The organism is Mycobacterium sp. NGS16 (genome assembly GCF_059813225.1).
Window position 1 is genome coordinate 1 of the sequence record NZ_JCALEE010000010.1, and the last position, 56,806, is coordinate 56,806.

Annotated in this window: 56 protein-coding genes and 1 pseudogene (1 of these 57 cut by a window edge); 16 read left to right on the forward strand and 41 right to left on the reverse strand. The window is 68.8% G+C overall.

The features are described from left to right. Positions 1 to 546 (forward strand): HNH endonuclease signature motif containing protein (locus AC5Y4Q_RS18450; RefSeq protein ID WP_499959898.1); only part of this gene is annotated, 546 nt, incomplete at its 5' end. Between the two features lie 14 nt (positions 547 to 560). On the opposite strand, the gene AC5Y4Q_RS18455 is transcribed toward AC5Y4Q_RS18450, so the two are convergent. Continuing rightward, positions 561 to 770 (reverse strand): hypothetical protein, encoded by a 210-nt coding sequence (locus AC5Y4Q_RS18455; protein ID WP_234786516.1) that lies wholly within the window; start codon positions 768 to 770, stop codon positions 561 to 563. A 125-nt stretch (positions 771 to 895) separates the two neighbouring features. Here AC5Y4Q_RS18455 and AC5Y4Q_RS18460 point away from each other — a divergent pair, with 125 nt between their 5' ends. Beyond that, entirely contained in the window at positions 896 to 1,204 is a 309-nt protein-coding gene (locus AC5Y4Q_RS18460) for a CDGP domain-containing protein (protein ID WP_064921547.1), read from the forward strand. 6 nt (positions 1,205 to 1,210) lie between these two features. Here the strand turns inward: AC5Y4Q_RS18460 and AC5Y4Q_RS18465 are convergent, their stop codons facing one another. The 7 genes from AC5Y4Q_RS18465 to AC5Y4Q_RS18495 form a co-directional block, all read right to left on the reverse strand. Beyond that, positions 1,211 to 1,666, reverse strand: a complete 456-nt coding sequence (locus AC5Y4Q_RS18465; RefSeq protein WP_064921548.1) for a flavodoxin family protein — start codon at positions 1,664 to 1,666, stop codon at positions 1,211 to 1,213. Next, positions 1,663 to 2,118 carry a tetratricopeptide repeat protein gene (locus AC5Y4Q_RS18470; protein WP_064921549.1) on the reverse strand — a complete coding sequence of 152 codons (456 nt, stop codon included), beginning with the start codon at positions 2,116 to 2,118 and terminating at the stop codon, positions 1,663 to 1,665. Before AC5Y4Q_RS18470 ends, AC5Y4Q_RS18465 begins: the two co-directional genes overlap by 4 nt. A 10-nt stretch (positions 2,119 to 2,128) precedes the next feature. After that, a complete protein-coding gene (gene dapB / locus AC5Y4Q_RS18475) occupies positions 2,129 to 2,866 on the reverse strand; it encodes a 4-hydroxy-tetrahydrodipicolinate reductase (protein WP_499959901.1) in 738 nt (245 codons plus the stop codon). Between the two features lie 76 nt (positions 2,867 to 2,942). Further along, complete coding sequence (locus tag AC5Y4Q_RS18480) at positions 2,943 to 3,959, reverse strand: alpha/beta hydrolase (protein ID WP_064921551.1); 1,017 nt, start codon at positions 3,957 to 3,959, stop codon at positions 2,943 to 2,945. 74 nt (positions 3,960 to 4,033) lie between these two features. Next, positions 4,034 to 5,107 carry a PDR/VanB family oxidoreductase gene (locus AC5Y4Q_RS18485; RefSeq protein WP_064921552.1) on the reverse strand — a complete coding sequence of 358 codons (1,074 nt, stop codon included), beginning with the start codon at positions 5,105 to 5,107 and terminating at the stop codon, positions 4,034 to 4,036. A gap of 1 nt (position 5,108) precedes the next feature. Then, on the reverse strand, positions 5,109 to 6,023 hold the full coding sequence (locus AC5Y4Q_RS18490; RefSeq protein WP_499959904.1) for an alpha/beta fold hydrolase: 915 nt from the start codon (positions 6,021 to 6,023) through the stop codon (positions 5,109 to 5,111). A 20-nt stretch (positions 6,024 to 6,043) separates the two neighbouring features. Beyond that, positions 6,044 to 6,952: a metal-dependent hydrolase gene (locus tag AC5Y4Q_RS18495; RefSeq protein WP_064921554.1), complete on the reverse strand. Its 909-nt coding sequence runs from the start codon at positions 6,950 to 6,952 to the stop codon at positions 6,044 to 6,046. Between the two features lie 317 nt (positions 6,953 to 7,269). Between AC5Y4Q_RS18495 and AC5Y4Q_RS18500 the strand changes: the two genes are divergently transcribed. Then, positions 7,270 to 7,569 carry a PE family protein gene (locus tag AC5Y4Q_RS18500; RefSeq protein ID WP_064921555.1) on the forward strand — a complete coding sequence of 100 codons (300 nt, stop codon included), beginning with the start codon at positions 7,270 to 7,272 and terminating at the stop codon, positions 7,567 to 7,569. A 16-nt stretch (positions 7,570 to 7,585) separates the two neighbouring features. Beyond that, positions 7,586 to 8,797: a PPE family protein gene (locus tag AC5Y4Q_RS18505; RefSeq protein WP_499959906.1), complete on the forward strand. Its 1,212-nt coding sequence runs from the start codon at positions 7,586 to 7,588 to the stop codon at positions 8,795 to 8,797. Between the two features lie 5 nt (positions 8,798 to 8,802). On the opposite strand, the gene AC5Y4Q_RS18510 is transcribed toward AC5Y4Q_RS18505, so the two are convergent. The 5 genes from AC5Y4Q_RS18510 to AC5Y4Q_RS18530 all read right to left on the reverse strand — a co-directional run bounded on the left by AC5Y4Q_RS18510 (position 8,803) and on the right by AC5Y4Q_RS18530 (position 15,058). Further along, on the reverse strand, positions 8,803 to 9,828 hold the full coding sequence (locus AC5Y4Q_RS18510) for a nitronate monooxygenase (protein WP_499959908.1): 1,026 nt from the start codon (positions 9,826 to 9,828) through the stop codon (positions 8,803 to 8,805). 15 nt (positions 9,829 to 9,843) lie between these two features. Continuing rightward, positions 9,844 to 11,157 (reverse strand): M16 family metallopeptidase, encoded by a 1,314-nt coding sequence (locus tag AC5Y4Q_RS18515; protein ID WP_499959910.1) that lies wholly within the window; start codon positions 11,155 to 11,157, stop codon positions 9,844 to 9,846. Next, on the reverse strand, positions 11,135 to 13,396 hold the full coding sequence (locus AC5Y4Q_RS18520; protein ID WP_499959912.1) for a polyribonucleotide nucleotidyltransferase: 2,262 nt from the start codon (positions 13,394 to 13,396) through the stop codon (positions 11,135 to 11,137). Before AC5Y4Q_RS18520 ends, AC5Y4Q_RS18515 begins: the two co-directional genes overlap by 23 nt. A 289-nt stretch (positions 13,397 to 13,685) precedes the next feature. Continuing rightward, on the reverse strand, positions 13,686 to 13,955 hold the full coding sequence (rpsO, locus tag AC5Y4Q_RS18525) for a 30S ribosomal protein S15 (RefSeq protein ID WP_064921560.1): 270 nt from the start codon (positions 13,953 to 13,955) through the stop codon (positions 13,686 to 13,688). A gap of 119 nt (positions 13,956 to 14,074) precedes the next feature. Next, entirely contained in the window at positions 14,075 to 15,058 is a 984-nt protein-coding gene (locus AC5Y4Q_RS18530) for a bifunctional riboflavin kinase/FAD synthetase (RefSeq protein ID WP_125225630.1), read from the reverse strand. A 24-nt stretch (positions 15,059 to 15,082) separates the two neighbouring features. Here AC5Y4Q_RS18530 and mntR point away from each other — a divergent pair, with 24 nt between their 5' ends. After that, a complete protein-coding gene (gene mntR / locus AC5Y4Q_RS18535; RefSeq protein WP_499959914.1) occupies positions 15,083 to 15,781 on the forward strand; it encodes a manganese-binding transcriptional regulator MntR in 699 nt (232 codons plus the stop codon). Positions 15,782 to 15,784: 3 nt separating this feature from the next. Here the strand turns inward: mntR and AC5Y4Q_RS18540 are convergent, their stop codons facing one another. From AC5Y4Q_RS18540 to AC5Y4Q_RS18585, 10 genes are all read right to left on the reverse strand, one after another. Further along, entirely contained in the window at positions 15,785 to 16,669 is an 885-nt protein-coding gene (locus AC5Y4Q_RS18540; RefSeq protein ID WP_235663965.1) for a metal-dependent hydrolase, read from the reverse strand. A gap of 28 nt (positions 16,670 to 16,697) precedes the next feature. Next, positions 16,698 to 17,774 (reverse strand): AraC family transcriptional regulator, encoded by a 1,077-nt coding sequence (locus AC5Y4Q_RS18545; RefSeq protein WP_499959917.1) that lies wholly within the window; start codon positions 17,772 to 17,774, stop codon positions 16,698 to 16,700. Between the two features lie 19 nt (positions 17,775 to 17,793). Next, entirely contained in the window at positions 17,794 to 19,044 is a 1,251-nt protein-coding gene (locus AC5Y4Q_RS18550; RefSeq protein WP_064921564.1) for an acyl-CoA dehydrogenase family protein, read from the reverse strand. 16 nt (positions 19,045 to 19,060) lie between these two features. Next, the gene (locus tag AC5Y4Q_RS18555) at positions 19,061 to 19,930 is read right to left on the reverse strand and encodes an SDR family oxidoreductase (RefSeq protein ID WP_064921565.1); all 870 of its coding nucleotides are present in this window, start codon (positions 19,928 to 19,930) and stop codon (positions 19,061 to 19,063) included. A gap of 20 nt (positions 19,931 to 19,950) precedes the next feature. Beyond that, positions 19,951 to 20,817, reverse strand: a complete 867-nt coding sequence (locus tag AC5Y4Q_RS18560) for a MaoC/PaaZ C-terminal domain-containing protein (RefSeq protein WP_064921566.1) — start codon at positions 20,815 to 20,817, stop codon at positions 19,951 to 19,953. Between the two features lies 1 nt (position 20,818). Further along, positions 20,819 to 21,268, reverse strand: a complete 450-nt coding sequence (locus AC5Y4Q_RS18565) for a type II toxin-antitoxin system Rv0910 family toxin (protein WP_064921567.1) — start codon at positions 21,266 to 21,268, stop codon at positions 20,819 to 20,821. Positions 21,269 to 21,295: 27 nt separating this feature from the next. Beyond that, positions 21,296 to 22,501 (reverse strand): lipid-transfer protein, encoded by a 1,206-nt coding sequence (locus AC5Y4Q_RS18570; protein ID WP_064921568.1) that lies wholly within the window; start codon positions 22,499 to 22,501, stop codon positions 21,296 to 21,298. A 111-nt stretch (positions 22,502 to 22,612) separates the two neighbouring features. Next, complete coding sequence (locus AC5Y4Q_RS18575) at positions 22,613 to 23,248, reverse strand: TetR/AcrR family transcriptional regulator (protein ID WP_064921569.1); 636 nt, start codon at positions 23,246 to 23,248, stop codon at positions 22,613 to 22,615. 147 nt (positions 23,249 to 23,395) lie between these two features. After that, complete coding sequence (locus tag AC5Y4Q_RS18580) at positions 23,396 to 25,435, reverse strand: CocE/NonD family hydrolase (protein ID WP_499959921.1); 2,040 nt, start codon at positions 25,433 to 25,435, stop codon at positions 23,396 to 23,398. 15 nt (positions 25,436 to 25,450) lie between these two features. Continuing rightward, complete coding sequence (locus AC5Y4Q_RS18585; RefSeq protein WP_499959923.1) at positions 25,451 to 26,755, reverse strand: ATP-grasp domain-containing protein; 1,305 nt, start codon at positions 26,753 to 26,755, stop codon at positions 25,451 to 25,453. Positions 26,756 to 26,831: 76 nt separating this feature from the next. Between AC5Y4Q_RS18585 and AC5Y4Q_RS18590 the strand changes: the two genes are divergently transcribed. After that, entirely contained in the window at positions 26,832 to 27,713 is an 882-nt protein-coding gene (locus AC5Y4Q_RS18590) for an alpha/beta hydrolase fold domain-containing protein (protein WP_499959924.1), read from the forward strand. On the opposite strand, the gene truB is transcribed toward AC5Y4Q_RS18590, so the two are convergent. The 3 genes from truB to pptH are packed head-to-tail and all read right to left on the reverse strand — an operon-like array spanning position 27,710 to position 30,206. Next, on the reverse strand, positions 27,710 to 28,594 hold the full coding sequence (gene truB, locus AC5Y4Q_RS18595) for a tRNA pseudouridine(55) synthase TruB (RefSeq protein WP_499959925.1): 885 nt from the start codon (positions 28,592 to 28,594) through the stop codon (positions 27,710 to 27,712). The two genes, AC5Y4Q_RS18590 and truB, sit on opposite strands and share 4 nt — an antisense overlap. Then, on the reverse strand, positions 28,591 to 29,244 hold the full coding sequence (gene pptT / locus AC5Y4Q_RS18600; RefSeq protein ID WP_064921574.1) for a 4'-phosphopantetheinyl transferase PptT: 654 nt from the start codon (positions 29,242 to 29,244) through the stop codon (positions 28,591 to 28,593). The genes truB and pptT overlap by 4 nt, the downstream gene beginning before the upstream one ends. After that, positions 29,241 to 30,206 carry an ACP phosphodiesterase PptH gene (gene pptH / locus AC5Y4Q_RS18605; RefSeq protein WP_064921575.1) on the reverse strand — a complete coding sequence of 322 codons (966 nt, stop codon included), beginning with the start codon at positions 30,204 to 30,206 and terminating at the stop codon, positions 29,241 to 29,243. Before pptH ends, pptT begins: the two co-directional genes overlap by 4 nt. A 135-nt stretch (positions 30,207 to 30,341) precedes the next feature. Here pptH and AC5Y4Q_RS18610 point away from each other — a divergent pair, with 135 nt between their 5' ends. Together AC5Y4Q_RS18610 and AC5Y4Q_RS18615 are read left to right on the forward strand one after the other, a co-directional pair. After that, positions 30,342 to 30,932, forward strand: a complete 591-nt coding sequence (locus AC5Y4Q_RS18610; RefSeq protein ID WP_064921576.1) for a DUF3558 domain-containing protein — start codon at positions 30,342 to 30,344, stop codon at positions 30,930 to 30,932. A 7-nt stretch (positions 30,933 to 30,939) separates the two neighbouring features. Next, positions 30,940 to 32,589: a CocE/NonD family hydrolase gene (locus AC5Y4Q_RS18615; RefSeq protein ID WP_125225635.1), complete on the forward strand. Its 1,650-nt coding sequence runs from the start codon at positions 30,940 to 30,942 to the stop codon at positions 32,587 to 32,589. Here the strand turns inward: AC5Y4Q_RS18615 and AC5Y4Q_RS18620 are convergent. Continuing rightward, positions 32,542 to 33,297 (reverse strand): DUF5642 family protein, encoded by a 756-nt coding sequence (locus AC5Y4Q_RS18620; protein WP_499959928.1) that lies wholly within the window; start codon positions 33,295 to 33,297, stop codon positions 32,542 to 32,544. The genes AC5Y4Q_RS18615 and AC5Y4Q_RS18620 overlap by 48 nt on opposite strands. Then, positions 33,294 to 33,599 (reverse strand): hypothetical protein, encoded by a 306-nt coding sequence (locus AC5Y4Q_RS18625; RefSeq protein WP_499959929.1) that lies wholly within the window; start codon positions 33,597 to 33,599, stop codon positions 33,294 to 33,296. Before AC5Y4Q_RS18625 ends, AC5Y4Q_RS18620 begins: the two co-directional genes overlap by 4 nt. 434 nt (positions 33,600 to 34,033) lie before the next feature. Here AC5Y4Q_RS18625 and AC5Y4Q_RS18630 point away from each other — a divergent pair, with 434 nt between their 5' ends. Together AC5Y4Q_RS18630 and AC5Y4Q_RS18635 are read left to right on the forward strand one after the other, a co-directional pair. Next, the gene (locus AC5Y4Q_RS18630) at positions 34,034 to 34,261 is read left to right on the forward strand and encodes a hypothetical protein (protein ID WP_419179752.1); all 228 of its coding nucleotides are present in this window, start codon (positions 34,034 to 34,036) and stop codon (positions 34,259 to 34,261) included. 37 nt (positions 34,262 to 34,298) lie between these two features. Next, a pseudogene (locus tag AC5Y4Q_RS18635) lies at positions 34,299 to 35,055 on the forward strand (enoyl-CoA hydratase). Between the two features lie 61 nt (positions 35,056 to 35,116). Here AC5Y4Q_RS18635 and AC5Y4Q_RS18640 read toward each other — a convergent pair. The 9 genes from AC5Y4Q_RS18640 to rimP form a co-directional block, all read right to left on the reverse strand. Then, positions 35,117 to 36,853, reverse strand: a complete 1,737-nt coding sequence (locus tag AC5Y4Q_RS18640; protein WP_499959932.1) for a hypothetical protein — start codon at positions 36,851 to 36,853, stop codon at positions 35,117 to 35,119. A 197-nt stretch (positions 36,854 to 37,050) separates the two neighbouring features. After that, the gene (locus AC5Y4Q_RS18645) at positions 37,051 to 37,611 is read right to left on the reverse strand and encodes a sugar O-acetyltransferase (RefSeq protein WP_109535649.1); all 561 of its coding nucleotides are present in this window, start codon (positions 37,609 to 37,611) and stop codon (positions 37,051 to 37,053) included. An 11-nt stretch (positions 37,612 to 37,622) separates the two neighbouring features. Continuing rightward, complete coding sequence (locus tag AC5Y4Q_RS18650; protein ID WP_064921580.1) at positions 37,623 to 38,942, reverse strand: MATE family efflux transporter; 1,320 nt, start codon at positions 38,940 to 38,942, stop codon at positions 37,623 to 37,625. Then, positions 38,935 to 39,939 (reverse strand): DHH family phosphoesterase, encoded by a 1,005-nt coding sequence (locus tag AC5Y4Q_RS18655; protein WP_109535650.1) that lies wholly within the window; start codon positions 39,937 to 39,939, stop codon positions 38,935 to 38,937. The genes AC5Y4Q_RS18650 and AC5Y4Q_RS18655 overlap by 8 nt, the downstream gene beginning before the upstream one ends. Next, entirely contained in the window at positions 39,920 to 40,399 is a 480-nt protein-coding gene (rbfA, locus tag AC5Y4Q_RS18660; RefSeq protein WP_064921582.1) for a 30S ribosome-binding factor RbfA, read from the reverse strand. The genes AC5Y4Q_RS18655 and rbfA overlap by 20 nt, the downstream gene beginning before the upstream one ends. Continuing rightward, positions 40,399 to 43,119 carry a translation initiation factor IF-2 gene (gene infB, locus AC5Y4Q_RS18665; RefSeq protein WP_499959935.1) on the reverse strand — a complete coding sequence of 907 codons (2,721 nt, stop codon included), beginning with the start codon at positions 43,117 to 43,119 and terminating at the stop codon, positions 40,399 to 40,401. Before infB ends, rbfA begins: the two co-directional genes overlap by 1 nt. Before the next feature lie 77 nt (positions 43,120 to 43,196). After that, complete coding sequence (locus AC5Y4Q_RS18670; RefSeq protein WP_082952758.1) at positions 43,197 to 43,562, reverse strand: YlxR family protein; 366 nt, start codon at positions 43,560 to 43,562, stop codon at positions 43,197 to 43,199. A 69-nt stretch (positions 43,563 to 43,631) separates the two neighbouring features. Beyond that, positions 43,632 to 44,675, reverse strand: coding sequence for a transcription termination factor NusA (gene nusA, locus AC5Y4Q_RS18675; protein ID WP_064923861.1), 1,044 nt, complete (start codon positions 44,673 to 44,675; stop codon positions 43,632 to 43,634). Beyond that, on the reverse strand, positions 44,675 to 45,208 hold the full coding sequence (gene rimP / locus AC5Y4Q_RS18680; RefSeq protein ID WP_064923860.1) for a ribosome maturation factor RimP: 534 nt from the start codon (positions 45,206 to 45,208) through the stop codon (positions 44,675 to 44,677). Before rimP ends, nusA begins: the two co-directional genes overlap by 1 nt. 189 nt (positions 45,209 to 45,397) lie before the next feature. Between rimP and AC5Y4Q_RS18685 the strand changes: the two genes are divergently transcribed. The 3 genes from AC5Y4Q_RS18685 to AC5Y4Q_RS18695 are packed head-to-tail and all read left to right on the forward strand — an operon-like array spanning position 45,398 to position 46,727. Continuing rightward, complete coding sequence (locus AC5Y4Q_RS18685) at positions 45,398 to 45,916, forward strand: hypothetical protein (RefSeq protein WP_064923859.1); 519 nt, start codon at positions 45,398 to 45,400, stop codon at positions 45,914 to 45,916. Further along, positions 45,913 to 46,371, forward strand: coding sequence for a ferritin-like domain-containing protein (locus AC5Y4Q_RS18690; protein ID WP_499959939.1), 459 nt, complete (start codon positions 45,913 to 45,915; stop codon positions 46,369 to 46,371). Before AC5Y4Q_RS18685 ends, AC5Y4Q_RS18690 begins: the two co-directional genes overlap by 4 nt. Positions 46,372 to 46,394: 23 nt before the next feature. Further along, positions 46,395 to 46,727 (forward strand): DUF732 domain-containing protein, encoded by a 333-nt coding sequence (locus AC5Y4Q_RS18695; RefSeq protein ID WP_064923857.1) that lies wholly within the window; start codon positions 46,395 to 46,397, stop codon positions 46,725 to 46,727. Here AC5Y4Q_RS18695 and AC5Y4Q_RS18700 read toward each other — a convergent pair. The 4 genes from AC5Y4Q_RS18700 to mqo are packed head-to-tail and all read right to left on the reverse strand — an operon-like array spanning position 46,724 to position 52,851. Further along, a complete protein-coding gene (locus AC5Y4Q_RS18700) occupies positions 46,724 to 48,481 on the reverse strand; it encodes a proline--tRNA ligase (RefSeq protein WP_499959941.1) in 1,758 nt (585 codons plus the stop codon). The two genes, AC5Y4Q_RS18695 and AC5Y4Q_RS18700, sit on opposite strands and share 4 nt — an antisense overlap. 57 nt (positions 48,482 to 48,538) lie before the next feature. Continuing rightward, on the reverse strand, positions 48,539 to 50,119 hold the full coding sequence (locus AC5Y4Q_RS18705) for an MFS transporter (protein ID WP_064923855.1): 1,581 nt from the start codon (positions 50,117 to 50,119) through the stop codon (positions 48,539 to 48,541). A gap of 33 nt (positions 50,120 to 50,152) precedes the next feature. Beyond that, positions 50,153 to 51,370, reverse strand: coding sequence for a uroporphyrinogen-III C-methyltransferase (cobA, locus tag AC5Y4Q_RS18710; RefSeq protein WP_064923854.1), 1,218 nt, complete (start codon positions 51,368 to 51,370; stop codon positions 50,153 to 50,155). A 20-nt stretch (positions 51,371 to 51,390) separates the two neighbouring features. Beyond that, positions 51,391 to 52,851, reverse strand: a complete 1,461-nt coding sequence (gene mqo, locus AC5Y4Q_RS18715; protein WP_499959943.1) for a malate dehydrogenase (quinone) — start codon at positions 52,849 to 52,851, stop codon at positions 51,391 to 51,393. A gap of 71 nt (positions 52,852 to 52,922) precedes the next feature. On the opposite strand from mqo, the gene mtr reads away from it, so the two are divergent. The 3 genes from mtr to AC5Y4Q_RS18730 all read left to right on the forward strand — a co-directional run. Next, positions 52,923 to 54,302: a mycothione reductase gene (gene mtr, locus AC5Y4Q_RS18720; protein WP_499959945.1), complete on the forward strand. Its 1,380-nt coding sequence runs from the start codon at positions 52,923 to 52,925 to the stop codon at positions 54,300 to 54,302. A gap of 10 nt (positions 54,303 to 54,312) precedes the next feature. Next, a complete protein-coding gene (locus AC5Y4Q_RS18725) occupies positions 54,313 to 56,109 on the forward strand; it encodes an acyl-CoA dehydrogenase (RefSeq protein ID WP_064923852.1) in 1,797 nt (598 codons plus the stop codon). A gap of 130 nt (positions 56,110 to 56,239) precedes the next feature. Next, positions 56,240 to 56,806 carry the 5' portion of a hypothetical protein gene (locus AC5Y4Q_RS18730; protein ID WP_499959948.1) on the forward strand. The gene runs 495 nt beyond the window's last position, so the window shows 567 of its 1,062 coding nt (coding positions 1-567); it begins with the start codon at positions 56,240 to 56,242; its stop codon lies off the right edge, out of view.

Consider the following 56,806-nt stretch of genomic DNA (forward strand, 5'->3'; position numbering starts at 1 on the left):
GTCCCCGCACCACTGCTGGCCCAGCTGGTCACCCACGGTGCCACCGTCAAACCGCTGCGCGACCCGGCCGATCTGCCGGCCGAACCGCACTACCGGCCCTCAACAGCGCTGGCCGCCTTCGTCCGGGCCCGCGACCTCACCTGCCGATTCCCCGGCTGCGACCAGCCCGCCACCGTCTGCGACATCGACCACGCCATCGCCTACCCGATCGGGCCGACCCACCCCGCCAACCTGCGCTGCCTCTGCCGAAAACACCACCTACTCAAAACCTTCTGGACCGGCCCCACAGGCTGGCACGACACCCAACACCCCAACGGCACAATAAACTGGACCAGCCCCACCGGCCACACCTACACCACCCGACCCGGCAGCACACTGCTGTTCCCCACCCTATACACACCCACCGGCACACCACCGCCACCACCGCCACCACCCGCACCAAACACCGACCGCGGCCTAATGATGCCCACCCGCACACGCACCCGAACCCAAGACCGCGCCCACCACATCAACTCCGAACGCGCCCTCAACAAAACCCCACCCTGACGGCGGGCGGGCAACTAGCTCTTGAAGGGCAGGATCTTATTGAGCTGGTCGAGCGACTTGCGCAGGTCGTGGATGAGCGCGGTGCCCCTAGCGGTCTGCGCCACGGCATAGATGCCGTCCTGGTGCTCGGCCAGCTCCGCGATGTTCTGGTAGGCCGCGCGCACGGATTCCAGCGTGCGCGCAAGCAGGTCCGTGGTGGACACGGTGTCGTTTGCTTGGGTCACGGTATGGGAGCCTATCGCTTCGCCCCCGGCGAGAGTCTGAAAACCGCGGAGCGCTCAACCTGGCAAACACCTGCGACATCCGGCGTAGTCTCTCGACAACACGACGGGGCGGGAAGGAGACGGCCGTGAAGCGCTATCTCACCGGGGGCTTGGCCGCCACGCTGGCTGCCGCCGGGCTGATGACCGGGTGGCTGGTCGCCTCGGCGCCGGTGGCCCATGCCGGTTGTCAGGACAACCCGCTGCTGTTCTTCTCCACCGCCCAGAAGTGCGACGGCCCGGTTCAGCCCGACGGTAGCTGGCAGCGCTGCGTGATCTACTACTACGAGCCGCCGAAATCGCCACCGTCGCAGCAGGACTGTCACCAGATGGGCCCGCTGGGCCGACAGTATCCGTTCCACTCGTTCTACCAGCCGGAGACGCACATCGGTCCGTAGCGGTGCTCAGTCCATCAACTGGGCGGCCACCGTCGCACCGAGTTCCCAGCACGCTTCCAATTCGGCCTTGCCGGGCTTGCCGGAGACCACCACATAGTCAGCGGCCTTCACCCACCCCAGGCCGGTCGTGATGGCGTCGACCGCACGTTCGGCGCCCTCGGTGCCTTCGTTGCCGTGCAGATACAGCCCGAAGGGCCGACCGCGGGTCGAGTCCAGGATCGGGTAGTAGCACACGTCGAAGGCGTGCTTGAGGGCGCCGCTGAGATAGCCCAGGTTGGCCGGGCTGCCCAACAGGTAGCCGTCGGCCGAGAGCATGTCGGTCGGCGACACCGCCAGCGCCGCGCGACGCACCACCTCGACTCCCTCGATCTCCGGGGTACCGGCCCCGGAGACCACCGCCTCGAACATGGCCTGGCAGTACGGCGAGGGCGTGTGGTGAACCACCAGCAGCGTCTTGCTCATCGGCTCTCCTGCAGCCGGACCGCGGTTTTCATCGCCTCCCGCGCCCGGCGACGGTCCCCGGCGTACTCATAGGCGCGGGCCAGCCGGTACCAGCGCCGCCAGTTGTCCGGGTCGGCGTCGAGTTCGGCGCGCACCGTGTGGAACAGGGCATCGGCGGCGTCGCGTTCGATACGACCCGACGGCCGTCGCGGCAACGCACTGGCGTCCAGTTCCATCCCGTCGACGGCGATCAACCGGGACAGCCGCTGGTGGGCGAGGCCGTCGCGCAGGGTGGCGATCATCGCCCACAGCCCGATGAACGGCATGATCAGCAGCGCCAGGCCCATCCCGATCGCCGGTAACGAGCCGGAGGTGATCAGCAGCACCGCGATCCGGCCCAAGAACACCAGATACATCAGCAGCGCCAGGCACATGAAGGCGATGAGCGCCTTGATCCGGGTGGCCGCCGACACTTCGACTACCTTATTTCAGGTCGAGGAGAGGCTCGATGCCGATCGTCAGACCGGGGAATTCGGCGACGCGACGTACCGCCAGCAGCACCCCGGGAACGAACGACGTCCGGTCGATGCTGTCGTGGCGAATGGTGAGCGTTTCGCCCATGGTCCCGAACAGCACCTCCTGGTGGGCGACCAGCCCGGCCAGCCGTACCGAGTGCACCGGAACACCGTCGACGTCGGCGCCCCGCGCTCCGGGCAGGCCGGTGCTGGTGGCATCGGGGTTGGGCGGCAGTCCTTTTCGGGCCTCGGCGATCAGCGCGGCGGTGCGGGTCGCGGTGCCCGAAGGCGCATCGGCCTTCTGCGGGTGGTGCAGCTCGATGACCTCTACCGATTCGAAGTACTTGGCGGCCTGGACCGCGAAGTGCATCGACAGCACCGCCCCGATGGCGAAGTTGGGTGCGATCAGCACCGACGCCCCGGGTTTGGCCGCCAACCAGGAGCGTACCTGCTCGAGCCGCTCCTGCGTGAATCCCGTGGTGCCGACCACGGCGTGAATTCCGTGGTCGATCAAGAACTTCAGATTGTCCATCACGACGTCGGGGTGGGTGAAGTCAATCACGACCTCGGTGCCGCCGTCGGTCAGCAGGCTCAGCTCGTCACCGGCGTCGATCTCGGCGGATAGGGTCAGATCCTCGGCGGCGCGCACCGCCGCAACCATCGTGGCGCCGACTTTGCCCTTGGCGCCCAGCACTGCTACCCGCATGGCTGCAACCCTAGCGGGGACGGCGAGCGCGACGAAGCCGGGCGCGGGGTCGCCGCTGTCAACACGGCAGCGCCCCTCAGGACACCTCCCGGCGGGCCTCGCCGGGCCGGTCGGCCTCGACCAGGCGTTCGGTCACGAAGCGGCACATCTGATCGAACGCCGCCCGGCTGTCCGGCAGGAACGGGAAGAGCGCCGGGAAGGCGTGCAGTTCACGCGCCCACACCTCAAGGCGGCTGGGCCGGCCCAGTTGCGCCAGCGCGGCGTGCAGGCGTTCTGCATCGCAGCGCAGGATCTCCGACTCGGCAGCGAGCAGCAGCGCCGGTGGCATCGTGTCCAACCGGCCGTTGATCGGCGACAGCGCGTGGCGCATGCTCGGCGACGGGCACACCAGATCAACGATGTCGGGCAGCACCGCCGGAATGCCGAAGGCGTCGGCGGTCCGGTTCGAGTGGGTGCTGCGCGCGACACCGTCGAGCTCCAGCAGCGCCGAGATCCCGATCACCCCGGCCGGAGCGGGCAGGCCCCGTTGTTGACCGGTCAGCGCGGTCGCGAACGCCAGGAACCCACCGGCGGAGTCACCCACCAGCACCGTTTTGGCCGGGTCGGCGCCAAGACCGAGCAGCCACCGGTAGGCGCCGACACAATCGTCCACCGAACCGTCCACCGTCACCTGCGGATACTGCCGGTAATCGACGTGGACGACCGGCAGCCGGGTGCGGCGGGCGAGCTTGGCCACCACATGCAGATGGGTGTCCAGGCCGCCGGTGACGAAGCCGCCGCCGTGGAAATACAGGATGACGCCGTCGCGGAACGCCTCGCCGAGGGGCCGGCCGCGATCAGCCGCCCGCACGACCTCGACCGGGACGGCGGCGGCCTCACCGCGGGTGAAGCTCACCCCCAGGAACGGCCGCACCCGCTGCAGCTTGGCCAGGGTGTTGATCCGACGGCCCATCGTCGTCATCCGGCCGGCGACGGTTCCGGTGCCGGCGTGCAGCACCAGGCGCCGCACCAGGCGCGGGGTGATGGCATGGGCGACCGCGTAGATCAGCTTGGCGGGAAGACTTGCAGGATGTATCGAACCGGCTCCGGGCATCCGGGAAGTCTAGGGGGACAGCTGAGCGGGCGCCGTGATTCGTCGAAATCGACTGGAAGTTAACGCCAATTCGCTCACGCGTCGATGACGATCCGGCCGCCGTTGGCCCGGGAGACGCAGACGAGCATCTCGTCGTCGCCCTCCGCGGTGCGCCCGCGCCGGTCGACATCACCGGAGACCACCTTGACTTTGCAGGTACCGCAGAACCCCTGCCGGCACGAGCATGCCGTCGTCGGGTCGGCGTCGAGCATCACATCCAGGGCCGAACGGTCCGCCGGGACCTGCAGCAGCCGCCGCGACCGGGCGAGCTCCAGCTCGAAGGGCAGGCCGTCCACCACCGGCGGCGGACTGAACCGCTCGTAGTGCAGCGGCGCATCGGCATGTTGGTCACGGGTGGTGCGCACCGCTTCGAGCATGGCGGGCGGGCCGCACACATAGACCGCGGTCTGCGGACCGGCGCCGGCCAGCAGTTCGTCGGTGCCGGCGAACCGCCCGTGCTCGTCGTCGGCCCACACCGTGACCCGCTCGGGATCGACTCCCAGTACCTCGTCGAGCAGCGGCATGTCGGCCCGACTGCGGCCGGCATAGACCGCGCGCCAATCGATTCCGCGTTGCGCCGCCTCGCGCAGCATCGGCAGCATCGGGGTCACCCCGATGCCGCCGATGACGAACAGCACGTCGCTCTCACCGGTGCCGAGATAGAACGCGTTACGCGGGCCCTCGAACACCAAGGTGTCGCCCACCGCGTAGGACTCGTGCATCTCCACCGAGCCGCCGCCGCCGTCGTCGAGCCGCCGCACCGCGATGCGGTACTCGGTGCGCCGCCCCGGCACACCGCACAGCGAGTACTGTCGGCGACGCCCCGACGGCAGCTGGACATCGATGTGACCGCCCGGGGTCCAGGACGGCAGCAGCCCACGAGGGTCTGCGATCGTCAGGGCCACCACGTCGTCCGTGAGCATCTCGCGCTTGGTGACGACCGCGGTGATGGTCCGTGAGACCGGGGCGACCCGCGACGGCTTCCAGCGCGACAGCCCCGAGACCCCGCCGAACAGCGTGACCGCCATCCACAGCATGTTGTAGAAGCGATCGTGTTTGCGCCGGCCGTAGAGGTCAGCAGGCCGGGAACTCCAGATCCTTTGCGGCATATCAGCTCTGCCGAGACTCGGGTGCGCCGGCATTGTCGGCCACAGCCCGCTCCACCCAGTCGGCGGTGTGCCGGGCGATCATCTCGGGCCGGTCGGTCACCACCCAGTGCCCACCGTCGATGTCCAGCACCCGGTGCCGGGGCGGGATCGAGCCGGTGAACCGCTGCAAGGCGGGGCTGACGAACAGGTCCAGCCGCGGTGCAAGCACCTGCACGGCGACCTCGGTGACCGGAAGCGGCGCGGACGGCTTTAAAAACGGTCGCGGCATGTTGGCCCGGTAGAGGTTGAGTCCGTTGACGTAGTCGTTCTCGCCGCGGTGCGTGGCCCGCCGCTGACCGCCGGAGCGGCCGATGCGCTCCAGGGTGTCGATGAGTTTGCCGCCGAATCCGGACCGGAACAGCGCCTCGGGCAATCGGGGGGTCAAAAACAGCCAGATGTAGGACGACTCCAGCAACTGTCGAATCACATCCACGACCGCCCGCAGGTTGCGCGGTGACCGCAGGAACCGGCCGGCGTAATCCAGGTGGGGCCCGGAAATCGAGGTGTAGGAAGCGATTTTGGAGGCGACACACGGGTCGGTGACCGCCGCCCAGCCCTGGATCGATCCCCAGTCGTGGCCCAGCAGGTGAACCTGCTCCACGCCGAGGTGGGCGATCACCGCGCCGACGTCGGCGGTCAGTTGAGGAAGCCGGTAACCGGACCTGTCCGCCGGTGCCGCAGACGCACCCGCGCCGCGCACGTCGTAGGCGACGACGTTGTAGCGGCCGGTGTCGGCGAGCGCCTCGGCCACGCCGTCCCAGACGTGGTGATTGTCCGGATAGCCGTGGATCGCCAGGATCGTCGGCCGCTGCGGGTCCACGTCGGTGTAGGTATGCACCGCCAGTGTGACACCGTCGGATGCGGTCAGAGTGGTCATGGGGCCTCTTCTTCCGGTGGTCAATGCGTGGCGCGGGCGGCGGGGGAAACTGCGAGGTAGTTGACCGCCTTCTCCACCCCGCCCAGTTGCGCCGGGTGAAAGCCCGGCCGGTAGTAGGAGGCGATGGCGGGCAAGAATTCAAACGGGGCGGGCACCAGGCCGCGACGCGCCACCGCGAACCAGTCCCGCCAGCGCGGCTTGGTTCCCGGTGGCAGCTGCGGGTCCACCTTGTACATGAACCGCAGCCCGCGCACCCACAGCAACAGCATCAGCGGGGTGACGGCCAGCTGGGTGCGAACCTGCCGGAGATATCCGGCCCGCAGGTGCTTCATCACGTCGAAGGCCACGGCCTTGTGCTCGACCTCTTCGGCGCCGTGCCAGCGCAGCATGTCCAGCATCGCCGGATGCGCCCCGACCGCATCCAGCGCCGGGCTGTCGAGCACCCACTCCCCCAGAATCGCCGTGTAGTGCTCGACGGCGGCCACCAGCGCCACCCGTTCCAACAGCCAGCGCTGCTGGCGGCGCTTGCTCCAGTGCGGCCGGTCCCCGAGCAGGCGAGCGAACAGCCATTTGATCTGGCCGGTGAACGGCGACATGTCGACGCCGCGCGCGGCCAGGTGGTCGACGACGCCGGCGTGCGCCTGGGAGTGGGTGGCCTCCTGCCCGATGAATCCCTGCACGTCGAGGCGCAGTTGGTCGTCCTTGATCAGCGGCAGCGCCTGCTTGAACACCTCGACGAAGAACTCCTCGCCGGCGGGCAGTAGCAGGTGCAGCACGTTGCAGAAGTGGGTGGCGAAGGGTTCCCCGGGTACGTAGTGCACCGGCAGGTCCGACCAGTCGAAGTCGACGTCCCGGGCCTGCAGGACGATCCGCTCGTGGTCCAGCGCTCCGTCGTGTGGGCCGGCCGCGCTGTCGTCAACCTTGAGCATGTCAACCCCCATTTACAAAGAGCTAGCTTTTGTCTTTGTCGTGGACAGATGATTCGCCAGGGTACAACGATACCACCGGTACCGGCTAGATCGACATCCTCGCCGAATTTGCACCGGCGTCAATACCTCAAACCGGCCATCACGTCAACATGAGCGATCATTAACTTTTTTGTAAACGTCTCGTTGCGGCCGTTAAGACTTCGTTAACCAGCTTGGAAGTCGGGGCGGCTGTCGGGAAACGTGGCTCCCATAAGGGCCGACTCCACCAAGAAGCTGGCCCTTTTCCATGTCTGCTGCCGTATTTGAGGAGAGCCCTGTTGTCGTTCGTAACCGCACATCCTGAGGCGATGGCAACCGCCGCCAATTGTTTGTCGAGCACCGGAGTCGCGCTCGCGGCCCAAAACGCGGCGGCGGCGGTCCCGACAACCGCAGTGGTGCCGCCGGCCGCCGACGAGGTCTCGGCGATGCTCGCCGCGCGATTCGCCGTCCAAGCGCAGCAGTACCACCAGATCAGCGCGCAAGCCGCAGCTATTCACGAGACGTTTGTGGCCACCCTCAACGGCGGCGCGAACGCCTACGCCACCGCCGAGGCCGCCAACGCGATCGCGGCCGGATAAGGCAGGAGACACAGCAGTGGATTTCGCAGCGCTCCCGCCGGAAGTCAACTCCGGTCGCATGTACGCCGGCCCTGGTTCAGGGTCGCTGCTGGCCGCCTCGGCGGCCTGGGATGAGTTGGCCGCCGAACTGCACACCGCGGCGGCAAGCTACCGGTCGGTGGTCACGGAGCTGACCAGTGGCCCCTGGCTGGGACCGGCATCGACGAAGATGGCCGCCGCGGCCGCACCGTATGCCACCTGGCTCAGCGCCACCGCTGAGCAAGCCGAGCAGACCAGCGCCCAGGCCAAGGCCGCGGCCGCGGCGCATGCGAGCGCGTTCGCGATGACTGTTCCGCCGGCGGTGATCGCCGCCAACCGCATGCAGTTGGCGACGCTGGTCGCAACGAACTTCTTCGGCCAGAACGCCCCGGCGATCGCCGCCACCGAGGCCCTCTACGGCGAGATGTGGGCCCAAGACGCGTCCGCGATGTACAGCTACGGCGCTGCCGCCGAGGCCGCGTCGCAGATGACACCGTTCAGCACCCCGCCCCAGACGGCCGACGCGGGCGGCGTGGCCGCGGAAGGCGTTTCGGCCACCGATGCGCTCGGGGAGGCGGCCACCGACGTGGCTGGGGACGCGGCCGGCCAGGCCTCCTCGTCCCTCCCGCAGACGATGCAGGGCTTGCCGAGCACGCTGCCGTCCCCAGCCGAAGCGCTCGCAGCAGACGGCCTGGCGCTTCCACCCATTTTCAGCGACCTGTCGACGCTGGGCGCCGCCCCGGTCTCGACCATGATGAGCAGCGCCATCATCGCCGCGTTCATCCCCGAATACCTGATCGCCGCCGCCGATCTCCCGTCGCCCTTCGGCCTGGCGGAAGCAGCCCCGGCCGCCATCGCGGCCGGCCTGCCGTTGGGCCTGACGCCGACGCTGGCCCCTGCGGGCCTGACATCGGCAACATCGGCGGCCTCGGCGGCGATCGGCAACGCGGCCTCGGTCAGCGGCCTGTCGGTTCCCAGGGCCTGGGCCACCGCAGCCCCGGAGATGCGGCTCGCCGCCGCTGAGTTCCCGATGGCCAACCTGGTCGCGACCGAACGCGCCGGCGGGATGTTCAGCGGCATGCCGCTGTTCGGCGGTGCTCCGCTGATGGCGATGGATGGGCGCGGCGGCGCCGGCTCACGAAATCACAAGGCATCCGAAGAGGACGCAAAACGGAAGGCAGTCAAGGGCCGACGGTCCACCATGTGGTGAGCGGATCAACCCGACGCCAGCGCCGCGACGATGTCGGCGGCCGGGCCCGGGCGGGCGGTCCGGTAGGCGGTCCCGGCCCACAGGCTGGTGCCGTGCGGGTCGTCCACCGCCACCGCCGCCGCCCGGATCGGTGTGGTCATGTGGTTGATCTCGGGGTATCCCACCGGCGCCACGTTGTCGAGGGTCCGGGTGAAGTCGTTTTCCAGTCCGCGCGCGTAGCGGCCGGAGAACGCACACGTCACCGTGGTGTTGCTGAATTCCGGATTCGTCAGCGCCGCACGGTGCGTCGGATTGGTGCCCGCCTCATCCGAGAGCAGCAGTGCGGTACCGACCTGCGCGGCCACCGCACCTCGTCCCAGCACGCCGGCGACGTCGGCGGCGGTGCCCAGGCCACCGGCCGCTACCAGCGGGACGTCGCGGTGGGCATGGCTGATCTCGGCCAGCAGCTCCTCGAGAGGTTCGCTGCCGGGGCGCACATCGGGCGCGAAAGTACCGCGATGACCGCCGGCGCGGGGGCCCTGCACCACCAGGGCATCGGCGCCGTGCGCCACCGCGACGCCGGCCTCATAAGCCGAGGTCACCGTGACCACGGTCAGGATGCGTAGCGCACGCAGCTTCGCCAGGTCCTCCGGCGCCGGCGTCCCGAACGTGAACGACACCACGGTGGGCCGCAGGTCGGCGATCACGTCGAACTTCTCCGGCCAGCAGTCGTCGTCGCCGAAGCGGGGCCGGCCCAATTCGACGCCGTAGTGCTCGGCCAGTGGTTCCAGCAGGTCGGCATACTCGTCGAGCAGCACCAGATCGGCGTCGCTGGGTTGCGGCACAAACAGATTGGCCCCGATCGGGCCGGCGGTGGCGCTGCGGGCGGCGGTGATGTCGTCGGCCAGTTGTTGCGGGGTACGGTAGCCGCCCGCGACGAATCCCAGCCCGCCCGCCTGCGACACCGCGGCCGCCAGCGCCGGTGTGCTGGGACCGCCGGCCATCGGCGCACCGACCAGGGGGACCGCGAGTTCGGAGAAGCTGAAAGCCATTCCCCTACCCTGCCATCAACCGGCCAGCGCCCGCAGCCGGCGGGGCAGCGCCCCTTTCGACCGGTAGGGGCCCAGTACCGCCACCCCGTAGGGGCCGCGCAACAGTCGGTGCGCCACCGCGTTGACCTCTTCGACGGTGACTGCGTTCAGCTCCCGCAGCGTGCGGGAGATGGGACGGTAGCGTCCGTAGTTCAATTCGGTACGACCCAACCGGTGCATCCGCGAACCCGAATCCTCCAGGCCCAGAAGCAATCCGCCGCGTAACGAACCTTTCGCGATCCGGCACTCTTCAGCACTGATGCCGTCACGCGCAACCGAGTCGAGGACTTCGGCGGTCACCGCCGCCACTTCGGCGAATCGCTCCGGCTGGCAGGCGGTGTAGACCGACAGGGCGCCCGCATCGGCGAAGGTGTCCACCGACGAGTAGATCGAGTACGCCAACCCGCGGGACTCCCGAACCTGTTGAAACAACCGCGAACTCAATCCCCCACCGAGAGCCGTGTTCAGCACCGCCAGGGCCTGACGGTGCGGCCAGTACCGCCCCGGGGCGCGCACCCCCAGCGACATGTGGGTCTGGTCGGCGTCACGGTTGACCACGGTCAGCCCGGGAGTGCCCGGCACCCGGGCGGTGCCGCGCCGCGGCGGGGCAGGCTTCTCGCCTCGAATCAGGCGATGCCCGAAGTGTTCTCGCACCAGCGCCACTACGGTGTCGTGATCGACATTGCCGGCCACCGCCACCACCATGCGCTCCGGGGTGTAGCGACGCTGGTGAAACGAGCGCAGCTGGGCGCGGGTCATCGCCGTCACCGATTCGACGTTGCCGATCACCGGCCGTCCGATCGGATGCTCGCCGAACAGCGTCGACAAGAACACATCACCCAGCGCGTCCTCGGGATCGTCGTCGCGCATCGCGAGTTCCTCGAGCACCACGTCGCGTTCGAGGTCGACATCGGCGGCCGCGCAGGACCCGTTGAGCACCACATCGCTGACCAGCGCGACGGCCAGCTCCAGATCGGTGTCGAGCACATGGGCGTAGTAGCAGGTGTGCTCCTTGCCGGTGAAGGCGTTGAGCTCACCGCCGACGGCGTCCATGGCCTGCGCTATGCCGGCCGCCGTGCGAGTCGGGGTGGCCTTGAACAGCAGGTGCTCCAGGAAGTGCGCCGCCCCGGCCACCGTGGCGCCCTCGTCGCGTGATCCGACGCCGACCCAGACGCCCACCGATGCCGAACGGACCCCTGGGAGGTACTCGGTGACCACCCGCAGTCCGCCCGACAGCGTGGTGCGTCGCAGTGTGGCGCGCGCGATGTCAGCTCTCGGTGGCTGCGGCATCGGCAGGCTCAGTCGACCCCGCTTCTTGGGTCGCGGCGTCCGCTGCATCCTCGACGGGCACCAGCGAGATCTTGCCGCGGTTGTCGATGTCGGCGATCTCCACCCGCAGCTTGTCGCCGACCTTGACGACGTCCTCGACCTTCGCCACGCGCTTGCCCTTGCCGAGCTTGGAGATGTGCACCAGCCCGTCGCGGCCCGGCAGCAGCGAGATGAACGCGCCGAAGTCGGTGGTCTTGACCACGGTGCCCAGGAATCGCTCGCCGATCTTGGGCAGCTGCGGGTTGGCGATCGCGTTGATCTTGTCGATCGCGGCCTGCGCCGAGGGGCCGTCGGTGGCGCCGACGAACACGGTGCCGTCGTCCTCGATGGAGATCTGGGCGCCGGTCTCCTCGGTGATCGAGTTGATCATCTTGCCCTTGGGGCCGATCACCTCACCGATCTTGTCCACCGGAACCTTGATCGTGGTGACCCGCGGCGCGTACGGGCTCATCTCGTCGGGGGCGTCGATGGCCTCGGCCATCACCTCCAGGATGGTCAGCCGCGCCTCCTTGGCCTGGCTCAGCGCACCGGCGAGCACCTTGGACGGGATGCCGTCGAGCTTGGTGTCCAGCTGCAGCGCGGTGACGAAGTCCTTGGTGCCGGCGACCTTGAAGTCCATGTCGCCGAACGCGTCCTCGGCACCGAGGATGTCGGTGAGCGCGACGAAGCGGCGCTCGGTCTTGCCGTCCACCTCGACATCGTCGGAGACCAGGCCCATCGCGATACCGGCGACCGGAGCCTTCAGCGGCACACCGGCGTTGAGCAGTGCCAGCGTGGACGCGCAGACCGATCCCATCGAGGTGGATCCGTTGGAGCCCAGGGCTTCCGATACCTGCCGGATGGCGTAGGGGAACTCCTCGACGCTCGGCAGCACCGGAACCAGGGCCCGCTCGGCCAAGGCGCCGTGGCCGATCTCGCGGCGCTTGGGCGAACCGACCCGGCCGGTCTCACCGGTGGAGTACGGCGGGAAGTTGTAGTGGTGCATGTAGCGCTTGGAGGTCTCCGGCCCCAGCGAGTCGATCTGCTGCGCCATCTTCATCATGTCCAGCGTGGTCACCCCGAGGATCTGGGTCTCGCCACGCTCGAACAGTGCGCTGCCGTGCGCCCGGGGCACCACCGCCACCTCGGCGGAGAGGGCCCGGATGTCGGTGATACCGCGGCCGTCGATGCGGAAGTGGTCGGTCAGGATGCGCTGGCGCACCAGCTTTTTGGTCAGGCTGCGGTAGGCCGCACTGATCTCCTTCTCGCGGCCCTCGTAGGTCTCGGCCAGGCGCGTCAGCACCTCGGCCTTGATCTCCTCGGTCCGCTCGTCGCGCTCGGCCTTGCCGGCGATGGTCAGCGCCTTGGCCAGCTCGTCGGTGGCGACGGAGGCCACCGCGTAGTAGACGTCCTCGCCGTAGGCGGGGAACAGCGGGTAGTCGCTGGTCGGCTTCCCGGCCGCGTCGGCCAGCTCCTGCTGGGCTTTGCACAGCGCCGCGATGAACGGCTTGGCCGCCTCCATGCCCTCGGCCACCACGGCCTCCGTCGGCGCCTGCGCACCGGCTTCGATCAGCTCGATGACGTTCTCGGTGGCCTCGGCCTCGACCATCATGATCGCCACGTCACCGTCATCGAGGACACGGCCGGCCAGCACCATGTCGAACACCGCGCGCTCGAGCTGCTCGACGGTGGGGAACGCCACCCAGCTGCCGTCGATCAGCGCCACCCGCGCCGCCCCGACCGGGCCGGAGAACGGCAGCCCGGCCAGCTGCGTGGACGCCGAGGCGGCGTTGATCGCCACCACGTCGTAGAGGTCCCGGGGGTCCAGGCTCAGCACGGTCACCACGACCTGGATCTCGTTGCGCAGGCCCTCGACGAACGACGGGCGCAGCGGGCGGTCGGTGAGCCGGCAGGTCAGGATCGCGTCGGTGGACGGCCGGCCCTCGCGACGGAAGAAGGAGCCCGGGATGCGCCCGGCGGCATACATCCGCTCCTCGACGTCGACGGTGAGCGGGAAGAAGTCGAAGTGCTCCTTGGGAGCCTTGCTGGCGGTGGTCGCCGACAGCAGCATGGTCTCGTCGTCGAGGTAGGCCACGACACTGCCGGCCGCCTGCTGGGCCAACCGGCCGGTCTCGAAGCGGATGGTGCGGGTGCCGAAGCTCCCGTTGTCGATGGTGGCGGTGGACTCGAAAACGCCTTCTTCAATTTCAATGGCAGACATGGACGCCGTGCGGCCTTCCTGGTTCGTTTCAGCTGTTTCGCAACGCCAGACGTGGACCAGCGAAGAACCTGGATGCGGCTACGGTCGTCGATCGAAGCGGCCGGATCCTTGAAATCGCAGACCCGGCTGCCACTACCGAAGACCGCCCGACTCAGGTCTGGCCGATCGTGGGAACATGTCCCGTCGTGACGTGCCGGAGTGGCGCGCGCGGACTGCGTACGCCACACCGGTGTCCGGGCGCAAGGCCCGGAACGGTATCACTCTACACGGCGACGGTTATCGCCGGTTGTCAGCGACGCAGGCCCAGGCGCTCGATGAGCGAGCGGTAACGCGCCACATCGATCTGGGCGAGGTACTTGAGCAGGCGACGCCGCCGGCCGACCAGCAGCAGCAGGCCGCGCCGGGAGTGGTGGTCGTGCTTGTGGGTCTTGAGGTGTTCGGTGAGGTCGACGATCCGCTTGGTCAGCAGCGCGACCTGCGCCTCGGGCGATCCGGTGTCGGTCTCGTGCAGACCGTAGTTGCCCAGGATCTCTTTTTTCTGCTCGGCGGTCAGCGCCACGAAAACATCTCCATCAATGTCGTCCCGCGAAAGGTGATTACGGCGGCCGCCGCGGACTGCAGCACGCCGAGCGGGAAGTCTAGCAGCGCTGTGGCGGCCGAACCCAATCGAGCTGCCGGTCAGTCTTCGGCGAGCAGAGTGCGGGTCTTCTCGACGTCGGTGTTCATCACCGCCACCAGGTCCGCCACCGAGTCGAACTTCTCCTGACCGCGGATCCGGCTGACGAAGTCGACGGCGACCCGCTGACCGTACAGGTCGGCGGTTTGATCGAGGATGAACGCCTCGACGGTGCGGGCCCGCCCGGAGAAGGTCGGATTGGTGCCGACCGACACCGCGGCCCGGCAGCGTTGACCGGCGACGACGGTGCCGGGCACCGGGCCGTGTCCCAGCACGGTGAACCACGCGGCATACACCCCGTCGGCCGGGATCGCCGCGTAGGCCGACGGCGCCACGTTGGCGGTCGGAAAGCCCAGGTTCTTCCCGCGGCCGTCGCCGCGCACCACCAGGCCCTCCACCCGGTGTGGCCGGCCCAGGGCCTCGGCGGCGGCCACGACGTCGCCGGCGTCCACGCACGACCGGATGTAGGTCGAGGAGAAGGTGACCGACTGGGCCGGGTCGGTGTCGGCGCGCTCAGCCACCAGCGACACCGACTGCACCGCGAAACCGAACTGCTCGCCGGCGCGGCGCAGCGTCTCGACGTTGCCGGCCGCCTTGCGGCCGAAGGTGAAGTTCTCCCCCACCACGACCTCGACCACGTGCAGGTGCTCGACCAAGAGCTCGTGGACGTAGCGGTCCGGGGTGAGCTTCATGAAGTCGGAGGTGAACGGAATCACCAGGAACACGTCCACGCCGGCCTCTTCGACCAGCTCGGCGCGGCGCGCCAACGTGGTGAGCTGCGCGGGGTGATTGCCGGGGTAGACCACCTCCATCGGGTGCGGGTCGAAGGTCATCAGCACCGTCGGCACCCCGCGGGCCTTGCCGGCCTTCACCGCATGTGCGATCAGTTCGGCATGGCCGCGGTGCACACCGTCGAACACGCCGATGGTGAGCACGCACCTGCCCCAGTCTGTGGGGATCTCGTCCTGCCCCCGCCACCGCTGCACAACCGCAAGCCTAAACTGTTGGCTGTGAGCCCTTGGGAGCAGTCGGATGGCCTGACCACCGTCGCCCAGGACTATCTGAAAGTCATCTGGACCGCGCAGGAATGGTCACCCGACAAGGTCAGCACCAAGATGCTGGCGGAGAAAATCGGTGTCTCGGCCAGCACCGCCTCGGAATCCATCCGCAAACTCGCCGAGGCGGGCCTGGTGGATCACGAGAAGTACGGCGCGGTGACGCTCACCGACCAGGGACGCCGCGCCGCGCTGGGCATGGTGCGCCGGCACCGGCTGATCGAGACGTTTCTGGTGCGCGAACTCGGCTACAGCTGGGACGAGGTGCACGACGAAGCCGAGGTGCTTGAGCATGCGGTCTCCGATCAGCTGGTGGCGCGGATCGACGCCAAGCTGGGATTCCCGCAGCGCGACCCGCACGGCGACCCGATTCCGGCCGCCGACGGACAGGTGCCCACTCCCCCGGCCCGCCAACTGTGGGCGTGCGCCGACGGCGACACCGGCACGGTGGCCCGTATCTCCGACAACGACCCGGAGATGCTGCGCTACTTTGCCCAGGTGGGTATCAGCCTCGATGCCCGGGTGCGGGTGCTGACTCGCCGCGACTTCGCCGGGATCATCTCGGTGGTGCTGGATTCCCCCGCGGGCGCCGACGGCGAGCAGGCCACGATTGACCTGGGAAGCCCTGCCGCGCAGGCAATTTGGGTGGTATGACCGTCACCTCACGTGGCCGGCGAGCTGACCTGCGGTTCCGAAGAGTTCTTGCTGCCAGCGCGCGACGAGTTCGGTGGTGTCGATCTGGTCGGGGTGAAAGTCCCGCTTGTTGAACGGCCGCATGTCGGAGTAGAAGCCCTTCCACATCGGATTGCGCAGCATCTGCACCGTCTCCTTGAGGATCCGGAACGGTTGACGGCGGCCCTCGACGTCGGTGGTGGCGATCGAGAGCCAGGTGAACAGCACCAGGATCGGGATTCCGCAGTTCTGCGCGAAGCGCATCCACCGGATGCGGGTCGACTCGGGAACGCCGATGGCCCGGTAGACGTCGAAAACGACCGACTTATGTTCGAGCTCTTCCAGCGCATGCCAGTTCAGCAGATTGCGGATCTCGGGGTCGTACATCATCGCCTGGACCTCGGGGCGTTTGAGGATGTTCTCTGCCCACACCGCGGTGAAATGTTCTGCGGCCACTGTGAACCCGAGGAAGAAGTGGCGAAGTCGCCGCAGCCGGTCCGGGCTGGGATACTGCTTGTCGAGGAACTTCTCCATGCGCTCGGTGCTGCCCAGCAGGTACTCGAACCATGCGGTCGGATATCCCATCGCCGCCAGTTGTTCGTTGAGCTCGCGGTGCTGCAACCCGTGCGTCTTCTCCTGTCCGATGAAGCCGGTCACCCGCTTCTTCAGGTCGGGGTCGTCGATGACATCGACGTAGCGGCGCACCGAACGCACGAAGATGTCCTCGCCCGGCGGGAAGATCGCGGACAGGATCGCCACCAGGTGGCTGAACACGATGCTGCCATCCGCGAAATACCTGTTCGCATCGGGGTGAGCAGCGAAACCGAACTTCATCCGCCGCACCGTCGGGACCGTCATCACATTCGCCATGCCGGCAACGCTAAGCCGGTGGGCGTGACTAGTGAATGAGCGAACCGGACACGGATTTGATCGATTCGGACATCCGGCCGCGATGCCGGCTGGGCGGCGTACCGCCACTCCACCGAAGGAACGCGCGGGTGAACGCGGCGGCTTCGGAGTACCCCAGTTGCCGCGCGGTCTCCTCGACGGTGAGACCCGATCCGAGCAGCGTCGCCGCAAGGGTCGCGCGGACCTCGTCTACCAAGGCTCGGTAACTGGTGTGTTCGGCGGCCAGCCGGCGATGCAGGGTGCGTTCGGTGATGCCCAACTCGGCGGCGATCGTGGCCATCGACGGCAAGGCTCCGGGATCGCGAACCAACCTGCCCCGGACGCGGGCGGCGATCCCCCGACGCTGACGGCGGGTCTGCAGCAACTCCTCACACTGCTGTGCACACGCCTCGGCGGTGGCAGGGTCGGCTGCCGGCATCGCCAGGGCCAGCACATCGGCCGGGATCCTCAATGCGCTGCGCGCCGACGACGTATCGAACTCGACCGTCACCCTGGGGAGATCGATTCGTTCCGTGGGAAATTCGATACCAGGAAGTTCGACCTTGACCTCGATGTCGGATTCGAGCTGACTGAGCAGCAGCGGCACCATGGTGGTCAGTGCGAACAGGTCACGTGCCAGCAGGAAGCTCCGGACGTCGGCCGGGACCGCGCTGTCGTCGAATTCGATGACCACCCCGTCGGCGGCGTCATGCCGGCTCAGCCGGAGAAACGTCGATGACAGGGTCGCGTAGCGGCAGGCGATGTTCACCGCATCACCCAACGTCGGACTCGCCAGCAAGGCGTACCCGAACACCCCCATATTCGCGAAGTTGTACTGGAGTCCGACATCGCAGGCGAATTCATGCGGATCATCGACGCACGCGAGGACGTTGCGCACGATACCCAGCTCCTGGCCGGCCTGGACTTCCGTTGCACTGTCCTCGATGTCCGCCACGCTCAGGCCGGTTCCGGCCAGGCAAGCCGCCACGTCGATGCCGTGCAGCCGGGCGGCCTCTAGCAGATGCCTGCAAGTCGCCGAGGGTCGCGGAATATCCCAATCCGCCTGCGCGGCACCGCCTATCGCCACATGTCCGAATGTATCAAATCTAGCTCAGCAAGCCTTTGGCGATATGGGTGACCTGCACCTCATTGCTGCCGGCGTAGATCATCAGCGATTTGGCGTCGCGGGCCAGTTGTTCCACCCGGTATTCGGCCATGTAGCCGTTGCCGCCGAACAGCTGCACCGCCTCCATCGCCACCTCGGTGGCCGCCTCCGATGAGTACAGCTTCATCGCCGACGCCTCGGCCAGTGACGGCATCTTTCCCGCCCGCACCTTTTCCAGCGTCTGAAACACCATGTTCTGCACGTTGATCCGGGCCACCTCCATCTTGGCCAGCTTGAGTTGGATCAGCTGGAACTGCCCGATGTTCTGGCCCCACAGCGTGCGGGTCTTGGCGTAGTCGACACACAGCCGGTGGCATTCGTTGATGATGCCCAGTGACATCAGCGCGACCCCCGCGCGTTCGGCGACGAAATTGGCCCGGGCGCTTTCTCGCCCGTCACCACCAGTGTGCTGTTCGGTCTCGCCGAGCAACCGGTCCGGCGTGAGCCGCACGTTGTCGAAAAACAACTCACCGGTCGGCGAGGACATCATGCCCATTTTCTTGAACGGCTTGCCCTGGGTCAGCCCGGGCATCCCGGCGTCGAGGACGAAGGTCAACACCGGCCGGTCGCGCCGATCAACGCCCGAGCCGTCGTCCAACTTGGCGTAGACGATCAGCACGTCGGCGTAGGGACCGTTGGTGATGAAGGTCTTCTGCCCGTTGAGGATGTAGTCGCCGGTGCCATCGGCGGCACGCCGCACATAGGTCTTCATCCCGCCGAATGCGTCCGAGCCGGCGTCCGGTTCGGTGATGGCCCAACAGGCGATCTTGTCCAGCGTCATCAGGTCGGGTAGCCAGCGCTCCTTCTGCGCCAGCGTGCCGCGGCTCATGATCGTGGCCGCACCCAGGCCGAGGCTGACCCCGACGGTGGACAGCAGCCCGATGCTGACCCCGGACAGCTCAGAGACCATGATCGCGGCCATCGAGAGCTGACCGCCGAGATCGCCCCTTGCGCCCGGGGACGCGCGGTCGGCCGCAGGCGACGCGGCGTTGGCGCGTTGCTTGTCCAGCATGTTCTTGACGGCCTCACCGGCCATCACGTCCAAACCGAACTCGCTGAACAGCTTGCGCGCGATCGGATAAGGCGCCAGCGCACCGCTTTCCAGCGCGTCCAGCTGCGGCCGGATCTCTTTGTCGATGAAGCCGCGAACGGTGTCGCGCATGATGAGGTCGGTCTCAGACCACTCGAACATAGGGGTTCTCCCGGCGTCAGTGCGGCAGCCGCGCCGCGATGTCGTCGATCTGCCAGATGCCGTCGGTCTCGATGGTCTCGGTGTCATGCCACCCGGACAGTTTCGAGATCGCCCCACCTTGCACCGCGTACACCGTGCCGGTGATCGGACACTTGTCGGTGGCCAGATAGGCCACCAACGGCGAGATGTTGGCCGGGCTGAACAAGTCCAGCTCGCCGTCCTCCGGCTCGGCCATCAGCGCCCCCATCCCGGGCGTGGCCAGGGTGAGACGCGTGCGGGCGATCGGGGCGATGGCGTTGACCCGCACCCCGTAGCGATCCAACTCCTCGGCAGCGATCAGAGTCAGGGCGGCGATTCCCGCCTTGGCCGCACCGTAATTCGCCTGACCGGCGTTGGGCAGCGTGACCCCCGACCCCGAGGCGGTGTTGATCACCGCGGCGTTGGGCTGGTCGCCGGCCTTGGATTGGGCCTTCCAGTAGGCCGCGGCGTGATGCAGCATCGCGAAATGCCCCTTGAGGTGCACGGCGATCACGGCATCCCACTGCGACTCCTGCATTCCGGGGATGAACGAATCCCGCAGGATTCCGGCGTTGTTGACCAGCACATCCAGCCGGCCGAACTCGTCGATGGCCTGCTGGACAAGGCCTTTCGCGCACGACCAGTCGGCGATGTTGTCGGTGTTGGCCACCGCCCGGCCGCCGGCTGCCACAATCTCGTCGACCACCTGCGCCGCGGTGGCAGCGTCGGCACCCTCGCCGGCATTACTTCCGCCCAGGTCGTTGACCACCACGGCGGCGCCTTCGGCGGCAAAGAGCAGGGCGTGCTCGCGCCCGATCCCGCGTCCGGCACCGGTGATCACCGCGACCCGGCCTTCCAACACACCCATGTATGGCTCCTTGCTGTTCTCTAGTCGGCGATGACGGCCAAGCCGTCGGTGATGGCCATTTCGCCGGTGCCTACCCGCGCGGTCTCGAATGCGTAGGTCGTGGCGCCGTCGCCGCGACCACTGGTCCAGATCCGGGTCTGAAGGTCGTCGCCGGGCAGCACCATCTTGGAGAACCGCACCGCGAGGCGCCGCAGCCGGTTGACATCCGAGCCGGCCACCTCGGTGAGCACCGCCCAGGAGGTGAACGCCATGGTGCACAGACCGTGCGCGATGATCCCCGGCAGTCCGGCGTCGCGGGCGACTTCCTCGTCCAGGTGAATCGGCATCGGATCACCCGCGGCCGGCCCATAACGGAACGTCTGGTCGTGGTCGATATGTTGGACGACCTTGGCCACCGGCGCCTGCTCCCGCAGCGCGTCATCGAACTTGTGGCCGGGGCTGAGGTCCCCCACCCGTCGGCCCACATTGTGGCCGCGGAAGAAACAGGTCACATACTGTTCGTTGACCAATTCGCCGGCCTCAGTGCGGCATTCGAGGTAGACGGCGGCGCGGGTGCCCTTCTCCAGGCCCTCGTAGCCGATCATCTTGCCGCGCGAGACCAGCCGATCACCGGGGCGAATCGGCCGGTGGAAGTGGAAGTCCTGCTCGCCGTGCACCACTCGTGGGATCAGTTCGACCGGGGCGACCTCGACGGTCGGCGTCAGCAACGACTCGAACACCGGGACGATCGCGAATACCGGGGGCGCCAGATCGCCGTTGCGGTGCGCCGGGATCGGATCATTGGTCGCCTCGGCATAACAGACGATCCGCTCCCGGGTGACCTCGAAGCGGTCCTCGTCGGTCCACTTGTTCAGCCCGGCGTCGTCGAATTCCAGCTCGTCGGCCATCTCAGGCCGCTGCTGCCAGCGCCTCAAGCTGCGCGAGCGTCTTGTCGAGTTGCTTGGCGCCGTCTTTCTCCACCGCCTTCCCCAGCGCGCCCTTGATCAGCGCACCCTCGAAGTCGCCGGCCACGCTGAACACCGAGCCGTCGCCGTCGGGGCTGACCGTGAAGTCGAACCGGCACTTCACCCCCGCCATGCCGGTGCCCGACAACGTCAGGCTGCTTCCGGCACTCCCCTTTTCGGAGACCTTCTCGACCGTCCACTCGATCTTGTTCGCCATCCCGAGCATGACGATCTTGGCGGTCAGCGTCGAACCCGGCTCCAGCGCAGCCGGTGGCTCGGTGAGCCACTTCTCGTGGATGGTGAACCACTTGTCCCAGCTGGACAGATCGCTGATGGTGTCCCACAACGCGTTCGGGCTGACGGCCAGGTTCTTGGTGGCTTCGATGTGTCCCATGGGGTGTTCTCCTCGGCTCTCGGTGGGCTAGCGCTCGGCGCGCTGGTAGGCGGTGACCACGGCGGCGCCACCGAGGCCGATGTTGTGTTGCAGGGCGGCGGTGACGCCCGGCACCTGGCGCTGGTCGGCCTCCCCCCGCAGCTGCCAGGTCAACTCCGAGCACTGCGCCAGCCCGGTGGCCCCCAGCGGATGCCCCTTGGAGATCAAGCCGCCCGAGGGGTTGACCACCCAGCGTCCGCCGTAGGTGGTGTCGCCGTCGTCGATCAACTTGGGCGCCTCCCCTTCGGCGCAGAGCCCCAGCGCTTCGTAGAGCAGCAGCTCGTTCGCCGAGAAGCAGTCGTGCAGCTCGATCACCTGGAAGTCCTCCGGTCCGAGGCCCGACTGCCGGTAGACCCGTTGTGCAGCTTGCACATTCATGTCGTAGCCGATCAGGTTCTTGGCGGTGCCGTCGAAGGTGGAGGCGAAGTCGGTGGTCATCGCCTGCCCGACGATCTCCACGGCCCGCCCGGCCAGGCCGTGCTTGTCGACGAACCCCTCGCTGGCCAGGATCGCCGCCCCCGAGCCATCCGAGGTCGGCGAGCACTGCAGCTTGGTCAGCGGGTCATAGATCATCCGGGAGCCCAGGATGTCCTCGAGGGTGTATTCGTCCTGGAACTGGGCGTAGGGGTTGTTCACCGAATGCTTGTGGTTCTTGTAGCCGATCTTGGCGAAATGCTCGGCGGTGGAACCGTATTGCTTGATGTGCTCGCGGCCCGCGGCGCCGAACATCCACGGCGCCACCGGGAACAGCACCTCGGAGATCTCGGCCAGCGCCAGCACATGCTTTTCCATCGGCTGGGCACGGTCGTCATAGGTGGACTCCAGCGAGCCGGGCTTCATCTTCTCGAAGCCCAGCGCGATGGTGCAGTCGGCCAGCCCGCCGCGGATCGCCTGGGCGGCAAGGTAGAGCGCGGTCGAACCGGTCGAACAGTTGTTGTTGACGTTGACCACCGGGATCCCGGTCAGCCCCAGCTCGTACAGCGCCCGCTGCCCGGAGGTGGACTCACCGTAGACGTAACCGACGTAGCCCTGCTCCACCTCGCGGTAGTCGATCCCGGCGTCGGTCAGCGCCTTGGTGCCGGATTCGCGGGCCATGTCCGGGTAGTCCCACGCCGACCCGTCGTCGTTGTGACGCCGGCCCGGCTTCTCGAACTTCGTCATCCCGACGCCGATCACATACACCCTGTTCGCCATGGTTCTCCTCCACATCCCGCCAGGTGGCTAAAAACATACAGACGTGATTGCATCTTTACAAGGGCGCGCAGCGGGCCACGCCCGGCGGGCCACGCCGCCGGCCCAGCGATATCAGTGGGGGTACGGCAAGACGCCGGTGGCGACCTGACGCAGGTGTACGCACGCCCGATCCCAGCGCCGCCGGGCGCGCTGCGGGTCGTCGTCGACGAAGTTCGACACCAGGATGCCGCGCAGTGCGTCCATCGCGGTGTAGACGACGTTGCGGATCTCTTTTTGGGCGGGGTGTCCGGGCATCAGCTGGGCGATCGCGGCGACCAGGGTCCCGTTGACGACGGCTTCCACCCGCTCGATGTGCTGTGCGAGGACCCGGTCGGTGCGGGCGGCGACCCAGAGTTCCACGGTCGCAATGAACATCGGCCCCTGGTGGGCTTCCCACAGGAAGTCCAGGGCTGTTGCCACCGGGTCCGGGATGGACCGGACCTGGCCGAGTTCGCGGATGGCGGCCTGGGTGCGCTGCTGGGCCAGGTGTTCGACGGCGGCGACGACGAGATCTTCTTTCGACCGGAAGTGGTGGATCTGGGCGCCCCGGGTGACGCCGGCCAGTTCGGCGATACGCGGCGTGGTGGTGCCGGAGTAGCCGTAGCTCACCAGGCAGTCGATGGTGGCATCGAGCAGTCGAGTCCGCATCGCGGCGCTGCGCTCCGCCTGGGTGCGGCGCGCCGCCGGTGCACTCCCGCTCGCAGCCATCCCAGCACCTCCACGATTCGGCGTCCGACTCCCAACTCGCGCGTCAGCATAACGTCAGGGGGGCACGTTTACATACGCTCACGCTGGCATGTAACTCTGCGGCGACGCTCCCACAGCATGGGATCGGCTCGCCCCGGGTCCGCCCGCCTAGACCAACTGCCGCGGGATCTCCCGGCTCCAGTCCTGGGCGTAGACCCGGCGGCGGCCGTGCAGCTCATCGAACTCGTAGGCGTCTAGTTGCGCGGTCACGATGAAGCTTTCGGCGGTCGAGGACAGCACGGTCGAGGTGGTGATCTCGACGTTCCAATCGTCGCGCCGGAAGCCGTTGAGCGTGCGGGTCTCGCCGCACGCCGAGGTCGGGTCGTTGCCTTGAAAGCTGAACGACTCGGCGGTGTTGCGCCGCACCGCCGTTGCGGTTTCGTCGATGATCTCCTCACCCTGATCGTTGCCGATGTGCAGGGCGGTGATACCGGTGGCCAGGTCCCGGGCGATACGCCAGTAATGGTCGCCGGGCCGTACCTGCGTGGTGGCCAGCGGCGGTGCCGACTGGGCCGGGCCGAACGGCGGCAGCTGTGCGTCCTCGTCGTCACGTCGCGGCCGCACCGGCAGCGACAGCGTGCTGCGCCCGGTGGACACGGTCAGCATGACCGGTTCCGGAGCGGGCCACACCAGCGGGAAATAGGAGCTGGACAGCGACAACCGCAGCCGGTGCCCCGCCGGGAACACCTGCGCCATCCCGTTGAGCTTGACCCGCACCCGGTAGCGCTGCCCCGGCGTCAGCGGCTGGGGGTCGGCACTGCCGTCGCGGTGGGTGAGGTTCAGCAGGCCGTAGGTCACCCGAGTCGCCTCGCCGTTGGGTGCCACGTCGGACAGCCGGGCGGCAACCATCGCGACCGGCTTGTCGGCGGCGATCTCCAGGTCAAGTCGGGGCAGCCCGAGCACCTCGACCGGCTCGGCGAGCGGTTCGGTGTCGAACACCAGCGCGCCGCCGTCCCCGTCGCGTTGGTCGGTGGGCAGGTCCGGTGTCGCCGCGTAGGAGGCCCACTTCCCCGCCGACAGCCCTGCGCTGAGCGGCGAGCACACCGAGAGCTGTTCAGCTGCCGCATCATCGCGCTGTGCTGCCAGGCCGTGGCGGGTGAGCGTGTAGCAATAGTCCACGGTGTGCGGGCTGGGCCAGCTCGGCTCGCCCACCCACCTTCCCGGGCGCTGTTCATAGGCCGGGTTGGGCGGAACACTGTCCTGCATCCAGGCCCGCAGCATCGGCTCGTCCATGATCCCGTTGTCGATTCCCTTGAGCCAGTGGTCGAACCAGCGCACCGTCTCCTGCAGGAAGCCGATCGCCGGCCCCGGCACCCCGAGGTGGGGATATTTGTGGCCCCACGGGCCGATCAGGCCCTTGCGGGGAACGTCGAGATTCTCCAGCAACCGGAAGATGGCGTTGGTGTAGCCGTCGGCCCAACCGCCCACCGCGAACACCGGGCACGTCACGGCGCCGTAGTCCTCGTTGACCGAGGCCCGTTTCCAGTAGTGGTCACGGTGCTGGTGTTCCAGCCACTTTTCCACCCACAGGCCGCTGCCCTCCAGACGCTGCCGCCACATCTGGCGCCAGCGGTCCCCGACGATCGCCGGATCCGGCGGCAGGCTGTTGTAGGCGAACATCACCGTGGCCTCCGACAGGTTGTCCGACAGCAGGCAGCCGCCCATGTAGTGCATGTTGTCCACATAGAGGTCGTCAGTGGCCGAGGCACTGATGATCGCTTTGAGGGCGGGCGGGCGGCGGGCCGCGATGTGCAGGCTGTTGAAGCCGCCCCAGGAGATCCCCATCATCCCGACATTGCCGTCGCACCAAGGCTGTTCGGCCAGCCATGCGATCACCGTGCAGGCATCGTCTTGTTCGGCGGGCAGGTACTCATCGGCCAGTACCCCGTCGGAGTCGCCACTGCCGCGCAGATCCACCCGCACACAGGCATACCCGTGACCGGCGATATAGGGATGGTTCAACGCGTCCCGGTAGCGGGTGTCATCACGCTTGCGGTACGGCAGGTACTCCAGCACAGCCGGCACCGGTGTCTGCTCGGCGTCCACCGGCAGCCAGATGCGTGCGGCCAGCCGGGCGCCGTCTGCCATGGTGATGAAGGTGTTCTCGATCGTGCGGACGTGATGGGGAAAGGACGTGATCGTCTCCAACGGTCCTCCTTGCGGTCAACAGGCGGCGGCGGACTCCCTGATGGTGAACGGCAGCAGCTGCTGGGCGCTGGCGAAGTCCTCGGCAAGCGCATCGGTGCTCTGGGCGCCCATGTACAAGGTGGCCAACTCGTAGCGGTAGGGATTCTGGTTGGGCAGCTCCGAGAGCCGGTCCCCCACCGCTACGGTGATCTCCACCAAAGTGTCGGGAAAGCGTTCGCGGACCCGTTCGATATCCGACGCACTGGGCACGGCCTCGACCACGCCGTCGGTCTCGTGGCCCATCAGGCATTTCGCGGCCGTGGCGAACTTCCCGGCGCGGGCGTGCGGCCGCGGACGCCGGCCCAGCGCGACGTCGATGGCGAATTCGTGGTTCGACACCCCGTCCACCTTCGCGAACAAGTCACTGTGCGACTGCGAGATTCGGGTATTGACCTCGATCAACCAGAGCTTGTCGGCGTCGGCGTCCCACATGAACTCGGCGTTGAAGCACCCGTTGTCGAATCCGACGTGCCGCACGTAGCGCTCGGTGACATCGATCATGCGCTGCTGCAACGCAGAACTGATCGACGAAGCCGGATAGTCGAGGCGGTCGAAGCTGTGCCCGTCGGCGGCCCGGTGCATGTCGAACACGCCGTGCACCAGGAAATCCCCGCGGTACATCGACCCCTCGGGGGCGGCCTGGACCCCCGAAACGATGCTTTCGGCAATGCACGCCGTGCCGGTCACCCCCTCGACGCGCTCGGGGAGATCGACCATCCCCAGCGCCTCGTCGAACGCGTCCCCGTATCGGCGGATGCTCGCCCGGATCTCGTCGAGCGCCTCGGCGAACTGTGCCCGGGTGTGGATTTCGAACCCAAGTTGCGATGAATGTGACTTGACCGGCTTGACCCAGAACGGAAATGCGACATCCCCGGCGTCCAGGGCGTCCAGGGCGTCGTCGTCGAACGGGTCGAACGCCGCGAAGGCCGGCACGCATTCGGGAACCGATTCGCGTTGGGTCAGCCGCGACCAGTACTTGTGCTCGCACGTCAGGATGCTGCGCAGACTCGGAGCCGGGATGTCGTGCTCGGCAGCCAGCACCGGGCCCAGCACGCTGGTGGGAAAGTCCCAATGCGCGATGATCGCGTCTACGGTGCCGTCGAACCCGGCGAGCTGCGCGCGGGCCTCATCCAGGAGGGCGCCGAGTTCGTAGTGCTCGGCGCCGACCAGCACGTCGTAGTCGAGCAGACCATGAAAGCGCAGTTCGTCGGCGCCACGTACGGTGTGCAGCTCACCGCGCTGCTGCTCGCTGAGTCCCAGCACGAACACGTTTTTGGGCATATGGTCTGGGATGCCCGTTGTAGCGCCAGGCAAACCGGGTAACCCGTCAGCCATGGTCTCGCTACGTTCCCACCTGGTGACGATCTCCCTGCGCGCCCAGCGCAGTAAACGCTTCTACGCCGACCCGGCGGTGATGCGGGCACGCCTGCCCAAACACCAGAGTCCGCACAAGACCGAGCCGATCCGCTCGGTGCGCCGGCGGGTCCGGGTCGCCGAAAGCCACGTCGGCCAGACCCGCTGCTATGTGCTCGAGCCCCGTTCCGGCGCTGGCAGCCGGCGGGTGCTGCACCTGCACGGCGGTGGGTTCGTCGAAGAACCCGAGCCGCACCATTGGCGGTTTCTGCGGTGGCTGGTCGAGCACGCCGACGCCACCGTCGTGTTTCCCATCTACCCGCTGTGCCCCTCGGCCGGCCATCGGCGGATCCGCGCCTGCGTGCGCGCGGTATACGACCGGTACCTCGCGGACCACGGCGGGGCCTGCTATGTGTTCGGGGACTCGGCGGGCGGCGCGCTCACCACCGACCTGGTCGAGACGCTGCGCCGGGAGCGGGGGCGGTTGCCGACGGGCCTGGGACTGATCTCCCCCTGGCTGGATCTGGCGGTGGCCGACCCGCGTTCAGCGCGGATTGAACCGCACGACCCGGAGTTGGGAATCGAAGGCCTGCGCCAGGCCGGCCGGTGGTATGCCGCCGGGGAATCCCTCGAGGATCCGGGAATCAGCCCGGTGCACGCCGATTTCACCGGCTTCCCACCGATGGTGATGTTCACCGGAACCCGCGACATTCTCAATCCCGACGCCCGCCGGCTGTGTGACGCGGCCACCGCCAGCGGTGTACGGGTCGACTTTCACGAGTACGACGGGATGTTTCACAACTGGCTGATGCAGCCCATTCCCGAGGGCGCCCGGGCCCGGGCACAGGTGGGCCGGTTCTTCGAAGAGGTCTTCGAGACGGTTTAAAGCGTGGCCGGCCGGATGACGACCACGGATCTGGTGCGCTGGCCGGAATCCTGCAACAGCGCGATCACCCGGCCATCCGGGGCGGTCGCCGCGTAGACGCCGTCGATGCCGGCGGACACCAGTGGGCGGCCGTGGCTGACGTCCAGCTCCTCGTCGGGGGTCAGGTCGCGGCGCGGAAAGCTCTGCAGGCAGGCCTCATCCAGGCTGTAGCTCAGCTGCGGGGCGTCGCCGAGCTCTTCGAGGGTGCGCGCCTGATCCAGCCCGAAACGCCCGGCCCGGGTGCGCCGCAGGGCGGTCAAGTGCCCGCCGACGCCCAGCACGTTACCGAGGTCGCGGGCCAGCGCCCGGATGTAGGTGCCCGCCGAACAGTCCACCTCGACGTCGAGATCCACGAAGTCACCCACCCGTCTGACATCGAGCACCTCGAAGCGATCGATGCGCACCGGCCGGGCGGGCAGCTCGACGGCGTGCCCTTCCCGGGCCAACTGGTAGGACCGCTTGCCGGCGACCTTGATGGCGCTGACCGCCGAGGGCACCTGCGCGATATCGCCGCGCAGGCCCGAGACTGCGTCGGCAATCTGGGAGTCGGTGAGGTGGACGACTGAAACCGTCTGTAGCGCTTCGCCTTCGGCGTCCTCGGTGGAGGTGGTCTGACCCAGCCGGATAGTGGCGGCATAGGCCTTCGCCGACGTGGTGAGCAGGCCCAGAATCTTGGTGGCCCGTTCGATGCCGATCACCAGCACCCCGGTGGCCATCGGGTCCAGGGTGCCGGCATGGCCGACCTTGCGGGTGGAGAAGAATCGGCGGCACCGGGACACCACATCGTGGCTGGTGATTCCGGCCGGCTTGTCGACGATCACCAGGCCCGGTTGGGCGTTCACAGCACGATCGCGGTCAGCACCAGCCCGTCGCTGACCGACCACCGCCCGCGCAGCTCGGTCAGCGGCGGGCCCGTCAGCGCCGCAGGGTCGATGAGGATGCGGGAGACGAAACCACCGTCGGAATCGAAGCTGATGTGGGCATCTTCGAAGCCCAGCCAGCGCTTGGTCAGCGGAAACCATGCCTTGTAGGTGGCTTCCTTGGCGCAGAACAGAATCCGGTCCCAGTGCAGCTCACTCGGCAGGTCGGCCAGTTCGACGCGTTCGGCGGGCAGGCTGACCGCGTCGAGCACACCGTTGGGCAGCACGTCGTGCGGTTCGGCGTCGATGCCCACCGACCGCACGTCGGTATCGCGGCCTACCACCGCGCCGCGGAAACCCGCGCAGTGCGTCAGGCTGCCGACGATGCCGGCTGGCCAGCACGGTTCGCCCTTCTCCCCTTTGAGGATCGGCACCGGCGGCTGACCGAGCTCCTCGAGCGCCAATCGGGCGCAGTAGCGCGCCGTGACGAATTCGTTGCGCCGCTTGGCAACCGACCGCGCCACCAGCGGCTCCTCCTCCGGCAGCGGGGCCAAACCGGGCGGGTCGTCGTAGCGTTCGGCCCACGCCAGCGACCGCGCAGGGGCCAGCACCGTGTCGAGAAGTTTGCTCATCGGGACTGCCGTTGCCGCAGCCGTTCGGCGAATTTCGCACTCGCCGCGCGCATCTCGTCGGTGATGGTGAAGTGGCCGCCGAACTCGTTGAGGTAACCGGGCGGGTATTGCGGGTCGGGCAGCACCTGGCGCAGCCAGCGATGCGGCTTGCGGCGCTGCCACTCCCGCGGGTAGCCGACTGAGACCTCTTCGAAGCGCACCCCGTCGTAGAAGGTGGTGCGGGGGATGTGCAGGTGACCGTAGACCGAGCAGGTCGCGTTGTAGCGGGTGTGCCAGTCGGCGGTTTCGACGGTGCCGCACCACAGTGAGAACTCCGGGTAGTACAGCGCGTCGCAGGGCTCGCGCACCATCGGGAAATGGTTGACCAGCACGGTCGGCGTCATCCAGTCCAGATCTTCGAGGCGCTTGCGGGTGACGGCCACCCGGTCACGGCACCACGCGTCGCGGGTGCCGTAGGGCTCGGGAGACAGCAGGAACTCATCGGTGGCCACCACGTTCTTCTCCCGCGCGATGGCCAGCCCTTCGGCTTTGGTGGTCGCGCCGGCCGGCAGGAACGTGTAGTCGTAGAGCAGGAACATCGGCACGATGGTGGCCGGGCCGCCCTCCTCGGTCCACAGCGGGTACGGGTGCTCCGGGGTGATGACGCCCATCTGGTCGCACATGTCGACCAGATAGTCGTAGCGCGAGCGCCCGAACACCTGCATCGGGTCCTTGGTGGTGGTCCACAGCTCGTGGTTGCCGGGCACCCAGATCACCTTGGCGAACCGTTTCCGCAACAGGTCCAGCGACCAACGGATCTCGTCGGTGCGTTCGGCAACGTCACCGGCGACGATCAGCCAGTCGTCGGGGGTCGCCGGATGCAGCGACTCGGTGACCGGCTTGTTGCCCATGTGGCCGGTGTGCAGGTCGGAGATCGCCCACAGGGTCGGGCCGTGCGAGGCCGTCGGCTCGTGGATGGTCACGATCCTCAAGACTAGCGGCGCACGCGCGCACCGCGGCACCGGGCGAATTGGAACGTGTTCTCGCCGTTGCTGCAGTGGCCGGCGCCACAACTTGTACACTCCCGGGGAAAGTCCGGGCGGGAAGCGAGGAGTGGCATGCTCACCAAACTGCGTCTGGCCACGGCGTTCAGCGCGCTGGTGGTGGCCGTCGTGATGGTCTGGCAGCAGACACCGCCTGGCCGCAGCTCGGCCACCGCCGGGGCGCACGGGGTGCAGCTGCGCTCCACCGCCGCCCCGCTGGCCCCGCCGCCCACCTCGAGCAAGCCGGTCAACCTGACCAATCCGCGCCCGTTCGACGCCTGCGAGGACATCCCCTTCGACGTCATCGCCCAGCTCGGCCTGGCCTTCACCCCGCCCAAGCCGGTGGAGGGCGTGCGCTGCGAGTTCGATGCCGGCAACTACCAGATGGCCGTCGAAACCTTCGTGTGGCGCAGCTATGACGAGACCCTGCCCCCCGACGCGATCGAGATGGACATCGGCGGGCACCGCGCGGCGCAGTACTGGGTGATGAAGCCCACCGAGTGGAACAACCGGTGGTGGTTCTCCTGCATGGTCGCGTTCAAGACCAGCTACGGGCTGATCCAGCAGTCGCTGTATTACTCGCCGGTGTACTCCAACCCGGACATGGACTGCCAAGCCGAGAACCTGATGCGCGCCCACCAGCTGGCGCCGCACTACAAGTACTGATCCCGTGGTGAGCACCGCTCCGCGGCCCGCCGGCCGGCGCCTAGGTGATGTCGTGCTGAACCGGGCGCTGCGGCAGCTGCCCGCGCCCACCACCGGTTACACGGTGCGCCGCGAACGCATCCCGATGCGCGATGGCGTCACCTTGCTGGCCGACCACTACCAGCCGACCGGTGAGGTGGACGGCACCCTGCTGGTCCGCTGCCCCTACGGCCGGGGTTTCCCGTTCGCGCTGGTGTTCGGCCGGATGTACGCCGCCCGCGGCTATCGGGTGATCCTGCAGAGTGTCCGCGGCACGTTCGGCTCAGCCGGTGTGTTCGAGCCGATGGTCCACGAGGCCGCCGACGGCGCCGACACCGTGGCGTGGCTGCGCACCCAGCCGTGGTTCACCGGCACCTTCGGCACCATTGGCATCTCCTATCTCGGATTCACCCAGTGGGCGTTGCTGGCCGACCCACCGCCGGAGCTGGCCGCCGCCGTGGTCACCGTCGGGCCGCACGATCTGTACCGGTCGACCTGGGGTACCGGAGCGTTCGCCGTCAACGACTTTCTGGGCTGGAGTCATTTGATGGCCCACCAGGAGGACCGCCCCCGGATCCGGGCCGGCATTCACCAGTTGACCGCGGGGCGCAAGGTGAAGCGCGCCGCGGCCGGGCGGCCGTTGGGCGCGGCCGGCCGCAAGCTGTTGGGCAACGCCTCGACCTGGTACGAGCGCTGGATTGAACACCCCGACGCCGACGACCCGTTCTGGGATGCGCTGCGCCATCCGGCGGCGCTGGAGCGCTCCCGGGTTCCGGTGCTGCTGTTGGGCGGCTGGCAGGACCTGTTCCTGGATCAGACGTTGGCCCAGTACCGGGCGTTGCGCGACCGCGGCGTGGAGGTCGCGATGACCATCGGGCCCTGGACCCACACCCAGATGCTCACCACCGGGCTGGGCCGGGTCACCGCCGAGTCGCTGCAGTGGCTGGACACCCACTTGCGCGGCTCGGTCCGCAACCCGCGGCCGAGCCGGGTCCGGATCTTCCGGGCCGGGCGAGGCTGGTGCGACCGGTCGGATTGGGCGCCGGCCGAGGCCGCGCAGGCGTGGTACCTGCAGCCCGGTGGGATGCTCGGGCCGGCGTCGCCGGAGCCGGCAGCCGCGCCGGTCACCTTCCGGTTCGACCCCACCGACCCGCCGCCCACGATCGGCGGGCGGTTGCTGTCGGCGGCCGGCGGCTACCGCAACGACAGCCGGCTGCACCGTCGCGCCGACATGCTCAGCTTCACCGGCGCCGCGTTGACCGAGGACCTCGACGTCTGCGGCGTCCCGGTGCTGGAGTTGGACCACAGCAGCGACATCGGCGACGTCGACCTGTTCGTCCGGATCAGCGAGGTCGACGCGCGCGGTCGCTCCGTCAACGTCAGCGACGGCTACCGGCGGCTGCGGCGGCACACCGGAGGCGTGCGCATCGAGCTGGATGCCATCGCCCGCCGGTTCGCCGCCGGCACCCGGATTCGGGTGCTGATCGGCGGCGGCAACCACCCCCGCTACGCGGCGAACCCGGGCACCGGTGAACCGCCGATCACCGCAACCCGGGTGCAGCCGGCGGTGCACACCGTGCGGTTCGGCCGGTCACGGCTGCTGCTGCCCACGGACCGCGGCGACGGCCTTGACCAGTAGGTCTGACATCAGTCGCTGCGGATCCAACGCAGCGTCCGCGCTGCCCATCACCACGACCGACGTTCGGTCGTCGAGGGCGGCCGTGTACAGGTAGTCGGGATCCTCCTGGGGATCCTCGACGGTGAGCTTGGCCCCGGTCGTGGTGGCGCCGGCGATGCCCGGGGCGGGTATGCGCTCGACGGTCCCGGTCGCCTGCGGGGACCCGGACAGCGAGATCCGGTCGCAGCCTGCCGGAAGATCCTCGGCCGCAACCGGATTCGGTGATCGCAGGGCGACGACGTACATGTTGCCCTGATCGCCCTGCGCGATCACCCCGGCGGCTTGGGTGCCTACCGTCGGATCGGCATACCGCGGGATGACCGCCGCACGGCACTGCGGCGGATCGACCCGGGCGTCGGTGAACGCCGCGACCCCCGACCCGGCGATGTCCTGCTCGCCCAGCGTCTTGGCCGGGTGCGCCTGCGCGGTGAAGCCCTCGGGGAAGTCGTCTTTGACGGCGTCGACCCGCGAGATGTCATACGGTGCGGCGTCCTGCGCTGCTGCACCGGCCGGCCGTGGCGCCGCCGAACCGGCCGGGGCCGGCTCGGCGCTCTGACCGCACCCGGCGAGGGTCGCCCCCACACCGAGTGCAGCCACCACCATCAGCCCGTGGCGGGCGCCGGCTCGCCGACCGCGGTCAGGATTCGGCTGGCCCGCCACCGCGGTCACCACCACCACCACCAGTGGTGCCAGAAGTGGTGATGATGGCGCCACCAATGGTGGCCCCACCACTGAGGCATCGGCCCGGCGTGCCCGCCGGTGGCCAGCGCGCCCGGGCCCGCGACCGGCGGCTGGCCGCCGAGCACCAGCGGAGCACCGGTTACCTGCACCGTTGCCGGCGGTGATGCCGAGAACCCCGCCGGGGCGGCCTGTGCCGTCCCCGCAGCACCTGTCACCAGCGCACCGGCGAGCACGCCGGCGCTGATCGCTCCCGTCGCCACGCGGCGGCATGAATTCTTTGAAATCGACATCAGACCCTCCTTGTTCGATATTCGGATGCTAGCACCGCAACCGGACGCCAACAATGGCGAGGGCGAATGTTTTTCCGCCTCGCAAGACAGCGACGTATATGGTCGGTTAATTCGGTGATCATCCCGGATTATCGCAGGTGGGTCGCTATCTACTGATCTACTGACTCACTGATTTACGGGTTTCCGTATTTAATGAAAATATGACGCCGCCGACGCTGTAGATATGTCTTGCGGCACGGAATACGAATGAGTCCGATAGGGCCGCTGAAGGCGGTTGTTCGCGTCAAATGGGTAACGCCGGTCTGATCCTGGCTCCGGCACCGGGGCGAGTACCGGCTACCCTGGGCGGCAGTAGTGAGGCCACCACCGCAACCGAAGGTCACACGATGAGCGCCCAGCGAACAGCCGACTGGCCCCCCGCGCGTGAGCCCGGCATGAAGCCCACCGAACCGATCCCGCTCCGGCAGACCCGCACCCGCCGGACCGTCGACTTGTCGCCGGAGCAGCACCGCGCGCTCGATCGTTGGCAGCGCGACGCCGCCGACCGGGTGGGCTGCGCCCGCATCACCGGGCAAGAGGTCATGACGGCCCTGATCGACCAACTGCTGCGCGACCCGGATCTGTCGGCACAGATCATCCGGACCCTTCGGTCCCGGCGCTGAGCGCCCTGGCGATCTCCGCCACGGCTACGGTGAGGCGGTGACTGCTGACATCCTGCTGGTGCAGACCGAAGACCGGATCCGCACGCTGACCCTCAACCGCCCACAAGCCCGCAACGCCCTGTCGCGTGCGTTGCGTGACGCCACCTTCACCGCACTGGCGGACGCCGACGCCGACGACGATGTCGACGTGGTGATCCTCACCGGCGCCGACCCGGTGTTCTGCGCCGGCCTGGATCTCAAGGAATTCGGCGATTCGGCTGTGCTGCCGGACATCTCACCGCAGTGGCCGCCGCTGACCAAACCGGTGATCGGTGCGATCAACGGTGCGGCGGTGACCGGCGGCCTGGAGTTGGCGCTGTACTGCGACATCCTGATCGCCTCGGAGCAGGCCCGGTTCGCCGACACCCATGCCCGGGTCGGGCTGATGCCCAGCTGGGGCCTGAGCGTGCGGCTGCCACAACGTGTGGGGGTGGGCTTGGCCCGCCGGATGAGCCTGACCGGCGACTACCTGTCGGCGGCCGACGCGCTGCGGGCCGGCCTGGTCACCGAGGTGGTGCCGCACAGCGAGCTGCTGGGCGCCGCGCGTACGGTGGCGGCGTCGATCGTCGGCAACAACCAGGCCGCCGTGCGGGCACTGCTGGCCTCCTATCACCGCATCGACGAGTCGCAGACCGCCACCGGCCTGTGGATGGAGGCGATGGCAGCCAAACAATAGGCTGAACCGGGTGAGCGGCGCTGACGTCGCCGCCAACCGGGAGGCCGTGCTGAAACGTGGTCGCGCTCAGCTGCAATAAAAGCGACGTCCCAGGCGGTGCATGCGCACCGCCTGGGACGTGGCTACTTGCGACCCGCTCGTTAGATGTCGAGCCCCAGGAACGCGTCGCCCGGGTCCAGCAACGCGGAGGCGTCGAAGCCGCCGAACAGCGAGCTCAGGTCGAAGTCCCCGAACGGCGTCACGAAGGTGTCGGTGACGGTGGCGGCGGCGCCGTCCAGCCCCGGGATGGCGGTGTAGATATTGGCGAACCCGCCACCGAGGTTGAGCACGCTGTAGACCGAACCGACCGCCGGCAGGTCCGCGGCGTCGCCATCACCGGCGGTGACATCGTCGACGACGAACGACGTGGTGGTCATGCCCAACAGCTGCGTCACCGTCTCCTGGCCGTGCACGCTGCCCAGCAGCTCGGCGTCGGCACCGGTGCCGTCGTAGATGTTGAAGTCCTGCGACGTCAACGGCAGCGGCAACCAGGTGCCACCGAGGTTGAGCCCGGGCGTCCCGCCGCCGATGTTCAGCAACGGCGGAGCTCCGACGGTCTGGTAGACGGGCGCAAAGCCCTCGGTTGCGTCATCCCCCGATCCGGTGAATGGGTCGAAGGTGGTACCGCCGATCGCGAAGGCCTGCTCTCCACCTGCGGCGGTGCCCGCCTGCAGACCGGTGAACGCAGCACCCGGGTCCAGCGGCGCGGACGCATCGATGCCGGCGAACAGAGAGCTCAGATCCATGCTGCCGAACGGGGTCACGAAAACGTCGGTGATGGTGCCGTTTTCGCCCGGGGTGGCGACGTAGACGTTGGCGAATCCGCCGCCGAAGTTGAAGGCGTCATAGACCGTTCCCACCGCCGGCACGCCGTCGCCGTCGCCGCCGGTCACGACCAGTTGAGTGTTGGTCATGCCCAACAGGTTGGTCACGTCGACGCCGGTCGAGATGGTGCCGATCTGCGTGGCCTCATCCCCGGAACCGCTGTAGACGTCGAAGCTCTGGGTGGCCAGCGCGTTCCCGAGATGAGCCGGGTCGCCCAACGATGCGCCGCCGATGGCCAAGAACGGTGCCGCGCCGCCCAGCGCGGGGACTCCGGCGAAGCCCTCCGTCGTCGAGTCACCGGTGCCGGTGAACGGGTCGAGCGTGTAACCGCCGATCGCGAAGGCGTCGTCACCGCCGCCGGAGGCCCCCGCGTGCAGCGCGGCGAAGGCCTCGCCCGGCTGTAGCAGCGCCGAGGCGTCGATACCGGCGAACAACGAACTCAGGTCCATGCTCCCGAACGGCGTCACGAAGGTGTCGGTGATGGTGGCGTCGGCACCGTCGGCTCCCGGGACGGCGGTGTAGATGTTGGCGAAGCCGCCGCCGAAGTTGAACACGTCGTACACCGAGCCGACTGTCGGCAGGTCCGCCGCGGACCCGCCCGCTGCGGCATCGGCTTCGGTGACCGTGAACTGAGTGTTGGTGAAACCCGCCAGGTTCGTCACGACAACGCTGGAGTTGATGCTGCCCAGGCTGGTGCCGTCAGCACCGTACACCTCGAAGTTCTGGGGGGCGATGGGCAGCAGGCCGGCGGGGTTACCGCCGCCGAGGGTCAACAGCGGCGGGCCGCTGGTGAGCGGGTGCACCAGGGAGAAACCCTCCACGTCCGTTCCGGTGACGTTGCTGAACGGATCGAAGGTGTAGCCACCGATCGTGAAGGCGTCGGCGCCGGTGGCGCTGGGACCCACCGGGTCCGCATCCGGGCCGGCGACCGCGACCGCCGCCTGCAGAAACGCCGCCGTCAGCAACCCGCCGCCGACGGTCAGACCTGCGGCTATCAACCGATAATGCATCATTCGTGTGCTTCCTATCCCCTGCGTTCTCCACGGTCAGTGACTTACACCGCTGCGGTCAGCCGGTGTGCCACCGGTAACAACGGGACGAATACTACCCACGGGTAACCTAAATGTATAGATAGACCATGCAGGTTTTTTTCATCTTTTTGACGAACGCAGCGTTGCGGTAATGCACGCCGGCGGGTGACGCCGCCGGCTCAGCGGATCCGCCGGATGACCCGGCAGGGATTCCCGACCGCGACAACGCCGGCCGGGATATCCCGCGTTACCACGCTGCCGGCGCCGACGACGCTGTCGGCTCCGATCGACACCCCCGGACAGACGATCACGCCGGCCGCCAGCCAGACGTTGTCGCCGATGGTGATCGGCGCCGCCGACTCCCACCCGTCGCGCCGGGCATCGATGTCGTCGATCGGGTGCAGCGCCGTCAACAGCTGGACGCGCGGGCCGATCGAGACCTTATCGGCAATGGTGATGGGCGCGCAGTCGAGCATGATCGCGTCGTAGTTGATGAAGCACTCGGCGCCGATGCTGATGTATTTCCCGTAGTCGCAGCAGAATCGGGGCATGACCACCGAATTGGCCCCGAAGCCCCCGAGCAGGTCGGCCAACACGCTGCGGCGGCGGTCCTCATCATCGGGGTGGCTGTCGTTGAACGCGGCCAGCAGGCGCTGACACGCCTGCCGGTCGGCCACCAGATCGGGGTCCTCGGGGCGATACAGCGCCCCGCTGAGCATCCGATCGCGGTGAGTCGCCACGGCAGCCGATCCTACGGGCGTCCGCCCTGCGCCCACCGCCCGGAGAGCGCCCGCCACCCGACGAACACCAACCTCAGCACGATGAAGGTGGTCAGCCCCGACCAGAGGCCGGCCAGCCCCCAGTCCAGCATCAGCGACAGCCAGGTCAGCGGCAGGAAGCCGACCAGGGCGCTCAGCATGGTGGCGGTGCGCATGAACGCGGCATCGCCGGCTCCCAGCAGGACGCCGTCGAGGGCGAAAACGATTCCGGCAGACGGTAATTGGGCGACGAGGAACCACCACGGCACCCCGATCGCCGCCAGCACCGCGGCATCACCGGTGAACAGTCCCGGTAACACCGGCGAACCGGCCGCGAGCAATGCGGCCAGTACCGCGGCAGCGGCCGCCGAGAACACCGTGACCCGGATGGCCACCGCCTTGGCGTGGCCGGCGTCGCCGGCGCCCAGGGCCGCTCCGACCAGGGCCTGCGCGGCGATAGCCAGCGAATCGAGCACCAACGCAAAAAATGTCCACAGCTGCAGCACGATCTGGTGGGCACCCAGCGCCGCGGCCCCGAATCGCGCTGCGACCGCGGCCGCCGAGGCGAAGCAGGCCTGAAAGGCCAGCGAGCGCACGATCAGGTCACGGCCCATCACCAGTTGCGCCCGCAGCACCGCGCCGTCGAGCCGCAGCGGGACCCGCTCGCAGTGCAGTGCGCGCACGAACAACAGCGCGGCAAGCCACTGACCTACGCAGTTGGCCACCGCCGAGCCCGGCAGGCCCCAGCGCGGCATACCGAGCGCTCCGAACACCAGCACCGGGCACAGCAACGCCGAAACCGCAAAGCCGGCAACCACATACCGCGGTGGGCGAGCCGTGTCCTGCACGCCGCGCAGCCAGCCGTTGCCGGCCAAAGACACCAGGATCGCCGGAGCGCCGAGGATCGCGATCCGCAGCCACGCCCACCCGGCCTGCGCGATGTCGTCACGACCGGCGACCGCCGACACCAGCGGCGCCCCCACCGCCTGCACCGCGATGACGATCAGCGCGCCCAGGCCCAGCGCCAGCCAGGTCGCCTGCACCCCCTCGGCGACCGCGGCGGCGCGGTCGCCGGCACCGAAGTGGCGCGCCGAACGCGCCGTCGTCCCGTAGGACAGGAACGTGGCCTGCGAGCCGACCAACCCCAGCACCAGCCCGCCGATCGCCAGGCCGGCCAGGCCCAGCGCCCCGAGCCGGCCGACGACGGCGGTGTCGAACAGCAGGTACAGCGGTTCGGCGGCCAGCACCACCAGCGCCGGAAGCGCCAGCGCCGCAATCCTTCTGCCGGTAGCGGCGCCGGACTCCTCAGCCAAGGGCGGCGACCAGGCCGGCGACGACGTCGTGCGCTCCGCCGCTGACCGTGTAACCGGCGGCCAGCCGGTGTCCCCCACCGCCGAACGACACCGCGACTGCGCTCAGATCCACCGACGACTTGGCCCGCATCGACACCGCCCAGCAGCCCGGCTCGACCTCCTTGAACACCGCCGCCACCTCGGCCTGCTCGGTGGTGCGCACGATGTCGACGATGCTCTCCACCTCTTCGGGCCGCGCGGCGGTCCACTCGGCGTGATCGACCACGGCATAGACCAGCCCGCGCCCGTGCACCGCGTCGGGCAGCAACTGTGCTGCAGCCAGCACCCGGGAGAGCATCGTCAGCCAGCCGAACGGATGGGTGTCCATCACGGTGCGGGTGATCGCCGCGCTGTCCACGCCGGCGCCGACCAGCCGCGCCGCCAGCCGGTAGGCGCGGGCACTGGCCCATCGAAACGACCCGGTATCCGTGGCCAGCCCGGCATACAGGCAGTGCGCCACGTCCGCGTCGATCGATTGCCCCCACGCGTCGATCAGCTCCGCCACCATCATCGTCGTCGAATCCGCGGACGGATCAACGAAATTCGCCGTCCCGAACAGCTGATTAGACGCATGGTGATCGATCACCAGCAACTCAGTACCGGCGCCCGCCAGCTCCTGCAGCGCCCCGAGCCGATCAGCGCTCGAGACATCGACCGTGACCACCAGATCGGCGTCGCGGCTTAGCGCCTCGGGCCTGACCAGCAATTCGCCGCCCGGCAGCGACCGCAGGGACTGCGGCAGCTCGGCGGGACAGGCCGGGCGGGCGAAACTGACACCGACCGACTTGCCGCACCGGCGCAGGACCAGGGCAAGCGCCAGCCCGGCACCGATGGTGTCGGCATCGGGATGCACATGGCAGATCACTGCCAGCGTGCCTGCGCCCGCCAGCAGCTCCACGGCTCCGGCGGCGTCGACGCGCCGGCCCGGAAGCAGCGGGTCACCCGCCCGATCGCTCACCGTCACCGCTGTCTTCGGCACCCGCCCGTCCCGGGGCCTCCCGGTACGGGTTGGGGTCCCCGACCGGCTGTTTACCCTCCCGGATGCGGGCCAGGTCGGCGTCGGCCGCCTGTGCGGCCGCCAGCAGTTCCGACATGCGGTGGGCGGTGTCGGGCACGGTGTCCCGCACGAACGTCAGGGTCGGGGTGAACCGCACCCCGGTTCCGGCGCCGACCTTGGACCGCAACACTCCTTTGGCCCCATCCAAGGCGGCGGCAGCACCGCCATAGTCGGGGTCGTCGTCCAGGGAACGGCCCAGCACCGTGTAGTACAGGGTCGCGTCGTGCAGGTCGGCGGTCACCTTTGCGTCGGTGATCGTCACCCCGGCCAGCCGCGGATCCTTGATCTCGTACTCGATTGCCGAGGCGACGATCGTCGAGATCCGCTTGGCCAGCCGCCGCGCCCGAGCCGGATCCGCCACTACGTCCGCGCCTTCTCGACTAGCTCGTAGGTCTCGATGACGTCGCCTTCCTTGATGTCACTGTAGGTCAGCGTCAGACCGCATTCGTAGCCGTCGCGGACCTCGGTGACGTCGTCCTTCTCCCGCCGCAGCGAGGAGACGGTGAGGTTGTCGGCGACCACCACCGAATCGCGCAGCAGCCGCGCCTTGGCGTTGCGGCGCATGACGCCGGAGGTGACCAGGCAGCCGGCGATGTTGCCCACCTTCGAAGACCGGAAGATGGCCCGGATCTCTGCCCGGCCCAGCTCCTTCTCCTCGAAGATCGGTTTGAGCATGCCCTTGAGCGCGCTCTCGATCTCATCGATGGCCTGGTAGATCACCGAGTAGTAGCGGATCTCCACCCCGTCGCGGTTGGCCAGCTCGGTGGCCTTGCCCTCGGCGCGCACGTTGAAGCCGATGATGATCGCATCCGAGGCCGATGCCAGGTTGACGTTGGTCTCGGTGATACCACCGACTCCGCGGTCGATCACCCGCAGCGCCACCTCGTCGTCGACCTGGATGCCCATCAGGGCCTCTTCCAGCGCCTCGACGGTACCGGCGTTGTCACCCTTGAGGATCAGGTTCAGCTGGCTGGTTTCCTTCAGCGCCGAGTCCAGGTCCTCCAGCGAGATCCGCTTGCGCGAGCGCGCCGCCAGGGCGTTGCGTTTGCGCGCGTTGCGCCGGTCGGCGATCTGGCGGGCGATCCGGTCCTCGTCGACGACGAGCAGGTTGTCGCCGGCGCCGGGCACCGAGGTGAAGCCGATGACCTGCACCGGCCGCGACGGCAGCGCCTCTTCGACGTCGTCGCCGTGCTCATCGACCATGCGCCGCACCCGCCCGTAGGCGTCGCCGGCGACGATCGAGTCGCCGACCCGCAGCGTGCCGCGCTGGATCAGCACGGTGGCCACCGGGCCGCGGCCGCGGTCCAGGTGCGCCTCGATCGCCACACCCTGGGCCTCCATGTCGGGGTTGGCCCGCAGGTCCAGGGCGGCGTCGGCGGTCAGCAGCACCGCCTCCTCCAGGGCCGCGATGTTGGTGCCCTGCTTGGCCGAGATGTCGACGAACATGGTGTCGCCACCGAATTCCTCAGGCACCAAGCCGTATTCGGTGAGCTGACCGCGAATCTTCTGCGGGTCAGCGCCTTCCTTGTCGATCTTGTTGACCGCCACCACGATCGGCACGTCGGCGGCCTGGGCGTGGTTGATCGCCTCCACCGTCTGCGGCATCACGCCGTCGTCGGCGGCGACCACCAGGATTGCGATGTCGGTGGCCTTGGCGCCGCGGGCACGCATGGCGGTGAACGCCTCGTGACCGGGGGTGTCGATGAAGGTGATCAGCCGCTGCGAGCCGTCGAAGTCGACGGCCACCTGGTAGGCGCCGATGTGCTGGGTGATGCCGCCGGCTTCGCCCTCGCGCACGTTGGCCTTGCGGATGGTGTCCAGCAGGCGGGTCTTGCCGTGGTCGACGTGACCCATCACCGTCACCACCGGCGGGCGGCTCTGCAGGTCGGCCTCGTCGCCGGCGTCTTCGCCGTAAGACAGGTCGAAGGACTCCAGCAGCTCGCGGTCCTCGTCCTCGGGCGAGACCACCTGCACGACGAAGTTCATCTCGCTGCCGAGCAGCTCCAGCGTCTCGTCACCGACCGACTGGGTGGCGGTGACCATCTCACCGAGGTTGAACAGCGCCTGCACCAGCGCGGCCGGGTTGGCGTCGATCTTCTCGGCGAAGTCGCTCAGCGACGCGCCGCGCGCCAGCCGGATGGTCTCGCCGTTGCCGTGCGGCAACCGCACGCCACCGACGACCGGTGCCTGCATGTTCTCGTATTCGGCGCGTTTCGCCCGCTTCGACTTGCGTCCGCGCTTGGGTGCACCGCCGGGACGGCCGAACGCGCCGGCCGCGCCGCCGCGCTGGCCGGGACGGCCGCCGCCGCCACCGGGGCGACCCCGGAAACCGCCGGCGCCGGCGCCGGCGGGGCCACCTCCGCCACCGCCGGGAGCACCGCCGCGGTAGTTACCGCCGGGACCGCCGGGACGCCCGGTGGGGGCTCCGGGGCGGCCACCGCCGCCGGGACCCGGACGCGGGCCGCCGGGCCGCGCCGGGCGGCCGGGTGCTCCGAAGCCGCTGGGCCGGGGCGGCATGTTGCCGGGTGACGCGCCGCCGGGACGCGGCATGCCGGGCCGGGGTGCGCCCGGCCGGGGCGCCTGCGGGTGCGGGCGCGGGATGGCGCGCTCGACCGGCTGCGCCGACGAGAACGGGTTGTTGCCGACGCGCGGTGTGCGGGCGCCGGGCTTGGGTCCCGGGGTTGCCGGCCGGGGACCGGGCGCGGGGGCCGGCGGGCCGGGTTGCGCCGGGGCGGGCGGCGCCGCCGGCGCGGGGGCCTCGGCGGCGGGCGCGGCCGGAGCCGACGGTTTCGCCGCGGGCGCAGCCGGAACCTCGGCCTTCACGGCCTGGCCGTCCCCGGCCGGCGCCGTCTTCGGCGGGGCCGGGACGGCCGACTTGGCGGGCGCCGCCGGCGCCGGCTCTTCGCTCTTGGCCGCGGCTTTGCCGCCGCCGAACGACTCGCGCAGCCGCCGCGCGACGGGGGCTTCCACGGTCGAGGACGCCGACTTGACGAATTCGCCCTGCTCGCTCAGACGGGCGAGGACTTCCTTGCTGGTGACACCGAGTTCCTTGGCCAACTCGTGTACGCGGGCCTTTGCCACTACTTCTCCTGTCTATGAGGCGACAGCGGTGGTGGGCCGCGCCTCGGGTTTAGCTATGACGCATGGTCATCGGGACTTCACGGTGTGCTCATGTTCTTCGCTACCTGTTCTGTTCGCCGGGGCGGTGAGCCGATCTGGCGATCGAAGTACTCCTCCACCCCGGATACATCCGGGGAACCGCTGACCCGCAGCGCGTGCGCAAACGCTCGCCGCCGGATCGCCGCCTGCAGGCACTGCGGCCTGGGATGCAACCACGCACCCCGCCCCGGCTGGTTGCCCGCCCTGTCAACGGCGACGGCGTCGTTGCCATTCCCCGACACGGCGACCAGCCGAAGCAACTCGGCGGCCAACTCGCGTTTCCGGCACCCGACACACGTGCGCACCGGTCCCTGCGGGGAGCGGTGCGTCCGCGAGGCGGTTGTCGAAGTCTCGCGCTGGATCACGGCTCAGTCTACCCATACGACGGCGATCGCCCGAACCACCCGAAACCTGCCCCGGTGGTCGCGTCCCGCTCAGTGCTCGTGCGCCACGCCTCGACCGGCGTCATGCTCGGCGCCGGCCGCGGCCGGCTCCGGGGTGTCGCTGCGGATGTCGATACGCCAGCCGGTGAGCCGGGCCGCCAATCGGGCGTTCTGGCCTTCCTTGCCGATGGCCAGCGACAGCTGGAAGTCCGGCACCACCACCCGAGCGGCACGCGCCGCCTGGTCGATCACCGTCACCGACATCACCTTGGCCGGCGACAAGGCATTGCCGACGAAACGCGCCGGGTCCTCGTCGTAGTCGATGATGTCGATCTTCTCGCCGGCCAGCTCACTCATCACGTTGCGTACCCGCTGGCCCATCGGACCGATGCAGGCACCCTTGGCGTTGAGCCCGGGAACCTGCGAGGCCACCGCGATCTTGGACCGGTGGCCGGCTTCGCGGGCGACCGCGACGATCTCCACCGACCCGTCGGCGATCTCGGGCACCTCCAGGGCGAACAGTTTGCGTACCAGGTTCGGGTGGGTGCGGGACAACTCGATGCGCGGCTCGCGCAGCCCCCTGGTCACCCCGATCACGTAGCAGCGCAGCCGGTCACCATGCTCGTAGCCTTCGCCGGGCGCCTGCTCGGCGGGCCGGATGACGCCGTCGAACCCCTTCGCCTCGGTGCCCAGCCGAACCACGACGACGCCGCGGGCGTTCTCCCGGGCGTCACGCTGGACGACACCGGCGACGATGTCGCCTTCGCGCGCCGAGAACTCGCCGTAGGCCTTCTCGTTCTCGGCGTCGCGCAGCCGCTGCAGGATCACCTGGCGGGCGGTGGTCGCCGCGATACGGCCGAAGCCCTCGGGCGTGTCGTCGTACTCGCTGATGACGTTGCCGTCGGCGTCGGTCTCGCGGGCCAGCACCCGAACCATGCCGGTCTTGCGGTCGACGTCGATGACCGCGTCGGCCTGGTGCCCTTCGGTGTGCCGGTAGGCGGTGAGCAACGCCGACTTGATCGTGTCCACCACCACGTCGACCGAGATGCCCTTGTCGGCCTCGATCGCGTGCAGCGCCGCCATATCGATATTCATCAGCCGGCCTCCGTTCCCGCATCGGGGGCCTGCCGGCCCGTCAACTCCAACTCGCGTGCGCTCGGCGGCGAGAATTCGACTTGCACCACCGCTTTGCTGATCTCGCCCAGCGGCAGCCGGCGCCGGTTCCAGTCCCGCCCGGCCCGCACCACCAGCGTCACGACGTCGTCCTCGACGACCCCCACCCGACCGGTCACGCCGGTCCCGTCGGACAGGGTCACCTCGACCTTGCGGCCGTGCGCGCGCCGAAAATGCTTCGCCGTGGTCAACGGCCGGTGCACCCCCGGGGAGCTGACCTCCAGGACGTAGTGGCCGTCGAAGTCGAGGCCGTCAAGCAGATCCGACGCCGAGCGCGACAACGCCGCGGCGGTGTCGAGGTCCAGTGGGGTGTCGCCGTCGGCGACCACGGTGATCCGCGGCAGCTGCTCGGCAGTGTTGTCGATGACGACGTCTTCGATCTCATATCCGGCGCGCGTGAACTCAGCATCGAGCAGCTCGATCACCTGTGTCTGCGAAGGTAGCCGGGTGGCCACGGCGAGCTCCTCATCTTGAGTTGTCTCCGACGTCGCGTTCCCACGCGCCAGGCGCGGCCGGGAACCAGTCACCAACGATACGCCGTGGCGTGCGCAGCCACAGCAAACCGCCGAAAAGCGCCCGGCTACCCCAACAGTCGGCACACGACCGGCCCCGCCGCAACCGTCCGCGGCGGCCGGGATGGCAGGATGTCTCAGGTGCCCGGCCCCCTGACCGCCATCGACCGGCGGCGCGTGCTGACCGGCGCCGGGATGCTGGCCCTGCTCGCCCTGACGGCACCGGCGTGCGGGTCGTCCCCGGCACCGCCGGCCGTCGACGACCTGGAAGCGCAACGGCAGCTGGCGCACCGCGACAGCGCGCTGGCCGCCGCGGCCGGGGCGGCCTTGGCCGGACCGGATTCCCAGGCGCTGGCCGCGGCATTGGATCAGGTGTCGGCGGAACGGGCCGAACACGCCCGGGCGCTGGCCACCGAGATCGCCCGGGCCGCCGGTAAGCCCGCGCCGGCGATCGCCGAGACGACCACCGTCAGCAGTGCGCCGGATGGGCCCGCACCGACGGTGTCGCAGGTGATCAACGCCTTGCGCAGCGCGGCTGAGGGGGCCGGGAAGCTGGCCATCGCCTCGTCGGGCTACCGGGCCGGGCTGCTGGCCTCCATCGCGGCGGCCTGCACGGCCTCGTACGCAGTCGCCTTGGTGACGCAGTCATGACGTCGGCGGAACCCAGTGCGCTCAGCGGCCCCGACGCCGCCTTGTGCGATGCGCTGATCACCGAATACGGGGTGGTCTACGGCTACGGGCTGGTGTCGGCGTATTCCGCGCCGGAGCTCAACGACCTGGTGGTTCCCACCATCCGGCAGCACCGGGAGCGCCGGGACAACACCATCGCGATCCTTCGCGCCCGCTCGGTGCCGATCCCGCCCGCCGCCGCCGGATACCAGCTGCCCATGCCCCTGACCACCTCTGAGGACGCGCTGCGGCTGGCGGTCCGGATGGAAAACGACACCGCAACGGCCTGGCGCGCCGTCGTCGAGCAGGCCCGCGAGCCCTCGGACCGGGAATTCGCGGCCACCGCGCTGGGGCAAAGCGCGGTACTGGCGGCGCACTGGAATCGGGCGTTGGGCAATTGGCCGATCACCCGGGCCTTTCCGGGTGGCCAGGACTAACTGCGCTGGAACGAGAGGAGCTGATGTCAGTGTTGAATCGACGGATGCGGCTGGGCGCGCTCGCCGCGGCGGCCGCAGCAGCCGTGATGGGGGCGGTGGCCGGGCCGGCCGGCGCCTGGCCGATCCCCTACACCGCCGAGGACACCCGGTATCTCGACGCGACCCGCGGCAACTTTCCCGGTGACGACGACCAGCTGCTGCTGGCCGGCAAGCAGGCGTGCCGTCTGCTCTACACCGGCCAGCCTTCCAGCGCCGTGATCGACCAGGTGGCCGGGCAGTACGGCGCCAGCCCCGAACAGGCTGCCACCGTGGTGCGGGCGGCGCGCAGCACCATGTGCACCCAGGCGCCGGGTTAGGCAGCCTGACCGCGGACGCCGGCCGCGATCTGCCGGGCCAGGTCGGCGCCGACGGACAGCTCCCGGGTCTCCCCGGAGAAGCGGTCCCGCAGTTCGACGATCCCGTCGGCCCAGCCGCGTCCCAGCACGACGATCCAGGGCACGCCGAGCAGTTCGGCGTCTTTGAACTTCACCCCCGGTGAAGCCTGCCGGTCGTCGAGCAGCACCTCCATTCCGAGCCGGTCGAGCTCGCCGGCCAGCTCGGTGGCGCCGGCACGGGCCGCGTCGTCCTTGTTGGCGATCACCAGGTGCACATCGAACGGGGCGACCGCCGCCGGCCAGCGCAGGCCCAGCTCGTCGTGGTGCTGCTCGGCGATGACGGCGACCAGCCGGGAGACGCCGACCCCGTAGGAGCCCATGGTGAGCCGCACCGGGCGGCCGTCCTCGCCGAGGACGTCGGCGCTGAATGCGTCGGTGTATTTGCGGCCCAGTTGGAAGATGTGGCCGATCTCGATGCCGCGGGCGCTGACCAACGTCCCCGCCCCGTCCGGGGACGGGTCACCGTCGCGGACCTCGGCGGCTTCGATGGTGCCGTCGGCGGTGAAATCGCGTCCGGCGACCAGGCCGACGACGTGGCGGCCGGGCTGGTCGGCGCCGGTGATCCAGCTGGTGCCGTCCACCACCCGGGGGTCGACCAGATAGCGGACCCCGTTGTCCTGCAGCGCTTTCGGGCCGATGTAGCCCTTCACCAGGAACGGGTGCTTGGCGAAATCGCCGTCGGAGAGCAACGCGTACTCGGCGGGTTCGAGAGCAGCGCCGAGCCGCTTCTCGTCGACCTCCCGGTCGCCGGGCACCCCGATGCCCAGCAGTTCCCACTCCCCGCCGGGCTGGCGCACCTTGAGCAGCACGTTCTTGAGGGTGTCGGCCGCGGTGACGGTGCGGCCCAGGCCGGCGCCGTTGGCCCAGTCCACCAGGGTGGCGATGGTCGGGGTGTCTCCGGTGTCGTAGACCTGCGCCTCCGGTAGGCCCTCGACCGGTTGGGGTTGCGGGCGCGCGGTGGTCACGGCCTCGACGTTGGCGGCGTAGCCGGATTCCAGGCAGCGCACGAAGGTGTCCTCGCCGACCTCGCTCTCGGCTAGGAACTCCTCGGAGGCCGAGCCGCCCATCGCGCCGGACGTCGCCGCCACGATCACGTAGCGCAGCGCCAGCCGGTCGAAGATCTTCTGATAGGCCTCCCGGTGGGCCTGGTAGGCCTTGCTGAGCCCGGCGTCGTCAACGTCGAAGGAGTAGGAGTCCTTCATCACGAACTCCCGCCCGCGCAGGATGCCCGCGCGCGGCCGCGCCTCGTCGCGGTACTTGGTCTGGATCTGGTAGAGCACCACCGGGAAATCCTTGTAGGAGCCGTACTCCCCCTTGACCGTCAAGGTGAACAGTTCCTCGTGGGTCGGCCCGAGCAGGTAGTCGTTGCGGCGGCGGTCCTGCAGCCGGAACATGGTGTCGCCGTACTCGGTCCAGCGGTGGGTGGCCTCGTACGGAGCGCGCGGCAACAGGGCGGGCAGCAGGATCTCCTGGGCGCCGATAGCGTCCATCTCCTCGCGCACCACCCGCTCGATGTTGCGCAGCACCCGCAGCCCCAGCGGCAGCCAGCTGTACAGGCCGGGTGCGATCGGCCGGACGTAGCCGGCCCGGATCAACAGCTTGTGGCTGGGCACTTCGGCATCGGCGGGGTCATCGCGCAGGGTGCGCACGAACAGCTGGGACATCCGGGTGATCACAGGCCGAGAGCTTATCGGTGAGCTCGCCGGGGCCGACAGCGCGGCGTCCGGAGCCCATTACAGGTTGCCCGCGCCGAACGCGTCCTGGGCATCCTGGGCGTGCGCCACCTGCTTGGCGGTGTAGCCGATCAACAGCGAGATGGCGCCGACGATCACCGCCACCCCGGCCACCCACAGCAGACCGTAGGTGTAGCCGGCGTCGAGTGCGGCGATCTGACTGGCGTCCATCGTCTTCACCGGCATGTTGGTGCCGCCGAGGTACAGCGTGCGCGAGGTGATGACGGCCTGGATGACCGCCAGCACCAGCGGGCCCCCGAGATTCTGCAGCATGAGCGCGATCGCCGAAGTCGGGCCGATCTGGTCGAAGCCCACGCCGGCGATCGCCGACAGGGTCAACGGCACCACGATCACGCCGATGCCGAGACCGCCGAGCACGATCAGCGTCACGAAGTTCGGAAAGTACGAGATGTTCCGGTCGATGGTCGAGCCGTAGATCATCGCGCCCAGCAACACGACGCCACCGGCGATCACCAGCACCCGGGGCGGGAACCGGCGCACCAACTGGGAGGACAGACCCAGTCCGATGCCCAGCCCGATCACGAACGGAATGAACCCCACCCCGGCGTGCAGTGCCGAGTAGCCCATCAGGTCCTGCACGTAGAGGCCGATGGTCACGGTCAGGGTGAACAGTACCCCGCCGGCCAGGAAGATGGCGGCGAAGGTGGCCAGCCGGTTGCGGTCGCGGAACAGGCTGAACGGCACCACCGGGTTCTCGGCGGTGCGTTCCACCAGTGCGAAGGCCAGCAGTGCGACCACCGCCACCACGCCGGAGCCGATGGTGATCGTCGAGACCCAGCCCTTCTCCGGGCCGATGGTGAACGCGAACACCGCGGCGGTGCAGCCCAGGGTCGCCAGCAGCGCCCCGGCGGCGTCCAGCTTCATCCGCTCCCGGAAGGTCTCGGTCAGCGCGGTGCGGGCCAGGTAGATCATCAGCAGGCCGATCGGCACGTTGATGGCGAAAGCCAGCCGCCACGACACCTCGGTCAGGGCGCCGCCGATCACCAGGCCCATCACCGAACCCACCGCGGTCATCGCGCCGAACACCGCGGTGGCCGTGTTCCGGGCCGGCCCCTTGGGGAAGGTGGTGGCGATCAGCGCCAGCGCGGTCGGTGAGGCGATGGCCGAGCCGACGCCCTGCAGCAGCCGCGCGATCACCAGGGTGGGGGCGTCCCAGGCCGCAGCACACAGCACGGAGGCGATGGTGAACAGCGCCACCCCGCTGATGAAGGTGCGCTTGCGGCCGATGGTGTCACCCAGGCGACCGCCGAGCAGCATCAGGCCGCCGAAGGTCAGCACGTAGGCGCTGATCACCCAGCCGCGGCCGGCATCGGACAGACCCAGGTCGTCCTGGATCCGAGGAAGCGCGACGATGGCCACGGTGCTGTCCATCGTGGCCAGCAATTGCATGCCACCGATGGCGATCACGGCGTAGATGAAACGACGAGACGGCAGCATGGACATGACGAATCTGCTGGTCCGGCTCACGATATTCGCGTCCGACCGCCCCGGCGGCACTGGCTTGGCGGCGTCTGCCTGCCACTGCGCGGTCGCCCGTCCTGCATCATCAAGAGCAGTCATAACTGGCTACCCTACAGTAATATTAAGAGGTCTTTAAACCCCGAAGCCGGCCACGGCCCCGATGACGACGATCGCCGGAGGCCGGATACCCTCGGCGCGGATTTTCTCGGGCGCGTCGGCGAGCGTGGCCCGCAGCGTGTGCTGGGCGGGCGTGGTGCCGTGTTGCACCACCAACACCGGCGTATCTGCAGGTCGGCCGCCTTTTTGCAGCGCCGCGCTGAATTGCTCGATGCGTTCGATGGCCATCAGCAACACGATGGTGCCGCGCATCGCGGCCAGCGCATCCCAATTCACTAACGATTCGGGGTCATCCGGTGCCACATGCCCGCTGACCACCACGAATTCGTGATTCACGGCGCGGTGGGTGACCGGGACCCCGGCTTGCGCCGGCACGGCTATGGCACTGGTCACACCGGGCACCACCGTCACCGGGATCCCGGCATCGGCGCAGGCCAGCACCTCTTCGTAACCGCGGGCGAACACGAAGGGGTCGCCGCCTTTGAGCCGCACCACGAACTTGCCGGCCGAGGCGCGCTCGATCATCAGCGCGTTGATGGCGTCCTGGGCCATCGCCCGCCCGTAGGGGATCTTGGCGGCGTCGATGACCTCGACGTGCGGCGGCAGTTCGGCGAGCAACTCCGCCGGCGCGAGCCGGTCGGCCACCACGACGTCGGCGTGCGAGAGCATGCGCCGACCGCGCACTGTGATCAGTTCCGGATCGCCGGGCCCGCCGCCGACCAGCGCCACGCCACCGCGCACCACATCGGAGGTCGCCGCTGTTTCCAGGGTGATTGTGCCGTCCTGCAAGGCCTCCCGGATCGCCGATCGGATCGCCGCCGACCGACTGTGCTCCCCGCCGGCCAGCACGCCGACCGACAGACCGGCGTAGCCGAAGGTGGCGGGTGTGACCGCCGATCCCTCGACGGCGAGATCGGCGCGCACGCAGAAGATCCGGCGTCGGTCAGCTTCGGCGACCACGGCGGCGTTGATATCCGCGTCATCGGTGGCCGCGATCGCGTACCAGGCGTCGGCCAGGTCACCGTCGCGGTAGCCGCGCGACACCAGCGTGATGCCGGGCTTGCGCTCACCGAGCGCCTCGACCGCCGGGGTCGCGCTCGGGGCGATCACCGTCACCTGGGCGCCGCTGTCCACCAGCAGCGGCAGCCGCCGCTGTGCGACGCTGCCCGCGCCCACCACGACAACCTTGCGGCCGGCCAGCCGCAGCCCGACCAGATATGGGTTCTCGGTCACCCGGCAACTCTAGTGGCCCATCAGCGGAGCTGAAGCTGTTGGCTACCCCACTCCCACACCTGCTCGAACAGGGCGGGCTCCTCGGCGAGCCGCACGCCCAGCGACGGCACCATCTCCTTGAGCCGGGGCAGCCAGCCGGTGAACCGGCCGGGGAAGCAGCGCGTCAGCACCTCGAGCATGGCCGGCACCGCGGTCGACGCGCCCGGGGAGGCGCCGAGCAGCCCCGCGATGCTGCCATCGGCGGCGTTGACGATCGTGGTGTCGAATTCCAGTCGCCCGCCCCGGATCACCTGCACCCGCTGGCCCGCCCGTAGCGGCGACCAACCCCGGTCGCGCGCGTCGGGGACGAATTCCCGCAGCGCCTCGATACGGCCTGCGTGAGTTCGGCGCAGTTGGCCGAGCAGGTAGCCGACCAGTGCGCGTTCGGCGATCCCGACGCCCAGCAGCGAAGCCGCATTGTCGAGGCGGACCGACCTCGGCAGATCCGTGACCCGGCCGTGCTTGAGGAACTTCGGCGACCAGCCGGCAAACGGCCCGAACAGCAGCCACGACGCGCCGGTGACCACCCGGGCGTCCAGGTGCGGCGCGGTCGTCGACGGTGCGCCCGGGGCCGGCGCGCCGTACACCTTGGCGCGGTGCCGGTCGGTGATCTCCGGGTCCCCGCAGCGCAGGAACACCCCGCCGATCGGGAATCCGCCGAAGCCGCGGACTTCGGAGATACCGGCCTTGCGTAGCAGACCCAGTGTGGCGCCCCCGGCCCCGATGAAGACGAATTTGGCGTTGAGCCTTGCGGTTTCACCGGTTCGGCGGTTGGCCAGTCCCAGTGCCCAGCTGCCGTCGGATTCCCGTTCGAGGCTGCGTACCTCATGGCCGAAGCGCACCGCGCTGCCGTGCCGCGCTCCGTAACCGATCAGCTGGGAGGTCAGCGCCCCGAAGTCGACGTCGGTGCCGTCGGGCGACCAGTCCAGGGCCACCGGGGCACCGACGTCTCGACCGGCCGCCATCAACGGCAGCCGGGCGGCGAATTCGTCGAAGTCGGTGATGAACTCGGCGCCGGCGAACAGGGGGTTGGGCGCCAGCGCTTCATGGCGGCGACGCAGGTAGTCCACGCCAGCGGCGCCGTGCACGAAGCTGACATGCGGCACCGGGTTGACGAAGGTGCGCGGCTGATCCAGCATGCCGTGTTGCACCGCATACGACCAGAACTGGCGGGACACCTGGAACTGCTCGTTGACGCGCACCGCCTTGGCGATGTCGATCGAGCCGTCGGGCCGCTGCGGCGTGTAGAACAGTTCGCACAGCCCGGCGTGCCCGGTGCCGGCGTTGTTCCACGGGTCGCTGCTCTCGCCGGCGGCGGCGTCCAATCGTTCGACGACGGTGATCGAGGCGTCCGGCTCCAGCCGGCGCAGGATCGCCCCGAGAGTGGCGCTCATGATGCCCGCGCCGATCAGCGCGATGTCGGTGGTGGCGGCGGTGGGCACAGGGCTCAGGCTAATCGGGGCACACCCTTTAGGCTGGCGAAGACGGCGGGCGCGGCGGATGGGAAACACCAGTGGAAAGCTACGATCTGGCGATCACCGGAACCGGTTCGGGCAACAGCATTCTCGATGACCGCTACGCCGAGAAGCGGGTTGCGATCTGCGAGCAGGGCACCTTCGGCGGCACCTGCCTGAACGTCGGGTGCATCCCGACGAAGATGTTCGTCTACGCCGCCGAGGTTGCGCAGACGGTGACCGACGCGGCCCGCTACGGCATCGATGCCCGTATCGATCGGGTGCGCTGGCCCGACATGGTCTCGCGGGTGTTCGGTCGCATCGACCCGATCGCCGCCGGCGGCGAGCGGTATCGGCGCAGCCTGCCGAACGTCGACGTCTACGCCGCGCACACCGGATTCGCGCCGGTCAACTCCGACGGCAGGTACGTATTGCGCACCACCACCGGTGAAGAGTTCTCCGCCACCCAGGTGGTGATCGCCGCCGGGGCGCGGACCTGGATTCCACCGGTGATCGCCGACAGCGGCGTGCGCTACTACACCAGTGACGACGTGATGCGCATCGCCGAGTTGCCCGAGCACCTGGTGATCATCGGCGGTGGGTTCGTGGCTGCCGAGTTCGCCCACGTGTTCTCCGCCCTCGGGGTCCGGGTCACCGTGGTGATCCGGAGCCAGACGATGCTGCGGTACACCGATGAAACCGTGGCTCAGCGCTACACCGATCTCGCGGCGCGCAAGTGGGACCTGCGGGCGCACCGCACTGTAACCGGCGCCCGAAATGCCGGTTCAGGTGTCGAGTTGCAGCTCGACGACGGGTCGCTGCTGCGTGCCGACGCACTGCTGGTGGCCACCGGCCGGGTGCCCAACGGCGACCTGCTCGATGCCGAACAGGCCGGCGTCGACGTCGTCAATGGTCGGGTGGTGGTCGACGAATACCAACGAACCAGTGCGCCCGGGATCTTCGCGCTCGGCGACGTCTCCTCCCCCTACGAACTCAAGCACGTCGCCAATCACGAGGCCCGGGTGGTGCAGCACAATCTGTTGTGCGACTGGGAGGACACCGCGTCCATGCGCGTCACCGATCACCGCTACGTCCCGTTCGCGGTGTTCACCGATCCGCAGATCGCCGTTGTCGGGTTGAGCGAAACGCAGGCCGTGGCACAGGGTTTCGATGTCTCGGTGAAGGTTCAGGATTATGGTGACGTCGCCTACGGCTGGGCGATGGAGGACACCACCGGGTTCGTCAAGCTGATCGCCGAACGAGGCAGCGGACGGCTGCTGGGAGCGCACATCATGGGCCATCAGGCGTCGTCGATCATCCAGCCGCTGATCCAGGCGATGAGCTTCGGGCTGACCGCGCCGGAGATGGCCCGCGGTCAGTACTGGATCCACCCGGCGCTGCCCGAGGTCGTGGAGAACGCGCTACTGGGCCTGGAGTGAAAGGGATCCGATGAAGTCCACCCTGCTGTCGCGGCAAGACCTGGAGTTTCTACTGTTCGACTGGCTGCGCGTCGACGAGCTGACCCGACGTCCCCGCTTCACCGAGCACTCCCGGGAGACGTTCTGCGACACGTTGGATCTGTGCGAACAACTGGCGAGCAGATACTTCGCCCCGCACAACAAGAAGAGCGACGCCCAGGAACCCACCTTCGACGGGAAGACCGTCATCATCATCGACGAGGTCAAGGAGGCGCTGGCGGCCTGCGCCGACGCCGAGCTGATCGGCATGGCGATGGACTACGCCCTGGGCGGGGCGCAACTGCCGGCGACGGTGGCCCAGGCCGGGTTCGCCTGGCTGCTGGCCGCCAACGTCAGCACCGCCGGGTATCCGATGCTGACGATGGCCAACGCGAACCTGCTCGCCGAATTCGGCAACCCCGACCAGATCGACGCCTTCGTCAAACCGATGATCGCCGGCCGCTTCACCGGGACGATGTGTCTGTCGGAGACCCAGGCCGGTTCGTCGCTGGCCGACATCACCACCCGCGCAGAACCGCGCGCTGACGGAACCTACCGGTTGTTCGGATCCAAGATGTGGATCTCCGGCGGCGATCACGAACTGACCGACAACATCGTCCACCTGGTGCTGGCCAAGATCCCTGGCGGCCCGACCGGCACCAAAGGCATCTCGCTGTTCATCGTGCCGAAATATCTGGTGAATCCCGACGGCACGCTGGGTGAGCGCAACGACGTCGTACTGGCCGGGCTCAACCACAAGATGGGCTACCGCGGCATCACCAACACCGTGCTCAACTTCGGAGAAGGCGGCCACCGGCCCGGCGGCGAACCGGGCGCGGTCGGCTATCTCGTGGGCGCCGAGCACCGCGGCCTGAGCTACATGTTCCGCATGATGAACGAGGCCCGGCTGGGTGTGGGCATGGGCGCGATCGCGCTGGGCTACACCGGCTACCTGAAGTCACTGGAGTACGCCCGCGGCCGGCCGCAGGGCCGGCCGGTGTCAGCGAAAGACCCGGCGACGCCGCAGGTCCCGATCATCGAGCATCCGGACGTCAAGCGGATGCTGCTGGCCCAGAAGTCCTATGTCGAGGGGGCGCTCGCGTTGGCGCTGTACTGCGCGCGACTCGTCGACATCGCGCGCACCGCCGAATCCGAGGACGAACGCGATCACGCTACTGCCCTGCTGGACATCCTCACCCCGATTGCCAAGAGCTGGCCCTCGCAGTGGTGCCTGGCGGCCAACGACCTGGCGATCCAGGTGCACGGCGGTTACGGCTACACCCGCGAGTACGACGTCGAACAGCATTACCGGGACAACCGGCTCAATCCGATCCACGAGGGCACCCACGGCATCCAGAGCCTGGACCTGTTGGGCCGCAAGGTGACCCAACGCGACGGGGCGAGCCTGGCCGCCCTGCACCAGGCGATGACGGACAGCATCGCGGCCGGTCGCCGGGCCGGTGGCGAACCAGCCGAGGCGGCAACGCAACTCGACGCGGTGATCCAGCGGCTGGTCGCGGTCACCGCGGGCATGTTCGCCGCCGGTGACATCGATGCCGCGCTGGCCAACAGCGCCGTCTATCTGGAGGCCTTCGGTCACGTGGTGATCGCCTGGATGTGGCTGGAGCAGTTACTGGCCGTCGGCGGACGCACCGGGGATTTCTACGACGGCAAGCGCCAGGCCGCCCGGTACTTCTTCCGCTACGAGCTGCCCAAGACCGGCCCGCAGCTCGACTTGCTGGAGCGCCTGGATCGCACCACGATCGAGATGCAGCCCGACTGGTTCTAGGTGCGACCGGCGCCGTGGGACCCCGGATGCCCCGCGGGCTCAGGCAGGCTGAACTTCCTCGGTGTGTAACGACCTGATTGTCGGGGTACTGCACCGAAAGGTCGACAGCAACACCGAAGGACGGTCAGCGATGGTGGCCACTTGCCCGAGACGTCACCGGGCGCGGACCTGGGGGGCAAGCACGGCCATCGCAGCCCTTGTCGCAGCGGGCTGCTCGTCACCGCAACAGCCGGAGGGCGCCCCCGAGGTGACGCTGGCCCGGGTCAGCGTGCCCCTGCACGAACCGGTGTGGTCGTATGGCACCGGCGCCCTGATCGGGCTCACCGACGATCAGCGGTTGGCAAAGGTCGACGGTGCCGCGAGCCAGGACGCGGCGCGCACCACCTTGTCGGGGCCGTTGAGCGCCGGACGCAACGTGCAGATCAGCCAGATGAACGACCGGCACGTCTTCGTTCCTCAGCCCGGCCGCGGCACGGTGGCCGTCGTCGACCTCGCCAGCCTGCAGCCCGTCGAGCAGGTGGACGCCGGCCCCGCTCCGGCCTACCTGTCCGAGGATGCCGGTTTGCGGGTGCTGCTCGCCTTGTCGGCCGATGGCTCGACGGTGACTCCGGTGGAGCAATACGGCTACCGCAAATTACCGGCGGCCCGCATACCCGGTGAGCCGGCGGATTCGATCGACGGCTCCACCCGCGGCCGC

Coding starts and splice junctions, on each gene's coding strand:
- AC5Y4Q_RS18465 (WP_064921548.1), bottom strand. CDS start 1,666: ATGAGCAAGACGCTGCTGGTGGTTCACCACACGCCCTCGCCGTACTGC.
- dapB (WP_499959901.1), bottom strand. CDS start 2,866: ATGCGGGTAGCAGTGCTGGGCGCCAAGGGCAAAGTCGGCGCCACGATG.
- AC5Y4Q_RS18480 (WP_064921551.1), bottom strand. CDS start 3,959: ATGCCCGGAGCCGGTTCGATACATCCTGCAAGTCTTCCCGCCAAGCTG.
- AC5Y4Q_RS18485 (WP_064921552.1), bottom strand. CDS start 5,107: ATGCCGCAAAGGATCTGGAGTTCCCGGCCTGCTGACCTCTACGGCCGG.
- AC5Y4Q_RS18490 (WP_499959904.1), bottom strand. CDS start 6,023: ATGACCACTCTGACCGCATCCGACGGTGTCACACTGGCGGTGCATACC.
- AC5Y4Q_RS18495 (WP_064921554.1), bottom strand. CDS start 6,952: ATGCTCAAGGTTGACGACAGCGCGGCCGGCCCACACGACGGAGCGCTG.
- AC5Y4Q_RS18510 (WP_499959908.1), bottom strand. CDS start 9,828: ATGGCTTTCAGCTTCTCCGAACTCGCGGTCCCCCTGGTCGGTGCGCCG.
- AC5Y4Q_RS18515 (WP_499959910.1), bottom strand. CDS start 11,157: ATGCCGCAGCCACCGAGAGCTGACATCGCGCGCGCCACACTGCGACGC.
- AC5Y4Q_RS18520 (WP_499959912.1), bottom strand. CDS start 13,396: ATGTCTGCCATTGAAATTGAAGAAGGCGTTTTCGAGTCCACCGCCACC.
- AC5Y4Q_RS18540 (WP_235663965.1), bottom strand. CDS start 16,669: ATGGCGAATGTGATGACGGTCCCGACGGTGCGGCGGATGAAGTTCGGT.
- AC5Y4Q_RS18550 (WP_064921564.1), bottom strand. CDS start 19,044: ATGTTCGAGTGGTCTGAGACCGACCTCATCATGCGCGACACCGTTCGC.
- AC5Y4Q_RS18555 (WP_064921565.1), bottom strand. CDS start 19,930: ATGGGTGTGTTGGAAGGCCGGGTCGCGGTGATCACCGGTGCCGGACGC.
- AC5Y4Q_RS18560 (WP_064921566.1), bottom strand. CDS start 20,817: ATGGCCGACGAGCTGGAATTCGACGACGCCGGGCTGAACAAGTGGACC.
- AC5Y4Q_RS18565 (WP_064921567.1), bottom strand. CDS start 21,268: ATGGGACACATCGAAGCCACCAAGAACCTGGCCGTCAGCCCGAACGCG.
- AC5Y4Q_RS18570 (WP_064921568.1), bottom strand. CDS start 22,501: ATGGCGAACAGGGTGTATGTGATCGGCGTCGGGATGACGAAGTTCGAG.
- AC5Y4Q_RS18575 (WP_064921569.1), bottom strand. CDS start 23,248: ATGGCTGCGAGCGGGAGTGCACCGGCGGCGCGCCGCACCCAGGCGGAG.
- AC5Y4Q_RS18585 (WP_499959923.1), bottom strand. CDS start 26,755: ATGCCCAAAAACGTGTTCGTGCTGGGACTCAGCGAGCAGCAGCGCGGT.
- pptT (WP_064921574.1), bottom strand. CDS start 29,244: ATGAGCAAACTTCTCGACACGGTGCTGGCCCCTGCGCGGTCGCTGGCG.
- AC5Y4Q_RS18610 (WP_064921576.1), top strand. CDS start 30,342: ATGCTCACCAAACTGCGTCTGGCCACGGCGTTCAGCGCGCTGGTGGTG.
- AC5Y4Q_RS18625 (WP_499959929.1), bottom strand. CDS start 33,599: ATGTCGATTTCAAAGAATTCATGCCGCCGCGTGGCGACGGGAGCGATC.
- AC5Y4Q_RS18630 (WP_419179752.1), top strand. CDS start 34,034: ATGAAGCCCACCGAACCGATCCCGCTCCGGCAGACCCGCACCCGCCGG.
- AC5Y4Q_RS18640 (WP_499959932.1), bottom strand. CDS start 36,853: ATGATGCATTATCGGTTGATAGCCGCAGGTCTGACCGTCGGCGGCGGG.
- nusA (WP_064923861.1), bottom strand. CDS start 44,675: ATGAATATCGATATGGCGGCGCTGCACGCGATCGAGGCCGACAAGGGC.
- AC5Y4Q_RS18685 (WP_064923859.1), top strand. CDS start 45,398: ATGTCTCAGGTGCCCGGCCCCCTGACCGCCATCGACCGGCGGCGCGTG.
- AC5Y4Q_RS18690 (WP_499959939.1), top strand. CDS start 45,913: ATGACGTCGGCGGAACCCAGTGCGCTCAGCGGCCCCGACGCCGCCTTG.
- AC5Y4Q_RS18695 (WP_064923857.1), top strand. CDS start 46,395: ATGTCAGTGTTGAATCGACGGATGCGGCTGGGCGCGCTCGCCGCGGCG.
- AC5Y4Q_RS18705 (WP_064923855.1), bottom strand. CDS start 50,119: ATGACTGCTCTTGATGATGCAGGACGGGCGACCGCGCAGTGGCAGGCA.
- AC5Y4Q_RS18725 (WP_064923852.1), top strand. CDS start 54,313: ATGAAGTCCACCCTGCTGTCGCGGCAAGACCTGGAGTTTCTACTGTTC.